Consider the following 57671-nt stretch of genomic DNA (forward strand, 5'->3'; position numbering starts at 1 on the left):
GCGGAATTATACTGAAAGTGTCACTTTTTTTTTCGTTGATTTTTCAGACCTGTCAGAAAGACTGGATAACCGGTAGTGGTATCTTTGCAAGGTGAATATAAACTTTTATAGCCATCATCTATCTGATAGAAAGCCAAAAAAGAGCTGAGCAGAAAAGAATATCTCTGCATCGCCAGAGGGGAAAAATGAGCAGTTGTCGAGTGGTTGTTGACCGATACAATCGGATTAATTAAGGACAATTTTTAGCCCAATTATAATTGCGGCAGCAAAAGTTCCGGTCAAAAAACTGATTTTTCATTACGTGTTTGCTGGAATGTTTTGTTTTTATTGCCAAACATTGCTGGATTTTACAAAATTACTGCTTACCATGTTTGCAATAAACGGCAGATTGATTTGCTGGCTGCAATTAAAAAAGTAAATGATTGACAATATCCTGCAATATAAAAGGAGGTGACGCAAAGGAAAGAACCTTGTTTGGCGAGCTTCGCATGTTATGCCTAAGAGCTTGATTAACTCGGTACTATATTTTGTCTACCCCCGAATTCTTACTGGTCTTTTCCTGTTACATTGTGGTGGCTTTTGTCATGAAATATTCGGGTTCGATAGAGGCAAAGGTGATGTTTTTTTGGAAAAGAGAGCACTTTCATTATTGCAGAGCATAATATGGAGCATTCATTTAGGTGGAAGCTGTTAGAATTGCTGTTTGCAATTTACTATAGAAGCTGTTAGATTTATTCGTCGTTGTCAGTATTTTTGTGTAGAGGTTTTTTTATTAAAATTTAAATGAGGAAATAATTATGCTGAAAAAAACACTGTTTGTCCTGATGGCTGTCTTTGCCATCAGTATGCCCGCTGTCGCTATTGAGTTACCTGCAGGTGCTACGCCGACCTTCGAAAAGTCTTCAACAGCTTATTCGTCTTCTTATCAATTTAACAGCTTTCTCGAAGCATATGGTCTGAACCTTACTCCAGAGGCTGTGTCTGGCGTGCCGTCATCTTATGCAAAAGCTTCAGGTGACCAGGTTGTTTTCAATAAAGTTCCTGTTGCCTATTCTCCTGCCCAGTATCACACCATTTTCACTGCTTACGGCCTCGAACTGACACCGGAGGCTGTCAACGAGCTCAGTGTTTCTTCGTACGCCAAGGTCGTAGATGATACAATAGTTTTTGGCAAGGATTCTATTGCATATGGTGGAGAAGAATGGACAGAAATTCTTAGTGCCTATTCCCTGCCTGTCGTTGCAGTTGCTGTTCCGACTATAGGTGACGAGGATGGTGACGGCGTTCCAGATGACAGGGATGCCTGTCCGGGTACACCTAAGGGTGTTGTCGTCGATGAGAGAGGGTGCTGGGCAGCTGAAGACAAGCTGTTGTTTGATTTCGATAAAGCAGTGATCAAGAAAGACTACTATCCTGTTCTGGATGAAACCAAAGTAATATTTGACGCTTATCCCGAAATGACCGTACAAATTGATGGTCACACCGACAGCGTCGGTACAGATGCATACAATCAGAAACTCTCCGAAAGACGTGCAAACGCCGTCATGAAGTATCTGGTTAATGAAGTTGGCATTTCTGCAGATCGACTCACCGCTGTAGGCCATGGCGAGGCGAAACCTGCCTATCCTAATGACACACCTGAGAATAGAGCAAAAAACAGAAGGGTTGAATTTACTCCTACTATGTAAAAAGTTATGAGTGACGATCCAGTTCGATCGTTACTGGAATAAAAAAAGCCCATGAAGTTCACTTCGAACTTCATGGGCTTTTTTTTGTGGCAAACGAAGATGCCGCAGGATGACAATGCAGCTTATGCCGTTTCGGGTTTGCCGTTGGCCATGGGAGTTGTCTGACAACGACTTAGCTTGAAGCTGCCGCCGATTTCTGACTGGCTGCATATGCCGTCGCCGCGCATTCATTCTTGCCCAGGTCGAGTTCTTCGGCCTTGTCATCCTCCACCTGTTGCAGATTGGCGTTGATCAGCCGGATCATCGCATACTCGTCGGGTTGTTGTCGCATATTGCTTTTGATGAAATAAAGAAAACGGGCCTTATCCTCAATGGCGTAGATATCTTTATTATATGCCATTGTTTCCGCCAGGGTGGAGACAAAGGCCAGACGGTCATTCGCCTCTTCCCAGCTCATGTAATGCCCGGGGAGAACAATCATGTCAGCCGGGTATTTTTTTATCTTCTGCAGCGACTCGAAGAGCTTGTCGGACCATGCTTCTACCTGCCCGCCAAGGTCGGGCCGGCCGATCGAGCGAATAAAAACAGTGTCACCGGTGATCATATACCGATCATCGATGATAAAGCTGGTCGATCCCGGGGTATGTCCAGGAGTGAAAATGCATTGAACCGCGGGACCCGTACGGGAAAATTGGTAGATGGCTTCGTCCTGCAGGGGGGTGTATTTGATGTTGGCCCCGGCAAAATCATTTTCGTTGGCCAGAAACGTTGCCCCGGTCTTTTCCGAGAGGATTCTGCTGCCGGCGATATAGTCAGCCTGGAGATGGCTTTCAAAGGTTTTAATGAGTCTGCATTTATTGCTTTCGGCAAAATCCAGGTAGAAATCAATGTTTCGCGAGGGGTCAAAGAGCATAAGCTCGTCGCCATTCTGCAGGCCATAGCTGGTGGATGCCTTGCCGGGTCTGATGAATTGGAACAACTTAAATGATTCTCCCGGATTGAGCAGGACAGGTACCAGGAGATTACCCCAGGATTTGATACCTCCCGCAAGGTAGCCGATATCCTGCAGGCCATGTTTTTCAAGAATTTCTGCCACATACTTGGCCGAACCTTCCTGGGCACAGACGATGCGCACCGGTTTGTCCTTGATCACTTGTGCAACACATTCATCTTCAATTTCCATGAAATCGAAATAGGAAATATTCTGCAAAATGAAAGGGTAGGGGGACTCTACTTTGAACCTGGCAAAGTCCACCTTGTTTCTGACATCCAGAACGACCATGTCTTTCTTTGCTGTCAGCGCGTCATACAGTTCTGCCGCGGTGTATTTGAAAATACTCATTGAGTCTCCTTCAGTTAGCCGTTCATAGATAGAGTATTTCGGAGCGTAAGCGTAGCATTGGATACCAAAATAATCTATTATAACAATAAAATTTCTTAAAAACGCAAAAAACCTGCTTCCTCCGCTGTCGTTGCAAAACAATCAAGGTGCAGCAGCCAATACTGGTCTGGATGCTGCTGAATGGCTTTTGCGGTTGCCGAAGGCAGCCAGTGGCTGTCATCGATCAGATTATAAAAATATGAATCAATACCGATAAACCCGTCGAGAAAATGGCTGAGAATGTGCAGGGTTTTGCTCAGATAGCCCTGCTCGACATGTATTAGATCTTCTGTTTTCAGGATATGAGCTTTTGTCAGTTCGTCGATCAACCCCTGTACCGTTTGGCGATTTTGCCTTTCCGCCTTGACAATATGGTCGTAAAAAGCTGCATCCAGGCCAGAAAAAGATTTTCTTTCAATCACCTCGATGCAGTCATATATCACCAGAGAGGTCAGGTCAAAAAACTTATGCACCTGCTCACTGCAGTGATCAAGTGTATCGCCAGCGAGAAGGACTTTATGCTGGGAAATTTTATTCATGATTCATCATGGTTTATGAATTAAAACTTTCGTTGACGCGTTTGCCGATCCGCCTGCCCATTTCCTTGCACTCTTCCAGTTTGCGGTCATCCGGGACATATTTAAAACGAAGGCCATTTTCAATCACGTCGATTTTCATCTCCTCAAGCGCGGCGTTGATCAGACCGACCGCCTCGCCACTCCAGCCGTAGGAACCAAAGGCGGCACCGAATTTATTGGTCGGTTTCAGGCCACGCATGTACATGAGAAAGCCGGCCATACGCGGCAGGAGGCCGTTGTTCAGGGTCGAACAGCCGACGATGACCGCCTTGGCGCCGAGGACTTGCGTCATGACATCACTGCGATGGTGTACTTTCAGGTTGATCATCCTGGTACTGATTCCGGTTTCCTTGAGCCCGGCGCCAATGGCCTGGGCCATTTTTTCTGTCGAGTGCCACATGGAATCATAGATAACAAGGACCTTTTTATCCGATTCATTACGACTCCATTTATCGTATGCCTCAAGTATTTTATTTTGATGGGTTCGCCAGATAACCCCGTGGTCAGGCGCTATCATTTTTATATCAAGATTCATCTCTTTGACGGAGGCCAGCAGTTTTCTGATCAGCGGGGAAAAAAGATACAGGATGTTAGCGTAATATTTGCCACTTTCCTGCATAACTTCCGAGATATCCACTTCATCATCGAACCTTTCGCTTGTCGCATAGTGCTGTCCGAAAGCGTCGCTTGAAAAAAGAATGCCGTCTTCTTTGATATAGCTGAACATGGAATCCGGCCAATGCAGCATTCTGGTTTCAAGAAACTGAATGGTTCGTTTGCCTAAACTGACTTCACTGCCCGATTTTACCACTTCATAGGGCCAGTCTTCTCTGTGGAAGTGCTCAATAATTGCCTTTTGCCCCATTGGGGAACAGAAGAGTTTCTCCGGCTTGATAATGTCCATCATCGCCGGGAGACTGCCGCTATGGTCCATCTCGACGTGGTTGACCACGAGATAATCAATTTTTGCCGGGTCGATAATTGCCCGGATATTATCGAGCAATTCGTCGAGATGCGAGCGCTTGACAGTATCAAGAAGGGTAACTTTTTTATCGACAATGAGAAATGCATTGTAGGTTGTCCCATTGTAGGTGGAATAGCCGTGGAAATCTCGCACATCCCAGTCGATGGCTCCCACCCAGTAAATACCTTTTGCCAGTTCGGTGTTGCTCATTTTTACTCCCCTTGTATGTGGTGAAGTGTGTCTATGTGAAGTTGGTTGTTTTTGGTTGCCGGTCAATGTAACCAGTCGATAGTGTTCAATCCACCATTTTATGGCGGTTTACCGATATCTATGATAAATGACGGGCAAAATTATTACAATAAAAGGATGCCCTTATCCTGAGAATAAGATTGTGGTTTTTGTTTGGATAATAATGATTACCATAATATTTTACCGGGGTAATTGCTCCTGTTAAAATGCTGCAAAACATCATCGCCGTCGAGGGCTACCATGGCCTATACTAAAGGATTCCAAATACATGAAGCAACACCCGTCAATAGATCTGGGTCTCTGCAGTGACTGCAGGGGGTGCATTGAAATTGCCCCGCGGATCTTTCAACATAATCCGGCCACAGGTCTGATGGAGGTCATTGAGCTTGCCGACTATCCGGTTGCCCTTGTCGATGAGGCGATAAAAAACTGTCCGGAAGACTGTATTTTCTGGGAAACGGATGAATAATTTGTTCATATTAAAAAAACCATCCTTTCTGTTACTTTTGCATGGCATTCTTATGATTAAACGGGTCGCCTAATTTTATGGATATACCTTTTCAGCTTACATCGCAGTTTCAGCCTTCCGGGGATCAGCCGGACGCCATCAAGGCGCTGGTGCAGGGCGTACAGGCCAACATAAAAAGCCAGGTCCTCCTCGGGGTGACCGGATCAGGAAAAACATTTACCATGGCCAATGTCATCAGCCAGGTACAGCGGCCAACCCTCGTTATCGCCCCCAACAAGACCCTGGCCGCCCAGCTTTTCAGCGAGTTCAAGGAGCTCTTTCCGCACAATGCCGTTGAGTATTTTGTCTCCTATTACGATTATTATCAACCGGAAGCCTACATCCCCCAGTCCGACAGCTACATTGAAAAGGATTCGTCGATAAACGATGCTATTGATAAAATGCGTCACTCCGCGACAAGGTCTCTGCTCACTCGCCGAGATGTTCTCATTGTCGCTTCGGTATCCTGTATCTACGGTCTTGGTTCCCCCGACGAATATAAAAACATGCATCTGTTTCTTCGGGCAGGGGAAGAGTATCCCATTGAAAAAATCCAGCGTCGCCTGGTGTATATGCAGTATGAGCGCAATGATGTTTCCTTTCATCGAGGCACATTTCGGGTGCGTGGCGATGTGCTGGATATTTTTCCGGTGCACGAGGAGGACAGGTCGCTTCGAGTCGAGTTTTTCGGCGAAACTATTGAAGGGATCACCATTATCGATCCGCTGCGCGGCGTGGTGCTGGAGCGCCTCGAGGAGTATACGGTTTTTCCCGGCAGCCACTTTGTTACCTCGAAAGTTCGGCTGCACAGTGCCTGCGAGACAATCAAGACCGAACTGACCGAGCGGCTGGAGTCTTTTTACCGGGATAACCGGCTGGTTGAAGCTCAGCGCCTTGACCAGCGCACTATGTTCGATCTTGAAATGATTCAAGAATTGGGGTATTGCACGGGAATTGAAAATTACAGCCGCCATCTGACCGGAAAAAAACCAGGGGTGCCGCCGCCCAACCTGCTCGACTATTTTCCGGAGGACTATCTGCTCTTTATTGACGAAAGTCATATCGCCATCGGCCAGTTGAACGGCATGTACAACGGGGATCGGTCGCGAAAGACCACCCTGGTCGACTATGGGTTTCGCCTGCCGTCGGCACTCGACAACCGGCCCTTGAGGTTTGATGAATTTGCCGGGCGTGTCAATCAGGTCATCTATGTCTCGGCAACCCCAGGCCCTTATGAGCTGGAGCAGGCAGGGGGCCGGGTGATCGAACAGGTCATTCGACCGACGGGCCTGCTCGATCCGAGGATCGAGGTACGTCCGGCCACCAGCCAGGTCGATGACCTGCTTGAAGAGATACGCCTGCGCGCCGATCGGGGTGAAGCCGTGCTGGTGACAACGTTGACAAAAAGAATGGCTGAAGACCTCACCGATTATTATGAGAAGATCGGCATCCGGGTCCGCTATCTGCATTCCGATATTAAAACCCTCGAACGTATCGAAATCATACGTGATCTCCGAAATGGGGCCTTTGACGTGCTGGTCGGCATAAATCTTTTGCGCGAGGGGCTGGATATCCCCGAAGTGTCCCTGGTGGCCATTCTTGATGCCGATAAAGAAGGTTTTCTCCGGTCGGAAAGATCGCTTATTCAGACGTGCGGGCGTGCCGCCCGCAACGCCGAAGGGTTGGTGATCATGTATGCCGATACCATTACCGGTTCGATGCGCTACACTCTTGAAGAAACGGAAAGGCGACGGAAAATACAGGAGGAATATAACCGGCAGCATGATATCACCCCCCGAACCATCATCTCCGCGGTAAAGGATTCTATGCAGCAGCATCTGCACAATTCGGGCTATGTATCGGAGGATTTGACGGCGGGACTGCTGGCGATAGCCGAAGAAATGCCGACCTTTTCATCCGTCAAGGACCTGGAAAAAGAAATCAAAAAACTGGACAAAGAGATGCATCAAGCGGCAAAAGAGCTGGCATTCGAGAGGGCGGCGGAGTTGCGTGATCGCATAAAGAAGATGCGTCTGCTGGAAATTGAAATAGGATGAAAGAAGGGAAACTGCATAATCTGCTGCTCGGTGTCGTGCCGCCGGCGGTGTATTGGCTGATGCGCCTCTGGTTCGGCAGCTGCCGCGTGACCTTGCACAATGAAGAGAATTGTTTTAAACCGGATGAAAAAGACCAAACGGGTATTGCCTCCTTCTGGCATTATTCTATAATTTATACTCTTTATCATATGCGGAAATATTCCGCAACGGCAATGGTCAGTTCGAGCAAGGATGGCGAATACCTTGCCCGCCTGGCCGAAAGGTTCGGCTTTGCCACGGTTCGGGGCTCGAGAAACAACAAAGGGGTCGAGGGGTTGAAAACGATGCTGCGCGCGGTTCGCGATGGAAGCAACGCGGCGATTGTCGCCGATGGCTCGCAGGGGCCGCCGAGAATCGTCCAGGCCGGGACCCTTCTGCTTGCCTCGCGGACGGGGGCGCCGATTATTCCCATGGTCTGTGCCGCATCTCGCTACTTTACCGTCAAATCCTGGGACAGAACGATTATTCCCAAACCGTTCTCCCGGATAGATTTTTACTATGGGGAACCGTTTTTCGTCCCGGCAAAGGTAAAGCCCCATGAGCTCGAAGGCTATCGTTTGCATCTGGAACAACGGTTGAACGAGCTGTATAACAAGGCCTGGGGGCGCTACGGCAAGACATCTCACTGAAAACAAGATTGTTTTTTACAGGTTCTGCATAGTAGTATCACAGTAGCAGACAATAATCGGTACAGGCAAAAGAGCTGGTCGAAGAGAGCAAGGAAAAGGACAAGAGGTATGCAGAAAAAAGGGCTGGTGGTCGCTGGACTTGCCGGAGGATCGGGGAAAAGTGTTGTTTCGGTGGGCATTACCGCCGCACTTGCCAGGCAGGGCCGTGTGGTCGTGCCATTTAAAAAAGGGCCGGATTATATCGATGCGGGATGGCTGCAGTTGGCCGCCGGGCGAAGATGCTATAATCTCGATCCCTTTCTTATGACCAGGGAGGCCATTCTGCTCTCTTTTGCCCGGCATTCAGCCGCAGCCGAGCTTCTCATCGTCGAAGGCAACCGGGGGCTGTACGACGGTGTCGATGCGGCGGGTGGCTATTCCACGGCGGAACTGGCGGTAACCCTGGGCTTACCGGTGCTGCTGGTGGTCAACTGTACCAAGACCACCCGAACCGTTGCCGCCATGGTTCTCGGCTGTCAACACTTCGATTCGCGGATCGATATCAGGGGTGTTGTCCTCAATCAGATAGCCACCGAGCGTCAGCGTCTTCTGGTCACGGAATCGGTTGAGAACTATACCGGCATTCCGGTTCTTGGCGCTATCCCGCGCTTGAAACGAGATATATTTCCCATGCGCCATTTGGGCATGGTGCCGCATCAGGAATATACCGATAGCCACGGGGCGCTCGATTTTCTCATCGATCTGATCAGCGAAAATGTCGACCTTGACCTGGTTGAGGCGATAATGGGGACTGTGCCGCAGCCTGCAGATCCCGTCGCTGCCGCCTTTGCAGCCATTGCCGTCGGTAACAAACAGGCTGAACCAATACCGGCGCGCCCGGCAAAGATAAGAATCGGTATTCTGCAGGATGCCGCATTTCAGTTTTACTATTCGGAAAACCTCGAAGCCCTGGAAAAGGCCGGCGGGGAACTGGTCCTGCTGAACGCACTGTCTGACAGCGAACTGCCGCAACTTGACGGCCTGTACATCGGCGGCGGTTTTCCCGAGACGAATGCCAGGGAACTGGCTGCCAACACAGCTTTTCGCCTGGCAGTGAGAGAAGCGGCGGAATGCGGTCTGCCGATCTATGCCGAGTGCGGTGGTCTGATGTATCTCGGCAGTTCAATCGTCCTGGACGGGGAAGAGTTCCCGTTAGTTGGCGTCTTTCCCATACGCTTCGGTATGTCGACCAAACCCCAGGCCCACGGCTATACAATTTTTCAAGTCGACCAGGACAATCCTTTTTATCGCTCGGGGACCGAAGTAAAAGGGCATGAGTTTCGCTACTCGAAAATTCTCGACTGGCAGGGCACGCCAGAGCAGCTGGTCCTGAAAATGGTCCGTGGCCACGGCTTTATAAACGGTCGGGACGGCTTGACCTACAAGAACGTTTTGGCCTTATACACGCACATTCACGCCGATGGCACGCCGCAATGGGCCGATAATTTTGTCCAGCGATGTCGGACAGTAAGGCAGGAAGGGGCGTAATCCGCTGCTCCTCCCTCCCAGCGGCAGCAGAATAATCAGTGGGAGGTCGTTGTGCCGAGGACTTTCAGGCTGATTTCTTTTTGTTTTTCGGCGCTTGGCGCTGGTTCCACCCAGTGCATAAATGATTCTCTGATGCGCATAAAACTGCCGTTATCTTCCTTACATTTTTCACAGATGCTGGTCGCCTGATCCCGGTACATGATGATTTTTGAGGCCGGTTCCCCATCTTTTGACACAGCGGCCATCTTTCTGCAGCCGCATTCCAGGCGTACCACCACCACCCCGACAGCGTCCGGACTTCCTTCAATAATGCCTTCTATCATGGCCTGCTCACGCTTTTCCACCTGGAGTTTCTTTTTTGGTTTTTTTTCTTTCATGAGATATGTCGAGTTGTTGTTAACATGGATAAGAATATTTTTGTGTCAATAGTGCTCTCTGACCTCTCCCAGGAGGGATGAGGCAAAAGAACGCGCACTATATTAAAAAAACCGTGTGCAGGTCAATAGTTTTTCGGCTGGTATCGCCTGTGTCGTCAGTGTACGATCGATGATGGTCAGCTTCGATAGAACCATTTTTTGACGTCATCCCTGGTGAACTGTTTCACCACCGGTCGGCCGTGGGGACAATGGGAAAATAAATCCGCCCTGGCCATTTCGTTCAGCAGGGTATCGATCTCCCGTGGTGAGAGAGGTGTTCCGGCCTTGACCGCCGCCCTGCAGGCCATTGTTGCGAGAATGATATCAAGAAATCCACCTCCGTCTCCCCTGTTCTGCTCACTGCCGAACTGTTCCAGAATGTCGAAAAACAATTCGCGGGGATTGGCGGTGCCGGCCAGTGCCGGAACCGCGGAGATAATGTAGGTGTTGCCGCCGAATTCCCTGACGGTAAAACCAAGTCGATCTATTGCCGGCTGGTTTTTCTCCACCAGCTGGGCTTGAAAGAGTGAAAGTTCAACGGTCTCGGGAAACATCAGGATCTGCCGGACAACGGTTTTGGCGAGGTACTGTCTGCGCAGTTTTTCGTAGAGCAGTCTTTCGTGGGCGGCGTGCTGGTCAATGACCAGCAGTCCGTCGCTGTTCTTGCAGAAGATGTAGAGATCATCATATTGGCCGACAACGAGCAGGTTGTGGTGAACTGTTTTCTGTTGTTGTTCAGGCGTCTCCTGCCGCTCCGGCACGCGTGTTTGTGCAAAAGACGATTGTTCTCTCGGTTCAGCGGTGGCCAGGAGCGGCTGGTGTCCGGTTGCTGGCCGTAACGCTGTCGTTATCGCTGGGGGTATCGCTGGGGCAGAAATCTTTGCTTTCGACGGCCCAGGCGTGTGTTTTATATCTGTCCCAGCCGACTGCTGCTCTCTTGCCGGGTGCACATCATCGCTTGATTGTCGGCTGGAAACAAACGATGGCTCGAAGGCAGGAGTCGCCATCTGCGCTGCTTCAAGAGGCACAGCTGTTCTGGCCGCAGCCAGGTCAGGACCGAAAAGAGATGTCTTTAGAATCTTTTGCTGCTCGAGCATGGCTTCGGCCACCGCGTGACTGAGCAGGGTGTGGACGTCTCTGGCGTTGCGAAAACGAACCTCGTGCTTTGCCGGATGCACGTTGACATCAACCTCATCGGGTGGCAATACCAGATGTATCAAGCCGGATGGGTTCTTGCCTTTCATGAGAAAGCCCCGTAATCCCTCGGTTACGGCGTGAATAATCATTCTGTCGCGTATTGCCCGGCCATTGACGAAGATGCGCATTTTTGCCGGCCCGATGGTCACCTTTTCGGGTGGTATAAGAAAGCCCGATACCCGGCGTAGGTTGTTTGTCCGGCGGACAGTCCCAACGGGAATAAAAGGGCCATCGTAGTGCATGATATTGGCCAGTCGCTGTTCTGTCGACAAGGAATTGTCGAGATAAATGGTGTCTCTGCCGTCGATTCTCAGGATAAAGGTAACGGCCGGCGAGCCGAGGGCGTAGTTTTTCACCACTTCATCAATATGGCCAAGCTCGGTCCGCGCCGTGCGCAAAAATTTTCGCCGGGCCGGAGTGTTACCAAAGAGATTGCGGACCTCGACGGTGGTGCCGTAACCGCAGCCGATTTCGTGTACCTTGATTAATTTACCGAAATGCAGCACCACTCTTGTACCCAGTTCCGCCCGGGCAGGGCGGGAAGTTATGGTGAACTGGGAGACGGAACCGATAGATGGCACCGCTTCTCCCCGAAAGCCAAGGGTGCCGATGGCCGCGAGATCTTCCTCGGTGCGGATCTTTGAAGTACCATGCCGTTCAAGGCTTAAAAGCAGATCGTCTTCAGCCATTCCTTCGCCGTTGTCGATGATGCGAATCAGTCTGGTGCCGCCGCCCTCAATTTCTATTTCAACTCGACTGGCATTGGCATCGAGGCTGTTTTCCAGGAGTTCCTTGACAACTGAAGCGGGACGTTCGACCACTTCGCCGGCGGCAATCTGATTGGCGAGCTGTTCCGGCAGTATACGGATTTTTGACATGGTACCGACTTTCCTGTTGATAGTTCATAGGCAGATGTTACAGTGGGCCGGGTGAGTTGACCGGTACCGTAACAGGCAGCTGAATATTACCATGAGTGTTAAGAGAGTGTCACCCCCTAAACCTACGAGAACTGACAAGAGTCCGGCCCGAAGGCCTGCTGTGCGCCGGAGAATCTATACCGAAAAACACATCTCGATTTTCCTGATCATCATCTGTCTGCTGCAGACGGCATTTCTGGGCAGTCTGCTGTTTCTCCTCATCAGCCTGCGGATGCCCGATATCAGTTCGGTTGCCGAATATCAACCTGCCCAGGCGAGCATCATTTACGACAGTCAGGGCCGGATCGTCGAGCGAATGTTTACCGAAAACAGAACGGTAATACCTCTGGCGAAAATGTCACCCTTTCTGGCGAAGGCCTTTGTTGCCGCCGAGGATGGTCGCTTCTATGAACATCCCGGGCTGGATTTTTTTTCTGTTCTGCGCGCGGCAATCAATAACTTTCGTGACGGAGCGAGAAGCCAGGGCGGGTCGACCATCACCCAGCAGGTCGCCAAGTCATTACTGTTGACGCCGGAAAAGACCTATGTCCGGAAATTTAAGGAAGCCATCCTTGCCTGGCGGATTGACAAGCTGCTCAGCAAGGAAGAGATCCTCTTCATCTATCTCAATCAGATCTATCTTGGCGAAGGGGCCCATGGGGTTGAGGCGGCCGCGCAGATCTATTTTGATAAAAGTGCGAAAAGTCTCCATCTTGGTGAATGTGCCCTGCTGGCCGGTTTGCCCCAGGCACCGAGTCGATACTCACTTTTTGACCATCTCGACCGGGCGGTGGAACGGCAGAAATATGTTCTCAACCGGATGGCGGCAGACGGTTATGTCACTGCGGATGCGGCCAAAAACGCTTATGCTGAAGTCATTACCTTAAATTCTCGCAGCCAGCAGGCTACCGACGAAAATGGCTATTATCTCGAGGTGGTCAAAAAGCAGGCTCGTGAACTCCTGCACAGACCGCTGCAGACGGCCGGGGCCAGGATATATACCCATCTTGATACGAGGATCCAGGCCCAGGGACTTGCGGCGATACGCAGCGGAGTGAGAGCGAGCCTGAGTCGGCAGACCTTGACAGGGAATTCCATCGGCGCTGTTCCCCAGGGCGGTCTGGTGTGCATTGAAACAGCACCGGCGCGGGTGAGAGCCTTGGTCGGCGGTACTTCCTTCAAAAAATCTCCCTTTGATCGGGCGAGCCAGGCCTTAAGACCTGCAGGGTCGACCTTTAAACCTTTTGTTTTTGCCGCGGCATTAAAACAGGGATGGTCCCTGCATTCGCCGATCGACGACAGCCCTATCACTATCACCGGCAGGAACGGGAAAAGCTGGAGTCCAAAGAATTACGGCGGTAAGTACCATGGGCAGACGACACTGGCCGATGCCCTGGCGCATTCCCTCAATGCGGCAACCGTACGCATCATGCAGAAAACCGGCACTAAAGAGGTGCATGAAATTGCTCGGAAAGCAGGATTTACCGCGAAACTGCCGGCGGATCTCTCGCTTGCACTCGGGTCGGCGGATGTAACACTGCTGGAGATGACTGCCGCCTATACCCCCTTTGCCGGAGACGGTAGTTTTACCAAGCCGTCCTTTATCGGTAAAATTGTCCTGGCCGATGGCAGCGTTATGTATCCGGAAAATCAAAGACATCGACAGATGGTTGCCGGAGCGCAGGTGATGGGGCAAATGCGCTCTATGCTCAAAGGGGTGGTGACCAGCGGTACAGGCAAAAAGGCTGCCGATGTGCCTGGAATCAGGGGCGGGAAGACCGGGACGACCGATGAAAACCGTGATGCCTGGTTTGTAGGTTATGATGCACGGTACACAACTGGCATATGGCTCGGCAATGACCGCAATCAATCCATGGGCAAGCACGAAAGCGGCGGTTCGACAGCGGTGCCAGTCTGGCGTGATTTCATGTTGGCCGTTGGGAAAAATTGATTTTCTTTCAGCTAAAGATGCCTTTTAAGGTAAAGAAAAAGAGCATTGCCATGAGGGCTCCGGCGGGGAGGGTGACCAGCCAGGAGACGATGATGTTCAGAACGACTCTCAGGTCAAGTGCTCCGATGCCACGTGCCAGGCCTACTCCGAGCACCGCCCCGACAAGAATATGGGTAGTGGAGACCGGCAGACCCGTACGGGAGGCAATAACCACGGTCATCGCCGCCGCTAGTTCGGCACAGAAGCCGCGGGACGGGGTAAGCTCGGTAATTTTTTTACCAACGGTCAACATAACCCTGTAACCAAGGGTGATCAGGCCAAGGACAATACCGCCACCACCAAGCAGAAGAATCCATAGAGGCGTGGCCGATGTCTGCATAACCTCTCCACCGGAACTGATAATACTATAAACGGCCGCAAGGGGCCCGATGCCGTTGGCCACATCGTTTGAACCGTGGGCAAAGGCCATGGAGCAGGCAGTAAAGAGCATCATGGGCGTGAAAACTTTTTCCACGCTGGCATAGCTGAACGATTTATTCGCACTTGGATCGTCCTTGACCTTGCGGATAAATGACCAGCCGATGGTTGCCGTCAGTAACCCGAAAAGGGTTGCGACAATGAAGCTTTCGATGGTGGTAAGTTCCAGATGCAGATGACTGAGCCCTTTAAAGAGAGTGACCAGGGAGATAAAAAATCCTACCAGGAAAATATACATCGGGGCATATTTCTTGGCATTTTTAAGGGGAGTGTCGGTGTTGAATATGAGTTTTCTCGTGCTCATCACCAGCAAAAAAGAAAAAGTACCACCGACAACCGGAGAGACTATCCAGCTCATGACCACACTGCCGACCTTGCCCCACTTCACTGCTTCGGGACTGATACCGACTATGGCAAAGCCGATAAGGGCGCCGACAATAGAATGGGTGGTGGACACCGGCCAGCCCTTGGCGGAGGCGATCATCAACCATACCGCCGCGGCAAGCAGGGAAGCCAGCATGCCATAGATGAGAATTTCCGGATTGTTGATAATTTTACTCGGATCGATGATCCCTTTCCTGATGGTTGAAGTAACGTGGCCCCCGGCGAGGACGGCACCGAGAAACTCAAAAACCATGGCGATAATGATAGCCTGCTTGACCGATACGGCGCCGGCACCGACCGATGTGCCCATGGCATTGGCCAGATCGTTCGCGCCGATTCCCCAGGTCATATAGAGACCGAAAATAACTGCCAGAATCATCATGGCGGTTCCATATGCAGCAATGATTTCCATTGGAATCCTCGTCTATTATTTAGAAAGAAAAAGAAGCAGTCGATCGGCTAGATTTTCTGATTGATCGGAAATGAGTCCAAGCAGATCAATGATCTGGTACCAGAACATGACCGAAACCGCATCAAGGTCTTTTTCCAGGGAAAACAGTTTCTTTTTGATCCGGTGCATAATCCCATCGATGTTATGCTCGCTTCGGCGAACTCCGGCAATCATTTTTGATACTTTTTCGAGTTCCCGGCCGGCAAAGCCCACTTCAAGCAGCTCATCGAGCTGTTCGATCATCTCCCTGGCAGCGGCGGCAATCTCTATTGTGCCTTCTAAAAGCTCATCCAGCAGCGGCTTGAGTTGCTCGGGGACCACCATTTCCCGGAAGAGAAAGGTTTTAGCGATATCTTCCGCGGTGTCGGCGATCTTGTCCTGGTCGCCGATGAGGCTGAGAAGATCCTTGCGGTCAACGGGGAGAAAAAGAGATTTCGGCATGTTCAAACGGAAGGTCGATTTCAGTTTGTCGGCCTCGGTCTCGAGCTCTTTTATTTGTGTGGCAAATTCAAACACCTGCGTGTTGTCTTCCCGGTAAACGGCATCAAAGAGCGGGGGAATCAGACAGACACAGGAGAAAACCTTCCTCATGTGCTCCTGTATCGGTTTAAAGGGTGACCCGCGAAGGAGTCCGGAAAGATGACGATTGGACATTATGGGCATGATGCTTCAACCTCCTGTGCTCAATGTATCCCTTTGAGTACGTTTGTGTCGATAAAATGAACGGTTGCAAAGCGGGGGTGCATGAGCCGTTTTACTATCGGCGTACCATGAGGATAGTGTTTGATTTGACAGCTTCATTACAAGGTTTACCAGGAAAGTCAATCGTTATTTCAAAGCATTGATCAGATCGGTGAGTGGTTCCGCCGGAAAGGTTATCGGCATAAACCTGTTGCCGGTCTGAATTAGGACGCTTGGTCCTGCGGTATGTGCACTATAAATAATGTGGTGGTTTTTGATCGCGCCGGCATGCAGCCAAAAACTGCCGAAGGGGTCCATTGGGGTGTGGCCGGCAACGACTCTGGTCTTTGGCGATCGATCAAGGCATTTTCTCAGGTTTTTCACATCCCTCTTCGTGTACCCTGCCGGGTGATTCGGCAGTTGCAGCCGGTTGTTTGACAGCTCTCGTGCCAGCTTGTCATTGTCAACAATATTGATCAGATCCTCCTTGGTGAAAATTCCCCGGGGAGGGCCGGCATGGCAGGCAATAAAACTATCGGAGCAGATGATATACGGCAAGCAGTTGTAGAAAATTTGCATCTCCTCAACATATGCCGGGCCGCGATATTTCAGGAGCGTCTCCCTGAAGAGAGCCCCTTGAGGGACGCCGTGTTTGACGATTTCCGGATCAAAGTCGTCATGGTTGCCCCGGATGTAGAAGACATTGTCGGGAAATTTGAGTTTTAATTGAAAAATCAAATCCATGATAAGCATTGAGGTGTCGAATTTGTCCATCTCGCCGGCGTTTTCCGAATGGGTTGCATCGCCGAGGATGATGAGATTTGCCGTTTTCATGCGCAGACAACTGAGCAGGCAGTTCTCGCTGAGAATCTTCAGGAAATTGTCGACCTGGGCATGCAGGTCGCCGACAATCACCGGGGTGGCCTTATTGGTAATTTCCACCAAGCCGCCGGGGTTGCCGGCCTTGTTTTTCGGGCGAAACGGATCGTTGCGGAGCAAGCCATTAACTGCCTGTATGGTCTGCAGGGCTCGGTCTGGAGGCAGGGGGGCAATTTTTTGGCCGTAGATCCGGCGAATCTCAAGCAGAGCGTTCAGCCTGCCCCGCTCCAGGCGTTCCCGGTAGTCGAGATCATCGAGTCGGACGATTTTTGTTTCTCGGTCGGAACTCAAGGGAGTGAGGATGAGATCTCCTCTTCTATTGGTAATACTCACGTGTCGTTTAGCCACGGAATCGTTGAAGTGGAACAGCTCACTGTACTGGTCGTTAGTATGGCCCAGAACTATGGTCTCCCCCACGCGAATTCGGACAAAACCATGTATATTTCTGCTGGAACAGCCCTGTTCGGTATTGATGATCCAGTTTTTGTGGGCGGCTTTCCTCTTTACGCCAAGGGCTATTTCCGGCTGAAAGCGCAATTGTATGTCGCCAACGGTCAGTTCAAAGCATTTTCCGTCATGGGCAACTCTTCCTGCGGATGTCAGTGGTTGCGGCCTGCTGCCGAGGATCAGCCATTGGATTGGATAGTGCCGGCGAAAAAGCCATTTCCAGCCCCTGATGCTCCTCAGGCTGGGTCGTTTCAGTGTCTGGTCCAAGGTCCAGCGAGGGACGCTGGTCACGCCTTTCTCGGCGATGCGCATCGGCGGTTTGGTGAGACTTTTTCGTATATAGACATTGATGCCGGCCCGGTGCAGATAGAGGGCGACCTCTCGGTACACCGCCACCTGTTGTCGTACCATCTCGAGGCTGAGTTTTTCGTCGACGGGGAAATAGCCCTGACTCTGACGGGCGACCCGCTGCTGGTAGATGGTTGTCGGGCTTGGAATGAGAAACTCAAAGATATATCTGTCGCGCCAGTTGGTTTGCAGAAAGTTTTTTTTCAGAGGTGGAATTTTTATCCGACTACAGTCCAATTCGAGAGGAGTCATACTGTGTAACCACTCTTTATCAAAGACCGTCAGCGCCTCCTTAAAGCCATGAAAGGGCAGTCCGAGGTGAACCTCGCGGGGGCGAAAGACCAAAGATTGATCCTTCCACCAGCCTTGCTGGGTCAGGTCGAGATAACCCTCATTGGGCCATCCACGTATCTGTTCAATATAATACGATTTTCCGGCCCCCGGAGGGCCGGTGACGATAAGTTGCAGAAATTCCAGACCAATGGGCAGATCGACGCCGCGAATGTTTTGTAATTCCTTGATCGGTTCAAGAATTTTTTTCAGAGGGTCGGAGTGCATTCCAAAAGAGGTATCGAAGATTTGGACGGTAAGGGCATAGTGCTCCGCATAACCTGGAGACAACCTCTAGAAGAGTGTCATGAGCAGGGGAGAAATATACCAACTTTTATGCGAGTATACACCCAGACTCCCTGAAAAGAAAGTCCATGAATTTCTAAGAGAAAACTCTTGAAGGCAGCTGCCGTCTGAGAGAGACAGCGCCAGTTATGAAGTGTCCATTTGTCTTATCCGCAGACAAGGGCACATGCCTATGCCCTTTGGCCTGAGGGACAAAGGGCATGTGTCTGGAGAAACGATAAACTACAGGTACCTTTAAAAAGCGTTCATAGTCCAGATACCGCAAGGGCAGGTGTCGGCACAGAAGCCGCAGGCGATACATTTTTTATCGTCTGAAACATATTCATAGTCATTTTCCAAACCAGACGCAGAGCCACCGCTCCTTGAGCCGAATTCGAGCTCTCTTCGACTGATGGCCCCGGTGGGACAGATCGTTTCACAGAGATGGCAGTCGCGGCAGGAGGCACAGGAGAGGCACCGATTGGCCTGGTCCGTTTCCGTGTTGCCGACCTCGACGGGAATGTAATGGGTGATAGTCAGAGCCTTCTGGGGGATGACCTGTTTATCAAAAGGTTTCCAGTCAAGACCCTGACAATCGGCAATGATGTAGTCTGCGGCAGTTTTGCCGGCACCCAGTGCATGGGTGGCCAGACCGGGTCTTTCGACATCGCCGACCGCGAGGACCTTGGCGTCCGAGGTGAGATGGGCCTTGTCCGTGGTCACCCAGGCCGCTCCGCCAACGGTGATGGTCTCGATTGTTTCCGGGAGAAAGGAGAGGGCGGGAATATCACCAATGGAAATAATGACGGTCTGCGCCGGAATCAGTTTGCCTTCCGTGGTCCAAAGCCCCTCTTCGGTCACCTCCCTGGTGACGACCGGCCAGGTGAATTGAGCGCCAAGTGCCTCGGCGGCTTCCTTTTCTTTACCAAAAGCGAGAGGTTTTTGGATATCAACCAGGGTCACATGCTCCGCGCCAAGACGGTATGCTTCGCAGGCGACATCGCAACCGACGTTACCGGCACCGATTACAACCACCTCCCGGCCGACAGACATCGGCGTGTCGGTTTTGGCCTTTATGAGAAAATCAAGCGCGGTAAACACCTTCTCGCTTCCCGGGAAGGTTAATTTTCGGGGAACATGGGTTCCGACCGCCACGACCACATAGTCGAATTCTTTTTGCAATGCGGCAAACTTTTCTTTGGTCATTGCCACGCCGAGATTGATGAAAATGTTCGGCGTTTCCAGGAATCGCTTCATTTCCTGGTCCCAGATGGCCTGAGATAGACGTTCCCAGGGAATGACCTGGGCGAGCTTGCCGCCGAGTTTGTTGTCCTGCTCAAAGATATGCGCTTCGATGCCGGCCAGAGCCAGTTGCCAGGCCACATTCATCCCGGCCGGACCGCCACCGATGACGGCCACCTTTTTGCCAAGAGGCTTGGCTGGCGCAGGTGCTGCGACAGCATTCACCGACCGGCCGAGAACCTGGACATCAATCGGCTCATCGACTCCCCGACGGGAACAGTTTTCCATACAGAGATTAGGGCAAACCGCCCCGCAGACCGAGGCCGGCAAAGGTGTATAGCGAAGAAGCATTTCATAGGCTTCATCGATCCGGCCCTCGCGGATAAGCCGTAATCTGTCTACCGTCGGTATATGTACCGGACAGTAGTAGGTACAGGGGGCCGCCGACTCACAGTTGGCCCAGTAGGGTTTTTTTCGACGCAGGTCATCGGTGACAATGGTGTCGATGACACTGCGGTCAAGGCCAGGCGCCAGATCCCGTAAGGGATCACCGCCAAAGGCCTTGTTCCAGTGCTCGTTTCTGAACTCGGCCATCGGCATCGGGCCGGCAAACATCAGCGCCCTTTCCTGGGGGGTGATCGGCATAAGCACCTGCCATTCTTCCCGCCTGGTCAGGGTTTCCAGGAGATCGGAGCGGCGGATTTTGGCCAGATAGTCACCGATGTTCTCCGTGAGCCATTGCCACTGTTCATCGTCCGGGACGGTCATTTTCGCGTTCGTTTTGGAAAATGAATTATCTGTCTTGCCGCGGAAATAGATAATGCCGCCAACCATTCCGACACAGGGCCGGTAGCCGAGAACATTGGCCGGGTTTTTCGCATTGATGCCGCAGACCACGGCTATGCCGCCGCAATTGAACTCGGCGAAGGAGTCGCCAGTCGACCCGAGGACCCAGAGTTCCGGTCGTTGGTACTCCGGGTTCCATTTGGTCATGGTCAGACCACGGGCGCCGATGGAACCGCCGATGAAGACTTTGCCGTTGGCCATGGCATTGCACACGCCATTGGTCGCATCACCGAGAACGGCTATTTCCGCGCCAATGTTCAGATATCCGACGTCATCGGAACTCGCACCCTCACAAATAATTGTCGTGCCGGGCATACCCATCGCACCGAGCCGCTGTCCGGAAGGGCCTTGGACGGTGATTTTCAGTCCCTCTTCCCTCTGCAGTCGAATACCGATATTGTGTTGACCGAAAGATTCGAGGGTAAGGTCGGACGACGCAGCTGCCGCCCGCCGCACCATTTTCTCAAACTCCATCGAACCGATGCGCGCACCTTTTTCATTTCGACCTTTTACAACTGTAGTAGCCACTGGAAACTCCTTATAACAGATGTGCGGAAGGCTTTTGTTTTTCTTCCGGCCATCCTTTTAAATTCTCTTGTCGTCTAGCAGATGTACCTGATCTGCAGTCTGTCCGCAGCCGCCTGGTCGGCAATACCGATGGCGTCGGACATGCCGATCGGTAAACTCTGGGATCTTCCCAGCGGCGCCATTATCTTTTTGACCTCGGTGTTAATGGACATAAAGACATCGGCCACCCGTTCGGCCACCTTGTCGGGATCGAGCCGGCGATACAGCTTGGCATTCTGGCTGGTGATACCCTTTGGGCATATGCCGAGATTGCAGACGTTGCAGCGGTTCTTCTCGTTCCCCAGACAGCCGGCGGCAGCCTGCATGATATACTTGCCGATATGCACCCCGGAGGCGCCGAGCATGACCATCGCCATGCCGTTCTGGGCAACGTTGCCGTTTTTGCCGATGCCGCCGGCGGCGAAGATCGGAATTTCATTCTGCTTGCCCTGGGCGGCAAGATCGAGATAGCAATCCCGGACGCAGGAGGCGATCGGGTGGCCGGTGGCATCCATCGACACGTTGTAGGCCGCACCGGTACCCCCGTCGATACCATCGATCATCAGGCCTCCGGCATAGGGGTTGCGGACCAGGTTGTTGAGAACGGATTTGGCCGAGGTCGAAGCGGAGATCTTCGGATAGACCGGCACCTTATGGACAAAGGCAGTGGAAAGGGTCTGCATCATCTTCATGACGCTTTCTTCGATGGAGTAGAGGGTCTGGTGCACCGGCGGCGACGGCAGGTCCACTCCCTCGGGGACACCACGCAGGCGGGCGATCAGCTTGGAAACCTTGTACCACATGAGCAGGCCGCCATCGCCTGGTTTCGCGCCCTGGCCGTATTTAATCTCGATTGCGGCGGGATCGCACTGCATGTCCGGAATTGCCCGAATGATTTCATCCCAGCCGAAATAGCCGGAGGCAATCTGCAGGATGATATATTTCAGGTACGGGCTCCTGAGTACCCAGGGCGGACAGCCGCCTTCTCCGGTACACATGACGACGGGGATGCCGAGAACTTCGTTGCAGTAGGCGACGCCCTGGAGCAGGCCGAGCCACATATTCGGCGACAGAGCGCCAAAAGACATGGAGCCGATGATAAAAGGAAATATCTCGCGGGTGGCGGGAATCCAGCCGCCATCTAAGGTACGGGCGAGGAAATCTTCCGGGGAGAGTATCCGGCCGAGCGTCGTGGTGACATTGAACTCATGTCTGCCGGCATCGAGCGCCGGATCGGTAAGCATGGAGATCCGGTTAAACATGATCCGGTCAAGCAGGGTTGGCCCGCTGCTGTTTCTGCGGCCGCCCCGTTTCATCGGCTCACCCTTGCGGTTGTCAAAGAAGACCGTGCGGTTTTCGTTGGTGCCGGGGACCGGGGTTATCGCCTCATTGGGACAGACCATCGAACACATGCCGCAGCCGATACAGAGTTTGGCTGGATCAGTTTCCTGACGGATACCGGTAAAGGTCCGGTAATCGTTGCCGCGCTTGGTATTAAAGACATCGAGTTTTGGCACTCTCTGCCGCATATGCGCCAGCCGGATCGCCTCTTTCGGGCAAACCGCAGTGCAATGGCCGCACAGGGTACACCTGTCTTCCCGGTGTTCAATAATCCAGGGCAGATCTGTTCTGGTCAGGCTGCTAGGGGTAATGGAAACGGATCGTACTGAGACCATATTTCTAATTCCTTTCTATGTGGGGGGATGATAACTGTATGTTCACGCATCGGTTGAAAATCGAGAGAGGGGTCTCGATCCGGCACCATGGCATCGACGCCGCAGATCTCGGAGGCAATAGCCCAGGCTCCCTCTCGACCGCCAACCGTTGCCGGCCGCAGTTTTTTCTGGTCCATGACCAGCAGGCATGTTTCGTCGGGCAGCGTACCGATAACCGCGTTCGGGCCATCAATGATCAACCGTTTACACACCTGGCGTAATCCGGCGAGAAATTCTCCCTGGGGATGTTCCGCCAGTTCGGTCTTACTGAGCGGTGTGATAATATGTTTGTATGCCTGCAAAGGAAGTTTCAGTTTTTTCAAGGTGTAGTGGAGAATGTGGGTAAAGACCTCACTGTCACTCTGGTATCCGGTATAACCGGGGAATTTTTTGCCGACCAGCCAGTCACGAATGGGGACAAAAGCGGTGTTCTCGCCATTGGTCATGGTCGATATGCCCTGAATAAAGAAGGGATGGCAGGCATAGAGGTTGATCCCATAGTTGGTGTTCTGCCGGCCCTGGGCCATGCAGACACGGGATTTTATCTGGCCGTCGTGGAGACAGAGGGCGTCGCCGATCTGCATTGGCCAGCCTACCTCCTTGATCATGGCAACATCCGGAAAAAATGAGAAGATGGTAATATGGTCTTCCTCTGTGTCGAGGTTTCTGAGGGCCAGGCGGGTGCGCAGCATCTCCGCCTCTCTTACTTCGTCGCTTTGATCCCGGAAGGCAACCGGCATCCTGTAGGCCCGGAGGAAATAGCGATGGCGGTCTGCCGCCTCAATCAGCTCCGGTTGCATGTGAAAACGGTGGTCGTATTTCAATTCATACCCCTGTTTTTCCATGTATTCGGTAAGCCGTTTCCATGCTCTCTCCGTATGGGCAATTCCCGACAGAATCGGGAATCTTGGATCATACTTAAAATCTGCAAACTCCATACCGCGGAGCAGCAGACCGAGTCCGGATCCATCGTACCCTTCCTGCATGGCTTCCATCGCCGTGAGAACCTCATACGGCGAAAAGGGTTCATTGGCGGTCTTCAGGGCTAAACGACACATGTCTTTCTCCTGATGCTTGTGAAAATAGGTTATTGGCTCAGATAAACGTCTGTCGGATGCAGATCTGCTGGGATTCCTGCTGGATAAACAAAGACAAAAACGTATGAACAGATCATTTTATTTATCTAGTTATAACAAAAAAGTCAAGAATATTGCTTAAAGGATAAAATACGCCTGTTCCAGGGTGCTTGCGGCAGTAATCCTTGATAAAGTAACCCTGCGCAGGGCGAAAAAGAGGGGGCGTTGAGAAAAAACGGCAGATCAATCAGGGGCAGCGGGAAGACGTTGTACTGTTAAAAAACAGTAAAAAAATACGGCAGATCCGCAGTGTTGCGGATGCTGCCGTATGGCTTTAAAGAAGGGAAAGGGGAGAAAGGGAGGAGGAAAAGTGACCAGTTATTTGAGAATATTTTCCATCTTGCCGAAGTTTTTTACCTGGTCAACCTGCTGTTTGACCTCTGCTGCTTCCTTAACTCCTGGGATATCATTGATAATTTCTTTACCGCCTTCTTCAACATCGCGCAGTCCATTTTTGAATGAACTGATCGCTTTACCCAGGCCGGCACCGATTTCCGGGAGCTTTTTTCCGCCAAAAACGAGAAAGGCAATGCCTAAGATGACTATAAGTTCCGGGGTTCCAAGACCAAACATTGTGCTCTCCTCCAATTACCGCATGTTGTCCCTGACAAGCAGTGATTTTAATAAAAACGCCTTATCAGGCTTTGTTGTCGTGTTCTTTTTCTTCTTCGTTTATTTTTTTCGGATCATCTTCTTTTTTGGTGGCTTCTTTGAAGTTTTTGATCCCTTTTCCAATGCCCGAACCTATTTCCGGGAGTTTGCCAGCGCCAAAGATGATTACTATTATTACAAGAATAACGATCAGTTCCGGCATTCCTAGTCCAAACATATATGTACCTCGTCAAAAATTCTATGAATAAACCGAAGTTTCTTTCTTTTGAAAGCTCGTTGGAAATATCCTCATGCACATGACATTAGAGTAGTCACCTGCACTTGTCAAGGTTCGCATCAATTCGGCGATGGATCTTCAGCGATGAAACAGCACCGCCCTATAATCGCAGGGCATTTTTTGCAACAAATTCCTGAATTTTTTTCATGTCGGCCTCCATAAGTTCGCAGCGGGCGGGTTTGTCGGTAATGTCGATGAGGCACTCCGGGATAGAGGGAGCGGTGCCGATGGCTGCTTCGACCACTGTGCTGAATTTGGCCGGATGGGCGGTGGCCAGGCAAATCATGGGCACCCCGACTGTCTTGCACTGTTGTGCGGCTTTTACCCCGACTGCCGTATGCGGGTCGAGGATATAGTCATGCTGTTTGTAAAACGAGGCAATGGTTTCGGAAACAGCAGCTTCGGAGATAGATACAGCCACAAAATCCCGGCGAATCTGATCCTGGTAGCCGGAGAGATCAATTTTACCGTTGGCAGCGAATTCTTCCATCAGGTCACGGGTACGAGCTGTATCGCTGTCCATGAGATAAAAAAGATAGCGCTCAAAATTAGAGGCGGCCTGGATATCCATAGACGGGCTTGAGGTGATTTTAACCTCGCCCAGCGAGTAATCGCCTTTATTGACAAATCGACTCAGGATGTCATTGTCGTTAGTCGCCAGCACCAGCTGACGTATGGTTCCGGCGGGAAGCATTTTCCTGGCAATAAATCCGGCGAAGATGTCACCGAAGTTACCGGTTGGAATGGAAAAATCAACGGATGAATCCTTTTCATGCTTGATCACATGCAGGCAACTGTGGACGAAGTAGACAACCTGGGCGAGGACCCGGGCCCAGTTTATCGAATTGATTGCCCCGAGGTGGTACCTGTTTTTGAATTCAATATCGCTGAATATTTTCTTGATGATGGTCTGGCCATCGTCAAAGGAGCCACGGATGGCAATATTGAAGACATTGGCGTCGAGTACCGTGGTCATCTGTTTTTCCTGAATCAGGCTTACCCGTTGGTGCGGATGCAGGATAAAAATATTCATCCTTTCCTTGCCGCGAACGCCGTAGATCGCTGCGGATCCGGTATCCCCGGAAGTTGCGCCGAGGATATTGAGAACCGACTGTTTTTTCTCCAGCAGATACTCGAAAAGGTTACCGAGAAACTGCAGGGCCACATCTTTGAAAGCCAGTGTCGGGCCATGGAACAGTTCAAGAATATGCAGATCTCCCTTGTGCACGAGAGGGGTGACTTCCTCGGCTTTAAAGGTCGTGTAGGAGCGGTTGATGATCTTTTTCAGGTCGCTGACGGGAATGTCGTCGACGAATCGTGACATGACCTCGAAAGCCAGTTCGGCATAACTCAGTTTTTGCCAGGAATTCAGAGTGTCACTGCCGATTCGCGGAATGGTGCGGGGCAGCAGCAAGCCGCCATCTTCAGCCAGTCCCATCATGACGGCTTCGGTAAAAAGAATGGGGGAAATTCCTCCCCTCGTGCTTAAGTATTGCATAATCCTAGTATTTTCTCATTTGTTGTCAACAGATTCTTACCGGAGGTCTATGGCTTCGGGTGAGGGTTCTATCTCTATACGCTTACCTTCAGACCAGAGTCCCTCCAGGTCGTAAAATTTCCGCTGTTCATGGTAAAAAATATGGACGACAACATCATCAAAATCGAGAAGGACCCACATGCCCTCCCGGAGGCCTTCCGCGCTGCTTGATTTTATTCGCTTTGACCGTAAATGCGCCTCGATTGTTTCGGCCAGGGCCTGGACGTGCCGAGTTGATTTTCCATTCATGATTAAAAAATATTCCGTGAAGGAAGTCAGACCACGTACATCCAGGATAAGCAAATCTTCAGCTTTCGTGTCCAGCGCTGCCTTGGCACAGATTTGTGCCAATTCGAGGCCGCTCAAGTTTTGATACTCTTTTTTTATTTGTCTCATAATTATTTGTTCCCTTTTCTTTCAGGGCTGTCAATTTTTTTGTTCCTTTTGTTTTGATTTCCTTGGCGGAAATTCAAAAGTTACTTTACCATTTTTTGCAAGAACCAGATAGGCATCAAACGGCCTTCTTTTTTTTGAGATAAAACCTTCGATCAATTCGGTCCTGCCTTGCGAGAGAAGCTGTCTGATATTCTCTTCTGTTATCTCCTTGGAAAGAATTATTCTACTGATTTTTAGCCCTTTCTCATCTCCGTTGAGAGCGGATTCGGACATAAAGGCCATTGGCGTGGCAAAGACCTTCGTGTCATCGATCGGCGAAGTACCTAAAGAAGGACTCTGTTTTATGGCATCAATATCGAGATCGGCGTTTGAATCTGCAAACATAAACTCAATTTTATTTTCGGCAAGTCGAACCGAGGCAGTAAAAGGTTTGCCTTTTTTAGATCTGAAATCACTGAAAGGTCCGATGGTCTCACCTTTCAGCAGGGCGACGACGTCGGCCTCGGACAGCATGCGACCTCCGAGTATTTTTCGAATACTTATTTTCTGGTCTTCCGAGATATAGGCGGTCGGGGAGGTGAAAATACGGATGTTGTTGACCGGGCTGAAAGGCGCCTCCTGGCGCACTTCGTCGCTTTCAAAATTTTTCACCTGCTCGATGATGTGCCGGGTCATCGACCTGATCTCCTCCATGAATTTATCGCGGGTGAATTCACCTTTGAGGATCTGGTTGAGCTTGAATTCCCATTCGCCGGTCATTTCCGGGGAGGCCAGCACCTCAATTTTCATGGCCTCCAGCAGAGCCAGCAGTTCAAAGGCCTTGCCGGTAGGGGTAAGATCCTTGCCTTCTCGAACGACATATTTTTCTTTGATAAGCTTTTCAATTATGGCGGCTCTGGTGGCGGGGGTGCCGAGGCCCCGTTCCTTCATCGCATCGGCGAGCTCATCATCTTCAACCAATTTGTCGGAGTTTTCCATCGCCGAGAGCAAGGTCGCCTCGTTGAATCGCGCCGGGGGTTTAGTCTCCTGGTCCTCTTTGTCTATAGTGCGGCAGATGATCGCTGCGTTTTTGGGCACCGGGGCGAGGATTTTGTCCTGACCGTCGCCGCCGACCGTGCCGTAAATGGCCTTCCAGCCGGCCTCAAGTAATATCTTTCCTTCGGTGAGAAAGATCTCTTCCTGCACGTACGAATACCGTTTGGTGTTCTGGAATTCGGCCGGTGGAAAAAATACCGCCAGAAAACGCTGTGTCACCATCTGGTAGATCTTCAATTCGGGTTCCGAGAGATTGGTCGGCAGAAGAGTGGTGGGGATAATGGCGTGGTGATCAGAGATCTTGGCATTATTGAAAATACGTGTGTTCGGCTGGACATAATTTTTATCCAGCGCCTGCCTGGCAAATTTACCAAGCTTCCAGTCAAGTTGGCTCTTCAGGGTATTTTTAACGGTAGGGATATAGTCTTCAGGAAGATGTTTACTGTCGGTACGGGGATAGGTCAATACCTTATGTCGTTCGTACAGTGTCTGGGCGAGGCCCAAAGTGTTCTTCGCCGAAAAGCCAAACCGGGAATTGGCCTCGCGCTGCAGTGACGTTAAATCGTAGAGCTGCGGCGAACTTTGCGAGGTCCTTTTACTCTCTTCCTGTATCGTAGCCGGTTTGCCGGTACACTTTGCTATAATGGCATCGGCATCTTCGATTTGCCAGATTCGATCCGCTTTTTTATAGGGGTCCTGTGGATCTTTCACAAAGGATTCGTTTATCCATTTACCCTCATACGAATCGTCGTCGAAAGTAAAGTGCCCCAGCAGGTTCCAATACGGGCGAGAAACAAACTCGTATCGAGCACGTTCGCGCTTGACCAGCAGGGAAAGTGTCGGTGTCTGGACCCGGCCGCAGGGAGTAAGGAAAAAGCCGCCACGGCGGGAATTGAAGCCGGTCAGTGCCCTTGTCGCATTAATGCCTATCAGCCAATCTGATTCTGACCGGCACAGTGCGGTGTCCTCCAGCGGTTGCAGTTCTTCATTTTCACGCAAGGCAACAAATGCACTTTTAATCGCATCGACGGTCATTGACTGCAGCCATAAACGTTTAAATGATTTTTTGGCGACGGAATTGTTCCAAACAAATTTAATGATATATTTGAAAATCAATTCACCTTCACGGCCGGCATCGCAGGCGTTGATGATCTCTGTGACGTCTTTGCGGCGGATCAGTTTCTGCAGCGCATTCAATTGCCCTTTCGTGCCGTCAAGGGCCTTGAGAGGAAAGGTTTCCGGCAGGATCGGCAAGGTGTTCATATCCCATTTCTGATATGCCGGATCGATCTCTTCCGGGTAACAGATGGAGACAAGATGACCAATGGCATAGGAAACGATGTACTTATCCCCTTCAAAGTGGGTTTTTTCCTTTTTGAATTTGCCGGGCAGCACTTTAACCAGATCGGCGGCAACGCTGGGTTTTTCTGCTATTATAAGAGTTTTCTCTGTCATGAAATCGAGTATTGGTCCAGTTAAAGAAACGGTTCAACCAGGTCTGAGTTAAGGGTGATGTGATGTTGTACATTAACGTATCAGCACAATATATTTCTTTGGGAGGGTGATATTGTACAACATTACACAGAGATATCGCTGCTGCTGACCTGAGACGCAGTAAACGATGCAACGTTGGAAGGCACTCGGAACAGTCGTTTAAATAAAGGCACAACTGGTGTTTGTCAAATAGAATTTGAAACAGCGAGAGGAAACAGAGGTACAACCACAGGGTAAAAAACGGCAACTAAGTTGCCATGATTCTGCACTTAGTAAAACACCGGCAACACCTTTGGGCTTGACATTACCTCAATTTTGTGGTTGATTCTTCTCCGTGTAATTCTTTTTGCACCATGTTCAGGTATTGTTTCCGGTGGATTTTCAAAAAGGTCATGTTCCGGTTTTTTGATCAAGGCTTGAGTTGATCGGCTATACCTCCTGTTGCTTTTTTGTTGCGGGACGGTTTTGAAAGTGGGCTTTGCCCGCTTTTTTTTATGCCCGCATATTGGTCGTGGTGGTTTTTTGCAATGAAAAAGATCTGTTCTTCCAGATGGCAAGGCATAGGAAACTGAGGTACACGTAATGAGTGAATTGATAATCGATAAATTACGGGATTTTCTGCAGGGTCTCTTGCCGACCATGGAGCTTGAACTCTTTGATGTTCAGTTTCGCCGGGAAGGCCACGGCTGGGTCCTGCGCGTTTTTATCGATTCGGAAGCGGGTGTGACGCTTGAGGACTGCAGCAAGGTCAGCCGTGAATTGGGTCGTTATCTTGATGTGGAAGATTTCATCGATCATGCATACCATTTAGAAGTGTCCTCTCCTGGTCTGGAAAGACCGCTGAGGTCTGTTGACGATTTTACTCGTTACTGTGGCCGGAAGGCCAGGGTTAAAGTACATGAAGCTATCGATGGCGAAAAGGTGTTCGAAGGCACGATTGAAAAGATTGAAGATGAGCTGATATATTTACGGCTCGACGACGGCCGTTCCATACAGTTTTCTTTTGAGAAGATAAACAAGGCCAGGTTGGCAATTTAAGCAGAAGGGACCATCTTGTTTGCACAATGCAATGTTCTCCGCATGTCGGAGCTGAAAGTCATAATGACGGAGTAAGAGAATGCTATCAGATTTGAAACGTATAATCGACCAGATCAGTAGAGATCGTGGTTTTGATAAAACATTACTGATAGAGGCCATCGAAGAGGCGGTTCAGTCTGCTGCCAGGAAAAAATTCGGCAGCCGTCGAGATATGGAAGTTCGTTACAACGAGGAATTTGGTGAAGTAGAGGTCTTCCAGTTTAGAATAGTGGTTGAAGAGGCGGAAGACGAGCAGACGGAAATATCTTTTGATGAAGCCAGAAAACTCGATCCCGAAGTACAACTTGGTGATGAGCTTGGTGAAAAGATGAAGGATATCGCTGATCTGGGCAGAATAGCTGCACAGTCAGCCAAGCAGGTTATCATTCACAGAATGAAGGATGCTGAACGGGAAGTCATTTACGACATGTTCAAAGATCGTGTCGGCGAGGTGGTCAGCGGCATAGTGCAACGCTTCGAACGGGGCAATATGATCGTCAACCTTGGGCGGACGGATGCAATTTTGCCGAAAGATCAACAGATTCCCAAACGTTCTTTTAAGCAGGGCGATCGGATCAGGGCCTACCTGAAAGAGGTGCGGCAGACCAGCCGAGATTCACAGCTGATTCTGTCCAGGACCTGTGATGAATTCCTCGGAAAACTTTTCGAGCTGGAAGTGCCGGAAATGGCTGAAGGAATCGTTCGGGTAATGGGTGTCAGCCGGGAACCCGGCTTTCGGGCGAAAATAGCGGTAAGTTCTTCCGAGGGCGACGTCGATCCGGTGGGCGCCTGTGTCGGCATGAAGGGGTCGCGGGTGCAAAATGTCGTGCAGGAATTGCAGGGTGAGCGTATCGACATAGTCACCTGGAGTCCTGATCCAGCTAAGTATGTTTACAACGCGCTGGCTCCTGCCCATGTCAGTATGGTTATGGCCGATGAAGATGCCAATTCGCTGCTGGTGGTTGTGCCCAACGATCAACTTTCCCTGGCCATCGGCCGACAGGGCCAGAATGTTCGCCTTGCTTCCAAACTGATTGGCTGGCGCATAGATGTGAAAAGTGAGCAGCGGTACAATAATCTGTCGAATGAGGGCTATCAGTCGCTGCTGAAACTCCAGGGTGTTGATGAATCTCTGGCCGACCAGTTATTGGCTAAAAATATTTTTTCCACGGCGGTACTTGCCGAAAAAAGTGTCGAAGACCTTATCGTCATACGATCCATTGATGAAGAATTTGCAAAAAGATTGATCGAAGAAGCGAAGACAATACCCTTTGTGGCCAAAGAAGCACAACCGCAGGATATTGCCGAGGCCACCGAAGAAAAAGATGAGGTGCCGGTTGCTCAAGCAGAGGAAGTGGATGTTGTCCCTGCAGAAACAATGCACGAAGATGAAGGGGCGGAAGAGACGGATAGCGTCGATACCCCCAAAGAATGACAGCATCACTGCGAACCTGTTGCTCATGCGGCAAAAAAAAAACGAAACAGTCGCTGCAGCGTTATGTATGGAAAAATGAAAAGGTAGAGCCTGATCCCAGACAAATACTACTCGGGAGGGGTGTCTATTGTTGCAAAGATGGGCAATGTATAGAGCTGTTTTTTGACAAGAAAAAAAAATGGAAAAGATTGTTTCGTCTTTGAATAGAGAGATTTAAAATGATTCATCAAGGATTGGGCGGATACGTTCACCTCGGTAGCTTGATGGATGAAATGACTGTTGCGATGCAATACGGGAGTAAAGGATGAGCAGAATCAGGGTGTATGAGTTGGCCAAGGAGGCCGGCATGAGCAGTAAAGCGTTGACGGATAAACTTATTGAACTCGGCTTTGATATCAAAGGCCACAGTTCATCTGTTGACGACGAAACGGCTGAAACGATTCGGAAGACTATTCTGAAATCGACAAATACCAAGCTTGTTGAAAAGCGTATTGACAGCAATAAGGATGGCCCAACAGTGATCCGGCGTCGAGCAACCGTCATACGGCGCAGACCGCAGGTTGTTGAGGAGGCCCCGGAAGTCGAACCGGAAGTCCAGCCGGAAGTCGTGGCAGCAAGAGAAAAGACTGAGGAACAGGCACCGGTTACTGTGGCTGTAGAGGAAGAGATCAAAGAGATTTCTCTGCCTGAAACCACGCATGCAGCCGAGAAAGAGCAAGCTGCCACTGCTGAACCTGCAGCAGACGTATCCGCCGCAACAGAGACCAAAGAGTCGGAAGTCGTCACCGAACAGGAACAGGCTCCTGCAGCCGAAAAAGAGTCGCAGCAACAAGAGCCGGGCGGGGTGAAAGTCAGCACCTTTGCTGAAGAACAAACCGGCGACCTGGCTCCGATGGAAGCCGGGGCAACAGCTGAAACAAAAAAACATGCTGAGGTTCGGCCGGTTAAGAAAGGCAAGCCAGCTGTGCAGAAAAAACCGATGGCGAGAGTGATACGCACCATTGAACTGCCTGGTATGGTTGAGCAACAGCAAACACCATCCCGTCCGGAGAAGAAGAAATTCGTCAAGCCGGTCTCAACGCGACCGTCTGCTCCTGCTCCTTCCAGAACCCCGGCGCCTCCTGTAGCTGATGATAGCGGACGCCTGAAGAAAAAAGGCAAGAAAAATATTCCGGTCAAAGAAGACAAGACTATCGAAGCTCGTCGCGGAGTGAAGAAGGTTCAGAAGAATGTAAAATTCACCCATTTTGCTCAAGATTATCAGGGGACTGAAGGTGGAAGGCGTGGCAAAAGAAGTAGAAAGGCCGCTAAAATTATCTCGCCGCCGGCTGAAATGAAGGCCAGTAAAAAACGATTTAAGGTGTATGACGCTATCACTGTTGGTGATCTTGCCCAGCGGATGAAAATTAAAGCCAGTGATGTCATTGCCAAATTAATGGGACTTGGGGTGATGGCGACCATCAACCAATCTGTTGATACGGAGACTGCAATACTCATTGCCGCCGATTTTGATTATGAGGTCGAGCAGGGCATCACCGAAGAAATCGGCATGCAGATGCTCAACGAGTCGGAAGAAGGTGGGGTAAAAAAGACCAGGTCGCCGGTAGTGACGGTAATGGGTCATGTCGATCATGGAAAAACCTCAATCCTTGACGCAATTCGCAAAACCGATGTTGCAGAAGGTGAAGCTGGTGGAATTACGCAACATATCGGCGCCTACCGTGTGCGATCGGCCTCGGGAGATGTTACTTTTGTCGATACGCCGGGCCATGCCGCCTTCACGGAAATGCGTTCCCGCGGCGCCCAGGTAACCGACATTGTCGTTCTTGTCGTCGCCGCCGACGATGGCGTCATGGATCAGACCCGGGAGGCTATTCATCATGCCCAGGCTGCCGATGTGCCGATTCTTGTCGCAGTGAATAAGATAGATAAGGAGAATGCCGATATCGACAGAGTCAAGCGGGAGCTTTCCGACTTGAACCTCATGCCTGAAGACTGGGGCGGTAATACGATATATTGTGAGACTTCAGCCAAGAAAAACATCGGTATTGATAATCTTCTCGAATCTATTCAATTGCTGGCAGAAGTCCTTGAACTGCAGGCTGACAGCACAAGGAAGGCACGAGGGCGAGTCCTTGAGGCCCAGCTGCATAAAGGCCGGGGACCGGTGGCGACCGTTCTCATTCAGGATGGCACCTTGCATCTCGGCGAATATTTTGTCGTCGGACAGTTCAGCGGCAAGGTCCGGTCCATGCTCGACGATAAGGGCCGAAAAATCAAGGAGGCCGGGCCGTCAATTCCTGTCGAAGTGCAGGGGCTGTCCGGTGTGCCGAGCGCAGGCGATGAATTCATCGTTGTCACCGACGAGAAGATGGCCAGAAATGTTTCCCAGGTACGATCCCTCAAGGCCAGAGAAAGTGAGCTCGGTGCGAACAGTAAGATTTCTCTGGATAAACTGTTTGAACAGATGAGCGAAGGCGAAGTGCAGGAGCTGCGCGTTGTTCTGAGGGCCGACGTGCAGGGTACCTTGGAGGCCTTTGCCAAGGCTGCGGCAGATCTGTCCACCAAAGAAATCAAGGTAAGGATTCTTCACGAGGGGACCGGCACGATTACTGAGTCGGATATTCTTCTTGCCTCGGCATCCGATGCGATTATCATCGGTTTCAATGTCAGGCCGAGTGCCAAGGTCAAAGAGCTGGCCGTCAAGGAGAATGTCGACGTACGATCCTATGATGTTATCTATCACGCCTTGGACGATATACGTAAGGCCATGGTCGGTATGCTGGAACCCACCTTCGAGGAAGAGGTTATCGGTACCGCCGAAGTACGGGAAACTTTCAGCGTGCCGAAAATCGGCACCATTGCCGGCAGTTTTGTAATCGACGGGAAGATCCTCCGCACAGCCAGGATTCGGGTGTTACGCGACGGCGTGGTTATCTTCACCGGAAAGATTGAATCTCTCAGGCGGTTCAAGGACGATGTGAAAGAAGTGACTTCCGGTTATGAATGTGGTATCGGTGTCGAGAAGTTCAACGATATTAAAGTCGGCGATCATCTCGAGGCCTTTGTGATGAAGGAAATCGAGGCAACTCTCTCTTAAAAAAGGGTATAACGTGGCAAGCTGGGATCCAAAACAGACACTTGACTCCATCGGCATCGGTGGAAAAAATGAGCAAAAACGATCATCGAGGGTGGCGGAAGCTATCAGAAATGAGCTGTCTACTCTGTTGATCAGCAAGGTCAGAGATCCCAGGCTGCAGGGCGTACATATTTCACGGGTTGAAGTTCCAGACGATTTAAGCCTGGCCCGAATTTTTTTCACCGTTATGGGCGGAAAAAAAGAAATCAAGGAAGCGGGTATCGGTTTGGAGCGGGCAAAGGGGTTTATGCGCAGCCATATCGCCAAAACGCTCAATTTACGTTTTACACCAGCGCTTTTATTTCGATATGACACTATAGTGGAAAAAGTGGCGGAGCTGGATGGAATTTTTCAGGAAATTGCCAATGAAAGAAAATCCCAAGAGGATGATTCCTGAACGGATAATCCAAGAAATTAGCGCAAGCAGCAACATTGTGCTGTTCACGCATACGCATCCCGATGGAGATGCTTTGGGATCCTTGTTTGGTTTAGCAAATATTCTCGAAGCGCTCGGCAAGACTGTATTCTGTTTTTTAGAAGAACCAGTCTCTCATTTGTATGATTTCTTGCCTGATAGAGATAAAGCCCATACCAGCCTTGCTGAGTACCGATCCTTTATTGCCGCCGCCGGTGCAAATGTAATCAGTATTGCCCTTGATTGCGGTGATGAGGACCGGTTAGGTTCATCCAAACGTGAATTTCTGCAAAGCTCTCCCTTTGTGGTTATTGACCATCACCAGTCCCATGAAGATTTTGGTACGGCCAGGTGGGTTGAAATGACAAAATCCTCCACCGGCGAGATGGTGTATGAGCTGGCCTTGGCCCTTGGTGCTCCGATAAGTTATAACTGTGCCTATAATCTCTATGTCGCCATCTGCACCGATACCGGTTCTTTTCGTTATGAGGGGACGCGGCCCAGAACAATGCAGATTGCCGCCGAACTCCTGGAAAGGGGGGTGCGTCCGGACGAGGTCTGCCGGCATCTCTATGATAATTTCAGCCGGGAAAGGCTAAAACTGATGGAGATGGTTCTTTCGACCCTACGTACTGTCGAAGCCGACCAGATTGCCTTTATGCATGTGTCAAACCGTATGCTCGAAGAAAGTGGCGCTTCATTGCAGGATGTGGAAGGGTTTATTGATTTTCCAAGATCACTCCGTTCGGTGAAGGTAGCCGTTTTAATAAAAGAGGCAAATGATGATCTCATTTCGGTGAGCCTCCGGGCCAAGGGCAAGTGCGATGTGGCTGAAGTCGCCAAACTGTTTGAAGGTGGCGGGCATCGGAATGCGGCTGGTTTTCGTTGCAGCGGAAAATCGATCGAGCAGGTGCGTCTGGAATTAACGGATGTCCTCTCGAAGGCCTTGAAAGAAGAAAATTAAGCGCGTCTTTCGCTGATTCGCCGCTTTTATTGCAGGTTGTGATGTTTTCGAAAACGAAACTTGAGGGAGAGGCCGGTGTGTTTCTTGTTGATAAACCGGTCGACATAAGTTCTTTTGGCGTGGTAAGCCGGCTGCGCCGAATCCTGCAGATTAAAAAAGTTGGTCATGCCGGGACGCTTGATCCCTTTGCCACCGGGCTGCTCATCCTCTGTGCCGGAAGGCCGGCCACCAAGCTTATTTCGCGGTTCATGGACGGGCAAAAAGAGTATCTGGCCACCCTTCGGCTGGGGGTTGAAACAGCAACGCACGATACCGAAGGGACGGTGACAGCCCGCACTCCGCTCGGCGAGTTATCACCCCTTGAAGTTGAGGAATGTCTGCGAAAATTCAGGGGCAGACAAATGCAGGTGCCGCCGGCCTATTCCGCCCTGAAGCATAACGGCAAGCCGCTCTATTATTATGCCCGTAAAGGCATCGATATTGTTAAAGATGCCCGGCCGGTAGACATTTTCACCCTTGAGCGAACCGATGCGGGTCAAATGCTCTCCGGAGAGGAAGCGAAGCTTAGCATCAGGGTTGTCTGCAGTAAAGGCACGTATATTCGGACCCTGGCCGCAGATATTGGCAGGAGTCTTGGCTGCGGCGCACATCTTGTCCAATTACGGCGGACAAGATGTGGTTTCTTCTCGGTCGACGACAGTTTGACCTGGGATGATTTAAGCAGCGAGGAGGCATTGCAGCACTGCCGGCGCAGGATGATAACTATTGATGAGGTGTGTAAACTATTGCAATAATCACTCGAGTTGGCTAGTGTGTGCGTGATGTTTATAGTAACTTCTATCAATTGTCATTTTTTTCGTTCCCTCCTCGTGAGAAACGCAGCCGTGAAGACTTTTTTCAGGCACTAACAAGGTATCTAGCTGGTCTGCAGGGTTCGCCACCAAATTCGCAGACCAATTGTTGTAATGAGTAGATAGTTTTGAAAAAAGACTATAGAATATTGTCAAGCAATGAATGGTAACTAACAGATATTTACTATACAGTTTCAGGAGGATTGTCGTGGCACAGTCAGCAGTAAGCAAAAATGAGATTATCGAGAAATTCAAGATTCATCCAACCGACACCGGCTCGTCCGAGGTGCAGATTGCCCTTTTAACTGATCGTATTCAGTACCTCACCGAGCATTTTAAAGTGCATAAAAAGGACCATCATTCAAGACAGGGACTGCTCAAACTCGTCGGTCAGCGACGAAGTCTGCTTGATTATTTAAAGAAGAAAGACGTCAACAAATACAGAACGATGCTGCAGGAACTTGGTCTGCGTAAGTAAGGTTTGTTGCCGCCAGGTGCAGGTATGGGCCTGGGCATAGTGCCATTTTACCTCAAACAGTCCCTCGGTTTAGGAGCTGTTTGAGGTTTTTGTTGTTTAAGGAAAACCGAGAAAATAGAGCATACGGGGCTGGTGGATAATCCAGTCGGAAAGTTGGCGCTGCGCCTTTCCCTGATGCTGCACATCTGGAGAAAACATGTTGAACAAAGTAGAAACAGAAATTGGTGGAAAGACCATATCCATCGAAACTGGTAAAATTGCCAAACAGGCATCAGGGTCCGTCGTTGTACGTTCAGGAGATACCATGGTGCTGGTTACTGTGGTCGGTGCCGGCAAGAGCAAGCCGGACGCGGATTTTTTACCCCTGACCATTGAATATCAGGAAAAACTTGCTTCGGTCGGCAGAATTCCCGGAAACTATTTCCGGCGTGAAATCGGCAGGCCAAGTGATAATGAGGTGCTCACCTGTAGAATTATTGACCGCCCGCTGCGCCCGCTCTTCCCAAAGGGCTACTCGGCGGAAACCCAGGTTATTGCCACCGTCCTTTCTGCAGACCAGCACATCCTGCCGGATGTACTGGCCCTGACCGGAGCTTCATGTGCCCTGACCATTTCCAATATACCGTTTGCCGGACCGGTTGCCGGCGGTCGAATTGGTTATATCGACGGCCAGTATATACTGAACCCGACAATTGCCGAACTGGCCAAGTCATCGATGGATATAATGGTCGCCTGCACTCGAAAAGCCGTGGTCATGGTTGAAGGCAAGGTTGATGAGCTGAGTGAGGATGAAGTCCTCTCCGGTATTTTTTATGCCTTTGAGCATTTGCAGCCGCTTATCGATATTCAGGAAGAATTACAGAAATCTGCCGGCAAAACCAAGGCAGTGGTTGAGACGCCGAAGGTTGATGAGGCGCTTCTCGCCAAGGTCCGTGAAGTCGCGGCAGCGGGGATGGAAAAGGTTTTCAATACTTCTGACAAATTAGAACGCGGCACCGTCTATGATATGCTCAAGGATGAGGTGCTGACCGAACTTGATCCGGAAGGGGAAAAGAGCGGTGAAGTTAAAGAGCTGCTCTCCGCCTATAAAAAATCTTTCATGCGCGACAAGATCGTCAACAGTGAAATCAGGATCGGTGGACGAAAATTTAACGAAATCCGCGAGATTAAATGTGAAACAGAGTATTTGCCGCGTACCCATGGCTCAGCGCTGTTCACCCGTGGCGAGACCCAGGCGCTGGTAACCACAACGCTTGGCAGTGAGCGCGACAAACAGCGGGTGGAGACCCTGCAGGGGGAGCAGCTCAACCGCTTTATGCTGCATTACAATTTCCCGCCCTACTGTGTAGGTGAAGCACGATTTCTACGGGGGCCATCCCGTCGTGATATTGGTCATGGCACACTGGCCACCCGCGGACTTGAAGCGGTGCTCCCGGCGGAAGAAGATTTTCCCTATTCAATCCGGGTGGTCTCCGAAGTTCTTGAATCCAATGGCTCCTCGTCCATGGCCACGGTATGTGGTGGCAGCATGGCGATGATGGATGCCGGGGTTCCCTTGAAGCGACCGGTATCCGGTATTGCCATGGGACTGATAAAAGAAGGGGACAAGGTTGTTATCCTGTCGGATATTCTTGGTGACGAAGATCATCTGGGTGACATGGACTTCAAGGTTGTCGGCACCAGTGACGGTATTACCTCCCTGCAGATGGATATTAAAATCGACGGTGTTGATCGGGCCATCATGGGCAAAGCCCTTGAGCAGGCAAAAGAAGGACGTGTACACATTCTTACCGAGATGTTGAAAGGCATCACCAAATCTCGTGCTCAGGTTGTCGAACATGCCCCTAAATATATGGTTCATAAAATCAATCCGGATAAAATTCGCGATATTATCGGGCCTGGTGGCAAGATTATCAAGGAACTGTCCGCTGAATTCGATGCGAAGATTGAAGTTGATGATTCCGGCCTTATAAAAATGTTTGCCCTCAGTGGTGAGCTCGCCGATGCCCTTGTGGCAAAGGTGAAGGCAATTACTGCCGAGGCCGAAGTAGGGGCCGTTTATAAGGGCACGGTAAAAACAATCAAGGACTTCGGCGCCTTTGTCGAGATTCTTCCGGGCACCGATGGGCTGGTGCATATTTCCGAACTGGATGTTAAACGGGTGGCTAAAGTGACCGACGTGGTCAAGGAAGGCGATGTCATTGAAGTCAAGGTTCTCGATGTGGATAATCGCGGTCGGATCCGTTTGAGCCGTAAGGCTTTGATGGAGGAGTAACACCTCCTCGGTGCTGTTATGTTGTTTTGAAGCCGACTTTCTCTTCTGAGGAAGTCGGCTTTTTTCATAAAGAACGATCATAGATGATGAGTGCAATACACAGGGAGCACCAATGAAAGAGGAAAAAGTCAAAGTGTGCTGGCTGATTCCGGAAAATGAACGCGATCTGCATCTTCCGGGATATGAAACCGTGGGCGCAGCGGGCATGGATGTCGAGGCTGCGGTGCGTACAAACCTGATTATAGAGCCGGGTGAGCGGGTTCTTGTACCGACCGGATTGGGTGTTGCCCTGCCTGGCGGCTATGAATTGCAGGTGCGGCCACGCAGTGGCCTAGCTGTCAAATACGGTGTGACCGTCCTGAACAGTCCGGGAACAATTGATGCCGATTATCGTGGGGAAGTGAAGATCGCCCTGATTAATCTTGGGCAACATCCCTATACAATAACCAGAGGTGATCGCATTGCCCAGCTTGTTCTGGCACCGGTAGTCCAGGCAGTTTGGGTGGAAACGGCTGCTCTGGACACAACCGAAAGAAATTCCGGCGGCTTCGGGCATACAGGGGTTTGACAAAAATGCTTTTTTCAGTTCTGGGCAGTGGCAGCAGCGGCAATTCCGTCTATATTGAGAGCGGCAAAACCGGTATCCTTATTGACGCCGGGTTCTCCGGCAGAGAAATTGAGACACGGTTGAAATCGATCGGCCGTGACGTATCGAATGTCCGGGCACTGTGTATCACCCATGAGCACAACGACCATATCCAGGGAGTCGGAGTCCTTTCCAGGCGGTGCAAAATTCCCACATACGGCAATGGCGGGACATTTTCATCCGGGGAAAATCGCCTGGGCAGGCTCTTTGCCCGGACAGAATTTGAGACAGGGGATCTGCTGCAGATAGACGACCTGCAGGTTCGATCATTTCGTATTTCCCATGATACAGCCGATCCGGTGGGCTATGTGGTCAGTGACGGCAGGAGGAGTGTCGGCTATTGTACCGATACCGGCAGGATTTCCCATCTGATAGGCAGAAGACTGGCCGAATGCAATGGTCTCATCCTGGAGTTCAACCACGACCTGCAGATGTTGAAGAACGGTGTATACCCTTTGTCTTTGCAGCAACGGGTTCGGTCCAGCCAGGGGCATCTCTGCAATGAAGATGCGGCCGATTTTCTCGCCGGCCTTATTGGCGATCACCTTCGTGTCGTTGTGCTGGCTCATCTGAGTGAGAAAAATAACACTCCGGAACTTGCCCGAAAAGCGGCATTACTTTCTGTGCGGGAGTGGGGAGAAACCTCGCTGGTGACAGCTACCCAGGCGGCGCCAACATTGCTGATGGAACTGTAATACAGTCAGCATGGTTGGGCGCCGCGGCTGCCAACTTCGATGAGTTGGCAGGCATCAGCCGGCTTTAGGCAGGAGGATTCTTTTCTCTTTGGCTCTTTTGGGATTGGGTTTGTAGAGGACAATTGTCTTGCCGATTAACTGGACTAAAACGCTTGCCGTCTGTTCGGCGATGGTGATGGACGTATTGTGTTTATCCAGTGCACAATTGCTGCCGATTTTCACCTTGATCAACTCGTGGCGAAGGAGCTCGGTTTTGATCGTTTCTAAAAGTCCCGGGCTTAATTCTTCCTTGCCGATCTGGACAAAAGGGGTGAGGGAATGGGCAAGCCCTTTGAGAAATTGTTTTTGCCGGGTGGTCAGCGTGAGTGCCGGCTGAGACTTTTGTTCAGACATTCAAATATTTCCTTTAAAAATTAACTTATTGCAAGAAACAACACAGTCGAGAGACATAATATATTCTCACCCGATCAAATTCTTGAAAATTTCATAGCCGCCAACCCACGTACCTACTGCCGATCCAAGACCGGTAAGGAGAAAAACTAAAAAGACCCTGAGAAGACGATTTTTCCACCAGCCCGTGAAAGAACCGATATCTTCTCCAGCCGTTTCAAATTCCTTTACTACCGGCGGGCAGGCGATGACTTGAATAAATGCAGTAACGTAGCCGGCTCCTATGACTGGCGTCAGGCTGGTTATCGGGGCGGCGGCAAAGGCACTTAACGTTGTCAGAGGATGGGCCAGGGCCAACAGGGCGCCAATAGAGGCAGGGATGCCATTGGCGAGAATCCAGAAGAGAATATTATCTCCGGCGACAGAGATCCCTTTTTGCGAGGCAATGACCCCGAGAGAACCGATGATCATCAGAGGTATAGTCCATCCGGCTATTTTGTATCCCTGTGATACCGGGGGGATAAGGGTGACATCAGCAATCTTATGTTTATTGTCGACAGCAAATTGTCGGAGCATACCGGCAATGTGACCGGCACCGACCACGGCAACGATTCTTCTTCCGGGCGAGGACTTGATTTTTTCGACGAGATAAATATCCCGCTCATCAATCAGTACCCGCTTCAGATCAGGCAAGGTATCGCCCATCTCCTCCATTAACTCGGTCAGCACATCCTTTTGTTTAAGCTCCTGCAGTTTTTCTTCGGATATTTCGGTCTTATCAAACAGGCTTGCCAACAGCGAAGCGAGCAGATAGCCTTTTTTAAAAAAAGAAGTGGATTTCCACGCGCGACGAAGTGTTATGCGTACATCCCGATCGCAGAGGGAGAGAGGAATGTGCAGATCTTTTGCGGTTTGCGCAGCCATCAGCAGCTCCGCGCCAGGGGTGATACCGAGCCTGCCACCGAGTCGTTTCTGATAGGAGGCCATGAGGAGACCGACGAGCAGGGTGGAGAGTTGCTTGTCTTTGATAATTGTTTTTAAGTCAAGAGATTCCCAACGTTTTTTTTGCGTGAGGGCCTGATATCGCTTGTCGTCGAGTTCCAGGCAGACACAGTCGGGGTGTTCCTGCTCGATGACTTTTTTGACCAGGAGGACAGATTGTTGTGAAATGTGGGCGGTGCCGACAAGCAGGACAGTTTTGTCTCCGTGTTCGACAACATGGACATCGGTCCCATAGTTTGCATGGGCTGGGAAAGGTGCATCGGTTATTGGCATGGTTATTGTTGTTTGCTGAGAGTCTGTGAGCCGGTCGGAGACTATTTCTCGGATGAGCAAAACTCTTTTTGGTGTAGAGGAATGCTAACGTCAGGATGGAAGGTAGCCACTAATAAAAGCTTTGTCATGTAGAAATCGGAGCGAGCTGCGATATTTTGTGATGGCTGCAGGTTGCTGAGCTATACTTTTTTCAGTTTGAGCTGGGAACCCGGTTGAATACGATTTGACTTCAAATTGTTCCATTTTTTAATATCAGCAGTCGACGCACTGAATTTCCTGGAGATGGTCCAGAGTGAATCCCCGTTTTGTACATTATACCATTCATACGGGGTATCGGCTTTGGTATTTGCAAATTTCTTTTTGTCAGCTTTCAAGGAAGCGACGGAGGGCGCAGTTTTTCCAACCTTCATGGTATTGTCCTGGTCAATATACAGAGCAATTTGTTGCCCGGCCCGTATGGAGTGAGCATTTTTTAAACCATTCCAGCGAACAACCATTTCAGGTGGTATGTTATATCGTTTGGCTATTTTTGACAGCGTATCGCCTGGCTTTATCCGGTGCAGGACAAGATTCTCCCTGGAGGCGATCAGAGCTTTCGACGACCCTTCGGGCAGGAGCTGGTAGCGAACGGTGCTGTAGGGAATTCTCAGGTTTCGGCCGGAGGCAAGTTTGTTGCTACGCAGGTCGTTTACCTTGAGGAGAGTCGTTTTGTTAACGTCATATCTTTTACTGATTTGCGTTAACGTATCACCCTTTTTAACCTTGTGGGTTTTGTAGTCGGTGCTGACAATACTGTGCAGACGGGAAAGGTTTTTCGACGCGATCGCTGCTGTTTGATGCGGTATTTTCACGGCATAGTGCTCTCTATTGGGAGGCGTTTTGCCAAGCCGCAGCTCTTGATTCAACTGTTGTATTTTTTTGGTGCTGGTGTTGCTGATCAGGGCAACAGCCTCAAGGCTCATGCCTGGGCCTACCGTGAGTGTGTCATAGCGGACATCTTTATGATACTTTACATCAGTGAAACCAAATTTCTCAGGATTCTTGGCGATCAGGAGTGCAGCAATAAGTTTTGGTACATACCGTTTGGTTTCCAGGTGCAGATATTCTTGAGCGGCCAAATCCCAGAAGTTGTCAACGTTATGCTTTTTTAACCCGTTGCGGATTGTTCCCGGTCCCCCGTTATAGGCGGCAACGGCAAGATGCCAGTCATCGAATTCTTTGTACAGATCAGCGAGATAGGTTACGGCGGCCCTGGTAGACTTTAATGGATCGCGGCGTTCATCGACGTATTTGTCGACCTGCAGGTCGTATTGCTTGCCGGTTGCCTGCATGAATTGCCAGAGTCCCACTGCTTTTGCACTGGAGCAGGCCAGTGGGTCATAACCACTCTCAATCATGGCCAGATAAACCAGGTCTTTGGGTAGCCCGCCTTCCTCCAGTTCCTTCTCCATCATTGACCGATAGATTGTTGATCTGGCCAACCACTGGCTAAATTGATTTCTCTGCTTGGTTTGAAAAAGGTCGAGGTACATCTTCACTTTGTTATTCAGTACTACGGGAAAGTCATAAACGCCACTGTCGGTGAGGGGAGCAATGTCCGGTAACGGTTTTTCATCCCAGGTCCCCGTTTGGCTGAGGGCCACCAGTTCTTCGTCGAGACACACCTTGGACTCGGTGTTATTGAGTTCCTCTTCGGAGAGTTCAGCAGTGGCCTTTTCCAAGGCCTCCCGGGTGGAAAAATCTGGAGCTTTGCCAAAATTGTTGTCGTTTGCACAACTTGACAGAAAAATTGCAAAAAACGATAGAGCGAAGCCTTTCGCAAGCGTTGTATATAGGGAAGTCATTTGTCGAATTGTTCGTCGTCCGTGACAGGAAAGTTTATGAAAAAGACAGACAAATTCGTAATTAGCCTGTTGAGATATGTCGGCTAACCATGTACATTCTTTGCTGTCCGGCGGAAAATATAACTGGCAACTATTTAAAACCGAACTGCTGAGTAAATGCAAGGTTTATACCCCAATCATGGTCAGGGTTGGCTTGATATACCCTGTCAGATGTCCTTTGCACAAAAAATAATTTGAAATCATGTTGAAAAAAATATTTATTTTCGCAGTAATCGTTTGTGTCATTACGATTGGAGCTGTGCTGGGATATGTTTATCGGTTGGTCGTCTTAGAACCTGGGGAGGAGATTCAGATTGAGAATATCCGTTCCATTCTCGGTAAAGAAAGTCATGTATATTATAGTGACGGGGTGACGAAACTTGGCGTTTTTTTTGACACTGCGCATCGTCAATATATTACCTACAATGAGATTCCCGAACAGTTCATCAATGCCATGGTGGCTTCGGAAGATAAAAGGTTTTTCGAACATTTCGGCTTCGATATTGTCGGCATCGGTCGAGCAATGGTGAAAAACATTCAAGCCGGCCGAGTGGTTCAGGGTGGCAGCACCCTGACGCAGCAGACAGCAAAGAATCTCTTTAAACGAACCGAAAGATCACTTGAGGCAAAAGTCAAGGAACTCCTTTTTGCTTTACGGTTGGAATATTACTACCCAAAGGAGCAGATTTTTGAATTTTATGCCAATCAATTCTACGTGAGTGGCAATGGTCATGGGTTAGGAATTGCAGCGCGATACTACTTTGATAAAACGCCGGGCGAATTATCGCTTATTGAGTGTGCTTTTATTGCCGGAAGCGTAAAAAGACCGAATTATTATAATCCGTTTATTAAAAAAACCGAGGAGGCATCCGAGCTTGCCCGATCCCGGGCAAAAATTCGTTTGAAATATGTTCTCGATAGCATGCGGGATCTGGGCATGATCGACGCTTTCGCCTACAACGAAGCAGTCAATGGCGAAATTGAGTTTAACAAAGGCAAGGTTGGTTTTGACCTTGACTACGCAATGGAATTAGTCCGGGATGCCGTTTCCTCAACCGAGGTGCTCGATGCTCTTCTGACCCATGGCGTGGACAATATCGCAACCTCTGGAGCACGAGTGATCACCACCATTGACCGAGAGCTTCAGGCGGATACACTTGCCATTCTGCGTGGAGAGCTTTCCAGACTCGATGTCCGCCTCAGGGGGTATGAACGGCAGGAGGTGCAGGCCGAGCTGGCTGACCTTGAGTATACTGGAGATTCGGTGCTGCAAAAAGATGCATTTCTCTTTGGCCATGTGGAGAAGATTACCGGCAAAGGAAAAAATATCCACATTACGGTCTCCCTCGATAAACAGTTGGGTCAGGGGACGATAGACGCCGCTGGACTTGCCGATCTGGTCACGGCAAGACTCAAGTGGCAGAAGAATCGCTGGAGTGAAACAGAGAAGGGAGACCAGGCTAATCTGGTCGCCCAACTGCTGCCAGGCGATAGAGTGTGGGTAAGTGTCCGTGAGATTACGGAAAATGAAAATGCGATGCTCGAGTTACAAAAATATCCACAGGTGCAGGGTGGCGCTTTGGTTCTGCGCAATGGGAATATAAAAAGCATGGCAGGCGGGACAGAGAACCGCTTCTTCAATCGGGCTGTCAGCGCGAGAAGGACCATGGGCTCATCCTTCAAACCGCTGGTGTACACGGCAGCCTTGCAGCTTGGCTGGAACAGCGCCGATATGTTGAATAACCGTCGGAATGTCTTTGTCTATCATAATCAACCCTACTATCCACGACCGGACCACACCAGCCCCCATGCCTGGGTCTCTATGAACTGGGCCGGGGTGCACTCGGAAAATCTTGCCTCTGTATGGCTGGCGGCGCATCTTTGTGATCAGCTTACCCGCGCACAGTTGATCGAGGTTGCTGAAAAGGTTGGCCTGGGACCGAAAACAGTCGATGGCCAAGAAGAACCATACCGGGCCTATCGGGCAAAAATCCGTGATCGTTACGGTATCCAGATCAATCGCGAAATCCTGCGCGCCACGGCCTACCGTCTGGCGGTTAAAAATCTGGAAACGGATTTTATATTTGATAGAATGATGAAGGAATACCAATGGTTGAAGGAATTACCGTACGGGCTTAATTATGAGGATTTTTCCCGCCGGATTGATAGAGAACTGGCGCAGCAGGGAACGAATCTTGCCGGATATGAAGTGAGTGAACTGAGGTTGCGCAAGACCCTTCTTGCCAATCATTTTCGTCTGCTCGAACCGCTTAGAAAAGAATTGACAACCTACCGGCTGCTTATCGAACCAGCTGATGAATTTGCCGAGCCTGATGTTTTTGCTTCTGCAGGTGCATTTTCGCTCTATACGGACAGGCAGACCGGCGAGTATTATTTTATGCGACAACAAAACGTGGCGCCAAACCTGTCTTATGTGAACCCGGTTGAACTGCGGGATCACCTTGCCTGGCTGGGGAATGAAGAAAAGGTACGATTCTGGGAAAACATCAGGTTGAATGGTAGGTTGACCGTCGCGGCCTTTGATATGGTGGCCGAACAGGTAGAGTATGAGTACGAAAAGCTCAGCATTGAATTGCCCTACAGTATTGAGGTTCTTGCCCAGGTAGAGGATTTTCGCATTACCGTAGGGCTCTATTATCTCATTCACCTGGCGGAGCAGCTCGGCATTAAAAGCAGTCTTGAGCCGGTACTCTCTTTTCCCCTCGGGTCAAATGTTGTCACCTTGCTTGAAGCCACCAGAATGTATGAAGGACTGGTCACCGGACAGGTTGCTACCTTCGGCGATAGTGAGCAGGAGGAAAACAACGATGCCATGGCGATTCTCGATCGTATCGAGTCAGCCGAGGGGGACATTCTTTTTCAGCCGAAGCCGGTAAGAAAACAGGTGGTCGACGCCAAGGCCAGCATGGCGATCGGTTCGATTCTTGAAAATGTTGTGAAATTCGGTACTGGACGAGGGGCCACGAAAGAAGTCAAACTGCAGAGTGACGACCAGGTGCCTGGAGCAAAGGGGACCAAATTGAATCTTGTCGTGCCATTACTCGGCAAGACCGGCACAGCGAACAATTATACCAATGCTTCTTTTTTTGGTTATTTGCCGGAAATGACTGAAAACGGAGTGGCAATGACCCTGCGGGACGGGTATGCTGTCGGAGTTTACGTCGGGTTTGACAATAATGATCCGATGCGGCGGAAATCAAGTCGTATAAGCGGGTCTGCCGGTGCCCTACCCGCATGGAGTAAGATTGCCACGGTACTCTTGCGGGAGCAGGATTACCTCGGCCGGCTTGACCCGGTGGGGCTTTCTTCCAATGATCTGGCGATCAAAAGGGACGACCTCGGCCAGTTAAACGTCGCGGTACAACCGGATCAGGGCGGAAAGGTCATTGAACCAGTGGTTCAGGTAAGCGACACAATGCGTTCTCAACCATCAATTCTGACTTTTGGCCGGAAGACCGACACCGGTCGCCTTGTCATGGACAGAAGTTTTCAGCCATTCTGGAAGACGGCAGCTGAAGCTGGACAGTGACGGGTCGACTTCTTTGCAGAATTATTGAACATGATTATGTACTCCTAAAAAGTAAATCCCGTTAATAAAACAAGAAAAAATATCAACGCCAAACCGATTGAGAAAAACTTATGAAGAAAATTATCCAGGGTGCCTTTGTTGCTTTTTGTATTGTCCATCTGGGTGGCTGCGCCCTTCCGGAAAAACCGATGATAGACCAACCTCCTTCAACGCCGTCTACTCTTCCCTCATCACCGGTCTATATTCCGGAGAATATTGATGGTCCAAGTTTAGAGCGGCCAAAGTATATGGATATCGGGGAGCAACAGGAAGAGCCGATTCAAGAAAGTGGCGGGGTCGTGCTACCCTCTGACCTGTATATTAATGACAGAATTTCTGAGTACGAGCGAAAGCTTGACCGCTGGGAAGAATTGGACCGTCAGTCGCTTACCATGAAGTTGAAAGATGAAGAGGCAGTGCAAATGGTCCGCTGTTTTCGCCGGTTACAGGACGTGCTGAACGGCTATACCGAATTGCGCGACAAGATGCTCCAGGCCGATACGATGGATGTTGCAACAAAAATCAGTAATGAGGAAATATTTGACCTGCAAAGGAGTGATATTGCCTTTTTGGAAAACTCCTGCGGTCGTCTCCTGGATGATGCCGAAGATAAAGGAGCCGGCTGGAAGCAGCCGACGGTCGGGACCGATCTGTTGCAGCTGGAAACCCTGATTGACAGATATGCAGCTGATAAGCAATACGATGGTGTCATCGAGACGTGGCTGAAGATCCCCGAATCTGAACGTGGCCGGATAAGTCTTCGAAGCAAAATTCTTTACGGCAACGCGCTGATCCACCTCCGGCAGGAGCAAAAAGCGGCGGAGATGTATCAGCAGGTGGTCGATAAGATGTCCGCTTCCGAAGAACAGGCCACCGATCTGGTTTCTCTGCGCAAGTTGCTGGCCGATCTCTATACCGCCTCGGGTAATTACCCCTCGGCATCCACCGAATACAAAAAAATTTCCGAGGACTCTCTGAAAATTGGTCAGCTTGAAGAATGGTCCAAACTGCAATTGTCGTTACTCGAGAGCTCTCGGCAAGACAGCCCGGAACTCAACGATTTTTCTGAAATACTCAGAAACTTCTTAGGATACGTCCCTGAGCGAGATGGATATAAGATAGTCTGGCAGGCTGAGAAATTTATGAACAGCTATCCGTATTCACTGGTTATATCAAATGTAGACCTGATGAAAGATTCAGTCTCGAATGACGCAGACAAGTGGTTTAACGGTTTCATGACAAAAGTAGATGGACTTGCCGCTGAAAAGAAATTTTCCGAGGCCCTTCGGCTTCTGGAAACCATGCCGACCGATATTCTCGGCGCAGACAAACAGATGCAGCTTCAGGCAAAATATGAACAACTGTCTCAGGCTGAGGCGGTCGAAAACGAAACAGGTAAAATGGTTGTGATGCAGGACCTGCAGGACCAGTGGAACAACGGCATGTTGCTGGTCAATAGCCAACGATATGAAGAGGCAATCGGAGTATTCACCAGTCTGCTTGATACTGAATACTCCGCCAAGGCTAGAGCAAAAATTAGTGAATTGACACTGGATGCGGCAAACGCTGACCGAAAAAAAGCAGCCGATCTGTTTATCAGATATACCAAGACGACTGATCTGGAAAGTCGCAAGAAACTCCTGGTGGAATCACGCAAATATTTGAAAAATATTCTTGTCAAATATCCCGAAGTGGAAATTGCCTCCAAAGTGCGGGGTAATATTGAGCGGGTCGAGCAGGAAATGAACGCTATCGACCCTAACCTGGTATTTATGGCTGACTAGAACGGTGCCCCTCCGGTTCAGGGTGATGGAATTGATAGCGCATTTATCATGCCGCCGGTGAAAACGACGCTGGGAGCACAGCCGCCTATCACACAGTGAACATTGCCAAGCTGGGGGCAAGACAAGGCCACTGTTGCACACAACAGTGGCCTTGTCTTGCCGGTTATTCTTTCAGGCGAATCTTTAGCAATCCCTCCACCACACTGATAGAGTCAACGCCGTCGGCAAAGGTTTTCCAGAAACCCTCGTCTGCACCGAATTCATTGATGAGATCTATATTCTTCATTCCGCCCAGCCAGGCGTTGGGCATGGGAACCCCCATAAGACTGACACCCCTTAATTTAATTACCGGCCGTCCTTCCCGATAGGCCAGTTCCGCCCCGGTGTTCACTTTCAGTGTTTTTCCGCCGAGTACTGGAAAATCGGCATCCAGCGGAATGAGCAGTTTGATACTGACCATATTTTCCGCAAGATCGATGGCCACTTTGTCTGCCAGATCAGTGTTTTTGGCAACCATGGCGTTCAATTCACGTTCGGTGAAATCAATATCCCGAGTCGATCCGACTTCACTGTATTGTTCCGGCACCAGGGTGCCATCTTTGGTGTATTCGCTCTTTTTCGGGGCAGCCTGCTGCTTGAAGCCCTCAAACCTTTCCAGTTTTGCCGTCAACTGTTGTGATTCCTTTGGCGTCAGCACCACAGGTTTAAAGGGAGCTGGAAAGAGAAATAATTTTATCACCAAGGCGGTCGCGACGATGGCTAAACACGTCGACGCGAACACCATCCCCAGCACCTGCATGCCGGAAAAACTCTGCTTTGGTTTTTGTGCTGTTTGACTTGGTAGCTCTTCTGTCATAGTTTTTTTCCTGTTATCTGTTGTGTTCGAGGTATGCAGTGCACCGGAAAATGTGCGGTAACTTATTACAGTTCTATTGTATAACAAAAACGTATTAAACGTTATTCTATTTTGTCGGGTGAAAAGATCAAAATTCAACAGGAGATGACCATGGCAAAAAAAATTCTCGTTCCTCTTGCCGAAGGCTTTGAAATGATCGAAGCGCTGAGTGTTGTTGACGCCTTTCGTCGAGCCGGAGCTGATGTCGATTTAGCGGCAATCGGCGATGCTCTGCTGGTGACCTCGTCGCATAATGTACAGGTCATGGCCGACAGTTTACTTGTGGATTGCAAGGAAAAAAACTATGATTTGATCGTCCTCCCCGGTGGGATTCCCGGGGCTGAAAATCTGAAGAATTCACCCGTTCTGGCAGAACTCTTACGCAAACAGAATGACCAAGGTAAATTCTACGGAGCCATCTGTGCTTCTCCTGCTGTTGTGCTGCAACACCATGGACTGCTGCAAGGCAAGAGAGCGACCTGTCATCCCTTCTTTGCCGATCAGTTGACCATTCAGGAGAAGGCCGGGGAAAGTGTCGTTATCGATAAAAACTGTGTCACCGGTCGAGGCGCGGGTACCTCTATTGAATTTGCACTGGAACTGGTCGGTCTTTTGCTGGGAGAAGCGAAAAAGAAAGAGGTAGCCAAGGGCATGGCCATTCATGGGTGATGCCTGGCACCCCTATGTTTTCCGGCAGGACAAATAGATTTTTCCTGCCGGAACCTGTCTAACTATGACCATTGTCCAGCGAATGGGTAAGGAGATCCTCGAGTGAGACAAAGTTAAGGGTGATTTCGTGGGTTGCGGCCAGGTTGACCAAAGGTGCAGCGCCATGGTCCAGGGCCTCTTTCCACCGCGAGGCGCACAGACACCATCGATCCCCCGGCTGCAAACCCGAGAAGCCGGCCATGGGCATGGGGGTGGATAGATCATTGCCCCTCTTTTTTGAGAAATCTAAAAACTCTTCAGTTACCTGTACACAGACGCCATGGACCCCGTAATCATCGGCAGTCACTTTGCAGCTGCCTTCCCGGGTAAAACCGGTCAACGGTTCGATACTGCATATCTCCAGAGGGGTGCCGAGAACATTTTTATATTCAGTCATACAAGTTGTCCTTTTCTGCAATGGCAAATAATAATCCCAAACGCCTCCTTGCCTCGTCCAGTTCTTCTTATATTAATAAGTGATTGCCTGCAAATGGCAAATTATTTCTGTGTGTTGTCCGTCCGCAGAACGGTCTGTAAAAGTCGGTAGGTAAAGCCCCACAGATAGTAGTCATCGAGAGGGTAGGCAGGGAAAAGGCGGCCTGGAGCCATCTCCACGTCTTCATGCAGGTCCATGTTTTGAAACAGCTGAGTCTCGAGCCAGTATGCGCCCTGGATCTCCCGCCGGCAAAGCGAAAGGGGCGGGGGGCTTGAGATGGTGAAGAGGAACGGCTGCACCCAGAGAGGCCTTCGGAGGTTGAGACCTGCCGGCTCAAGGGAAAAGCGTCGCTGCAGTTGCGCGGCATTGAGGAGGATGCCGGTTTCTTCTTTTGTCTCCCTGATGCAGGTGGCCAGGAGGTCCGGGTCATGAGCTTCCTTTCTGCCGCCGGGAAAAGAAAAATGGCCGGACCATGGATCTTCCGGGTGAGCAACTCTCCTCAGAATGAGAAAACTCTCGCAGGGCGCAAGGCTTTTTATAATAGCAACGGCGGCAGATGCCGTTTGGGGCAATTTTGACATGTTTTTACAACGCCATCAAGTTGAGGTAATTGCTGCGTGTTGAGTGAAAATCATTCTTACTATAAAATACCCATTTTCTTTTAAAATGCAACTCTGCCCGGCGCTCCACAGGGCAGAGGCCGTGTTCAACTGGGCATGGACATCCCTTTGGAAATTGTTATACTCTTGCCTGTGTGGTCAACGGAAAGATTGAATTGTTTAAGATTATGGTAAAAGTGGGGAGATTAGCATGAAGCATGACGTGACTGTTTTTAAGCCGTATCCGTTCCAGGTCGGCCAGAAAATTCGTATTGAAGGTTCTCGCCGTCAAGGAGATTGGGAGATTGCCGCCATCGACGAACACAAAATCACCCTGAGGTGTCCTGTCTCGAAAAAAGAGTTTGCCTGGGCCAAATTCTGTTATCTGGTCGAGGAGGAAAAAGGGGTGGAATGGCCTCGGCTGCCATAGACTTGAGAGAAAAAAACTATGTGCCTGTTGTTCCTGTCATATCGAACTACCCCCGGCTACAGGCTGGTCGTCGCCGCCAATCGGGATGAGTTTCTTCGTCGGCCGACTGCCCCACTGGCTTTTCTCGATGCAGAGAAAACGATACTTGCCGGGCGGGATCTGCAGGGCGGCGGCACCTGGCTCGGCATTACCGCGCAGTTGAAATTTGCCGCGATTACCAACTATCGGCAACCGGAAACGAACCGCGCGGATGCCCCCTCCCGCGGGGAGATCCTCATGGATTATCTTACCGGTCACCAGGATGCCGGACATTATGTGCATGCACTGGCTGAGAATGGTGGCGGCTATAACGGCTTTAACCTGCTTCTTGGCGACAGGAGGGATCTTTATTATTATTCCAATAGATCGGTCGGACCGCAGCTTCTTGCTCCCGGTTTTTACGGTCTCAGCAATCATCTGCTGGATACGCCCTGGCCTAAAGTGGTTCGAGGCAAGGCACTGCTCTATCAAGACATGGTGGAGACGAAGCACCTGGATCCCATGCTGCTCTTTACTCCGCTTGCCGACAGCCTTCGTCCACTGGACGAACAGTTGCCGGACACCAAAGTTGGCCTCGAGTGGGAGAGGCTGTTGGGCACTATTTGCATCGATGGCGTCGATTACGGCACCCGGTCTTCGGCGGTGGTCACCGTCGCTGATGGCGGGAATATTGAGTTTATAGAAAAAACGAGGCACAAATCAGCTGCACAGGGTATCACCAGCAAATTTGTCCGTCATACTATGCAAGCCTAGGTGACGCGTCCTCCTCTTCCGGCGGACAGGTGTGATACTAAGCGAGTATCGGCGGTAAGTCTGCCGGATTTCTCAGGGCGGAAATGAGCGTTTCCGTCTTGAAATACCGCTCGAGGATAGCCCCGTTCGCTGCAAGAACGGGGATCGCTTTTGCGGCAATTCGTCCTGCTGCGTCGTTGAAACCGTATTCCTGTTTTATATAGACTCCGGCGGCTCGGATTAAGGCCTGAAGGGTCTCCTTCATATTTCCTTCTGCACTATACCAGGCGCGCTCGAGTACTTCATGCACCTCAAAAAAAAGTCCCAGGTTCCAGAGTATCACCCCTTGATGTATTGGGTCGCTGATATCCGCATGCATTTTTTCAAGGGCCTTAGTGTAGCGGGCATAGCGATCTTCAAGGTAAGCACGATAATATTCGGCAAGATGCTGTTGCCGGTAGTAGGCCACAGTTTGCCTCAGTGTATCGGTACTTCCGGTCTCCACCGCTTCAGCCAGGCCTTCCGACAGGTTGTTGCGGATATCCCGGCTCAGCCGGTCCTCAAAAGGGTTAAAGAGCGTATCGGTCATAATGCTTTCCGTTTGCTGAATGAGAGGGAAAAGAAGCTGTCCTTTTCTTCACAGGTTATTCTCCCATGGTAGGCTGCTGATGTTCATGTTTCTTGATGACATAATAGAGGACCGGCACCGCCATGCGACTGACGAGCAGGGAGGCGATTTCACCGAACATCAGTGACAGCGCCAGCCCCTGAAAGATCGGATCGGCGAGGATTACCGAGGCGCCGATAACCACCGCCAGCGCGGTGAGCAGCATGGGCCTGAAGCGGATCGCCCCGGCGTCGACCACCGCCTTGGCCAGCGGTTCCCCCTGGCGGAGGCGGAGTTCGATAAAATCGACCAGAATAATCGAATTACGCACGACAATACCCGCTCCAGCCATGAAGCCGATCATTGAGGTAGCGGTAAAAAATGCACCGAAAGCCCAGTGGGCCGGCAGGATACCGATGAGCGAGAAGGGGATCGCCGCCATCACCACCAAGGGCGTGACATAGTTTTTGAACCAGCCGACCATGAGCATATAGATAAGCACCATGACCACACAGAAGGCCAGACCAAGATCGCGGAAGACTTCAATGGTGATATGCCACTCACCGTCCCATTTCATGGCCGGTTCGCTCTCGGAAAAAGGCTGGCTCAGGTTGTAGAGCTGCACCTTTTCCTGCCGACCACCAAAATCCCGGCCATCGAGTTCGGCAAGTGTTTTATTCATGTCAAAGATGGCGTAGACCGGGCTTTCCACCGTCTCGGCAACATCACCGGTAACATAGATGACCGGCTTGAGGTTTTTGCGATAAATGGGTTGTTCGACCGGCTGTTCGGAAACGATGACCAGCTCGCGTAAGGGGACTAAAGGTGCCGATGGATTCATGTCGGAGCGCAGGGAGATGTTCAGGAGCGATTCCACCCTGGCGCGATATTCCGGCGGGAGTTCCAGGACAATTTCCACACTCTCCTTGTCGGTCGGCAGGTGATAGAGATCAACTGCATAGCCCTGTACGGCTGTCTCGACGGCCCGGGTAATCTGTTTTTCGGAGATGCCGTTCAGAGCGGCTTTCTCCTTGTCAACGCTCAAGACCCGGCGCTGACGAGTTTCCTCCCGGAACCAGTCGACATCGACCACGCCGGTGGTCTCGGTGAATATTTTTCTCACTTCGGTGGCAAGTTTTATCCGTGCGGCATCGGTCGGACCGTAGATCTCCGCCACGAGGGTCTGCAGCACCGGCGGTCCGGGCGGTACCTCGGCGACAGCCACGTCGGCGCCGAATCTGGCGGCAATCGCCGCCAGCGGAGGACGAATCCTCGTGGCGATATCGTGACTTTGGAGGGACCGCTTGTCTTTGGCCAGCAGGTTGACCTGAATATCCGCCACGGTTGGCCCGCTGCGCATGAAGTAGTGGCGGACCAGACCGTTGAAATTATACGGTGAGGCGGTACCCAGGTAGATCTGGTAGTCGGTGACCGCCGGATCCTGCCGGATTGTATCGGCCATCTCCTGTGCCACCCGTGCCGTCTGCTCAAGGGTGGAACCTTCCGGCATGTTGAGGATTACCTGAAATTCACTTTTGTTGTCGAACGGCAGCATTTTCACCTTCACCAGGCCAAAATAGACCATGGAACAGCTGGCCAGGAGCATGGCGGTAATGGCGGCAAAAAAAACTATCCGCCAGCCGTTATGGGCAAGCAGCGGGTCCATGATCCTGTGGTAGATGCGCGTGAACCAGTCGTCGGGTGCCGTCGCATCGCCATCATGGGCAGTCGATTGCCGGTCTTTTTTCAGGATATGCGTGGCCGCCCAGGGAGTAACGGTAAAAGCGATGATCAGGGAAAAGACCATTGCCGCCGAAGAACCGATGGGAATAGGCCGCATATAAGGCCCCATCAGGCCGCCGACAAAGGCCATGGGCAGGATGGCGGCAATGACCGCCAAGGTCGCCAGGATAGTCGGATTACCGACCTCGGCGACCGCCTCGATGGCCACGGCTGTCTTCGATCTGTTCTTGCTGTCGGGCAGGCGGAGGTGCCGGACGATATTTTCCACCACGACGATAGCATCGTCGACCAGGATACCGATGGAAAAAATCAGTGCGAAGAGAGTAATGCGGTTGAGGGTATAGCCATAAAGATAAAAGACCAGCAGGGTGAGGGCCAGAGTCGAGGGGATGGCCAGCATGACCACGATCGATTCGCGCCAGCCGAGAAAGAACAGGATGAGCAGTGCCACCCCGAAAACGGCGATAGCCATATGCAGCAGGAGCTCGTTGGACTTATCCGAGGCGGTAGCCCCGTAATCGCGGGTGACACTTACTGTAAGATCGGCCGGAATGAGGCTTCCTTTCAGGTCGTTTACTTTTTTCAGCACATCGCGAACAACGGATACGGCATTCGCCCCAGGGCGTTTGGCAATGGTCAGGGTGACCGCCGCTTCCTGTCCCTGACTCTGCGTGTCGCCATAGAGAACATAATCTGATGGTTCTTCGGGACCGTCACTTATCCTTGCCACTTCATGGAGATATATTGGTCGTCCGCCAGAGACGCCGATGACAATGCGGCCGATTTCCTCACCATTTTTCAGAAAGCTGCCGGTCTGGACCCGGATTTCCTGGTTGAGGGACTTCAGGCTGCCGGAATGGGACTGACTGTTGGCCGCCTGAATCTTCGGGGCGATTTCAGAAAGAGAAAGGTTTCTCGATGCCAGTAACAGCGGATCGAAGTGGATGGTTAAGACCCTTCTGGTGCCGCCGATGATTTTCGTCTCCGCCACCGCATGGATATTTTTGATGGCGTCATCAACCTCGGCGGCCAGCCGCCGCAGGGTGTAATGATCATATTTTTCGCCATGGAAGGTCAGTGCCATGATGGGCACATCGTCAATGATGTGCGGCTTGATAATCGGTTGTCCGACGCTGTGCGGGATGCGGTCGAAATTGGTGGCCAGTTTCTGGTTGAGGCGAACGATCGAGGTCTCCAGATTTTCTCCGACATAAAAACGAACCACGAGAAGACTCTGGCCAGCCATGGACGTGGAGTAGATATATTCTACTCCGGGCAATTCGTAGAGCAGTTTTTCCATCGGGATGGTCAGCCGTTGCTCAATTTCTTTCGGGGTGGCGCCGGGC

46 protein-coding genes (1 of these 46 cut by a window edge) are annotated in these 57671 nt (G+C 50.7%); 22 read left to right on the top strand and 24 right to left on the bottom strand.

The window, feature by feature from the left end:
* Positions 1 to 797 precede the first annotated feature (797 nt).
* Positions 798 to 1688 (top strand): OmpA family protein, encoded by an 891-nt coding sequence (locus tag ACYQ8U_RS10320; RefSeq protein WP_459945458.1) that lies wholly within the window; start codon positions 798 to 800, stop codon positions 1686 to 1688.
* 172 nt (positions 1689 to 1860) lie between these two features.
* Here ACYQ8U_RS10320 and ACYQ8U_RS10325 read toward each other — a convergent pair whose 3' ends face one another.
* The 3 genes from ACYQ8U_RS10325 to ACYQ8U_RS10335 form a co-directional block, all read right to left on the bottom strand.
* Positions 1861 to 3030, bottom strand: coding sequence for an MBL fold metallo-hydrolase (locus ACYQ8U_RS10325; protein ID WP_459945459.1), 1170 nt, complete (start codon positions 3028 to 3030; stop codon positions 1861 to 1863).
* A gap of 95 nt (positions 3031 to 3125) precedes the next feature.
* Entirely contained in the window at positions 3126 to 3608 is a 483-nt protein-coding gene (locus ACYQ8U_RS10330) for a hypothetical protein (RefSeq protein WP_459945460.1), read from the bottom strand.
* Between the two features lie 13 nt (positions 3609 to 3621).
* Entirely contained in the window at positions 3622 to 4821 is a 1200-nt protein-coding gene (locus ACYQ8U_RS10335; RefSeq protein ID WP_459945461.1) for an FprA family A-type flavoprotein, read from the bottom strand.
* Positions 4822 to 5128: 307 nt separating this feature from the next.
* Between ACYQ8U_RS10335 and ACYQ8U_RS10340 the strand changes: the two genes are divergently transcribed.
* The 4 genes from ACYQ8U_RS10340 (at position 5129) to ACYQ8U_RS10355 (ending at position 9620) form a co-directional block, all read left to right on the top strand.
* Entirely contained in the window at positions 5129 to 5329 is a 201-nt protein-coding gene (locus ACYQ8U_RS10340) for a ferredoxin (RefSeq protein ID WP_459945462.1), read from the top strand.
* A 77-nt stretch (positions 5330 to 5406) separates the two neighbouring features.
* Positions 5407 to 7425 (top strand): excinuclease ABC subunit UvrB, encoded by a 2019-nt coding sequence (uvrB, locus tag ACYQ8U_RS10345; RefSeq protein ID WP_459945463.1) that lies wholly within the window; start codon positions 5407 to 5409, stop codon positions 7423 to 7425.
* Positions 7422 to 8093, top strand: a complete 672-nt coding sequence (locus tag ACYQ8U_RS10350; protein ID WP_459945464.1) for a lysophospholipid acyltransferase family protein — start codon at positions 7422 to 7424, stop codon at positions 8091 to 8093. The genes uvrB and ACYQ8U_RS10350 overlap by 4 nt, the downstream gene beginning before the upstream one ends.
* Positions 8094 to 8201: 108 nt before the next feature.
* The gene (locus ACYQ8U_RS10355; RefSeq protein ID WP_459945465.1) at positions 8202 to 9620 is read left to right on the top strand and encodes a cobyrinic acid a,c-diamide synthase CobB; all 1419 of its coding nucleotides are present in this window, start codon (positions 8202 to 8204) and stop codon (positions 9618 to 9620) included.
* Between the two features lie 35 nt (positions 9621 to 9655).
* Here the strand turns inward: ACYQ8U_RS10355 and ACYQ8U_RS10360 are convergent, their stop codons facing one another.
* Together ACYQ8U_RS10360 and mutL are read right to left on the bottom strand one after the other, a co-directional pair.
* Positions 9656 to 9997: a hypothetical protein gene (locus tag ACYQ8U_RS10360; protein ID WP_459945466.1), complete on the bottom strand. Its 342-nt coding sequence runs from the start codon at positions 9995 to 9997 to the stop codon at positions 9656 to 9658.
* A gap of 176 nt (positions 9998 to 10173) precedes the next feature.
* Complete coding sequence (gene mutL, locus ACYQ8U_RS10365) at positions 10174 to 12111, bottom strand: DNA mismatch repair endonuclease MutL (RefSeq protein WP_459945467.1); 1938 nt, start codon at positions 12109 to 12111, stop codon at positions 10174 to 10176.
* A gap of 160 nt (positions 12112 to 12271) precedes the next feature.
* Between mutL and ACYQ8U_RS10370 the strand changes: the two genes are divergently transcribed.
* Complete coding sequence (locus tag ACYQ8U_RS10370; RefSeq protein ID WP_459945468.1) at positions 12272 to 14101, top strand: penicillin-binding protein 1A; 1830 nt, start codon at positions 12272 to 12274, stop codon at positions 14099 to 14101.
* 7 nt (positions 14102 to 14108) lie between these two features.
* On the opposite strand, the gene ACYQ8U_RS10375 is transcribed toward ACYQ8U_RS10370, so the two are convergent.
* The 11 genes from ACYQ8U_RS10375 to ACYQ8U_RS10425 form a co-directional block, all read right to left on the bottom strand.
* On the bottom strand, positions 14109 to 15374 hold the full coding sequence (locus ACYQ8U_RS10375; protein ID WP_459945469.1) for an inorganic phosphate transporter: 1266 nt from the start codon (positions 15372 to 15374) through the stop codon (positions 14109 to 14111).
* 15 nt (positions 15375 to 15389) lie between these two features.
* The gene (locus ACYQ8U_RS10380; protein WP_459945470.1) at positions 15390 to 16076 is read right to left on the bottom strand and encodes a TIGR00153 family protein; all 687 of its coding nucleotides are present in this window, start codon (positions 16074 to 16076) and stop codon (positions 15390 to 15392) included.
* A gap of 165 nt (positions 16077 to 16241) precedes the next feature.
* Entirely contained in the window at positions 16242 to 18326 is a 2085-nt protein-coding gene (locus ACYQ8U_RS10385; protein ID WP_459945471.1) for a metallophosphoesterase, read from the bottom strand.
* A 312-nt stretch (positions 18327 to 18638) separates the two neighbouring features.
* Positions 18639 to 20999, bottom strand: coding sequence for an FAD-dependent oxidoreductase (locus ACYQ8U_RS10390; protein ID WP_459945472.1), 2361 nt, complete (start codon positions 20997 to 20999; stop codon positions 18639 to 18641).
* Positions 21000 to 21073: 74 nt separating this feature from the next.
* The gene (locus ACYQ8U_RS10395; RefSeq protein WP_459945473.1) at positions 21074 to 22714 is read right to left on the bottom strand and encodes a glutamate synthase-related protein; all 1641 of its coding nucleotides are present in this window, start codon (positions 22712 to 22714) and stop codon (positions 21074 to 21076) included.
* Positions 22672 to 23811 carry a class II glutamine amidotransferase domain-containing protein gene (locus ACYQ8U_RS10400; RefSeq protein WP_459945474.1) on the bottom strand — a complete coding sequence of 380 codons (1140 nt, stop codon included), beginning with the start codon at positions 23809 to 23811 and terminating at the stop codon, positions 22672 to 22674. The genes ACYQ8U_RS10395 and ACYQ8U_RS10400 overlap by 43 nt, the downstream gene beginning before the upstream one ends.
* A 396-nt stretch (positions 23812 to 24207) precedes the next feature.
* Positions 24208 to 24462 (bottom strand): Sec-independent protein translocase subunit TatA/TatB, encoded by a 255-nt coding sequence (locus tag ACYQ8U_RS10405; protein WP_459945475.1) that lies wholly within the window; start codon positions 24460 to 24462, stop codon positions 24208 to 24210.
* 64 nt (positions 24463 to 24526) lie between these two features.
* Complete coding sequence (tatA, locus tag ACYQ8U_RS10410) at positions 24527 to 24718, bottom strand: twin-arginine translocase TatA/TatE family subunit (RefSeq protein WP_459945476.1); 192 nt, start codon at positions 24716 to 24718, stop codon at positions 24527 to 24529.
* Between the two features lie 160 nt (positions 24719 to 24878).
* The gene (thrC, locus tag ACYQ8U_RS10415) at positions 24879 to 26276 is read right to left on the bottom strand and encodes a threonine synthase (RefSeq protein WP_459945477.1); all 1398 of its coding nucleotides are present in this window, start codon (positions 26274 to 26276) and stop codon (positions 24879 to 24881) included.
* Between the two features lie 36 nt (positions 26277 to 26312).
* Positions 26313 to 26711 (bottom strand): ribosome silencing factor, encoded by a 399-nt coding sequence (gene rsfS, locus ACYQ8U_RS10420; protein WP_459945478.1) that lies wholly within the window; start codon positions 26709 to 26711, stop codon positions 26313 to 26315.
* Between the two features lie 30 nt (positions 26712 to 26741).
* Positions 26742 to 29201, bottom strand: a complete 2460-nt coding sequence (locus ACYQ8U_RS10425; RefSeq protein WP_459945479.1) for a DNA topoisomerase III — start codon at positions 29199 to 29201, stop codon at positions 26742 to 26744.
* Positions 29202 to 29822: 621 nt separating this feature from the next.
* Here ACYQ8U_RS10425 and ACYQ8U_RS10430 point away from each other — a divergent pair.
* The 11 genes from ACYQ8U_RS10430 to ACYQ8U_RS10480 all read left to right on the top strand — a co-directional run bounded on the left by ACYQ8U_RS10430 (position 29823) and on the right by ACYQ8U_RS10480 (position 41215).
* Positions 29823 to 30278, top strand: a complete 456-nt coding sequence (locus ACYQ8U_RS10430) for a ribosome maturation factor RimP (protein WP_459945480.1) — start codon at positions 29823 to 29825, stop codon at positions 30276 to 30278.
* 79 nt (positions 30279 to 30357) lie between these two features.
* The gene (gene nusA / locus ACYQ8U_RS10435; protein WP_459945481.1) at positions 30358 to 31752 is read left to right on the top strand and encodes a transcription termination factor NusA; all 1395 of its coding nucleotides are present in this window, start codon (positions 30358 to 30360) and stop codon (positions 31750 to 31752) included.
* Positions 31749 to 31955 (top strand): DUF448 domain-containing protein, encoded by a 207-nt coding sequence (locus ACYQ8U_RS10440; RefSeq protein WP_459945482.1) that lies wholly within the window; start codon positions 31749 to 31751, stop codon positions 31953 to 31955. Before nusA ends, ACYQ8U_RS10440 begins: the two co-directional genes overlap by 4 nt.
* A gap of 101 nt (positions 31956 to 32056) precedes the next feature.
* A complete protein-coding gene (gene infB, locus ACYQ8U_RS10445) occupies positions 32057 to 34852 on the top strand; it encodes a translation initiation factor IF-2 (RefSeq protein WP_459945483.1) in 2796 nt (931 codons plus the stop codon).
* A gap of 13 nt (positions 34853 to 34865) precedes the next feature.
* A complete protein-coding gene (gene rbfA / locus ACYQ8U_RS10450) occupies positions 34866 to 35288 on the top strand; it encodes a 30S ribosome-binding factor RbfA (protein ID WP_459945484.1) in 423 nt (140 codons plus the stop codon).
* Positions 35257 to 36270, top strand: a complete 1014-nt coding sequence (locus tag ACYQ8U_RS10455) for a DHH family phosphoesterase (protein ID WP_459945485.1) — start codon at positions 35257 to 35259, stop codon at positions 36268 to 36270. Before rbfA ends, ACYQ8U_RS10455 begins: the two co-directional genes overlap by 32 nt.
* A 41-nt stretch (positions 36271 to 36311) precedes the next feature.
* Positions 36312 to 37064, top strand: a complete 753-nt coding sequence (gene truB / locus ACYQ8U_RS10460) for a tRNA pseudouridine(55) synthase TruB (protein WP_459945486.1) — start codon at positions 36312 to 36314, stop codon at positions 37062 to 37064.
* 265 nt (positions 37065 to 37329) lie between these two features.
* Positions 37330 to 37599 carry a 30S ribosomal protein S15 gene (gene rpsO / locus ACYQ8U_RS10465; protein ID WP_136813285.1) on the top strand — a complete coding sequence of 90 codons (270 nt, stop codon included), beginning with the start codon at positions 37330 to 37332 and terminating at the stop codon, positions 37597 to 37599.
* A 196-nt stretch (positions 37600 to 37795) separates the two neighbouring features.
* Positions 37796 to 39874, top strand: coding sequence for a polyribonucleotide nucleotidyltransferase (gene pnp / locus ACYQ8U_RS10470; RefSeq protein WP_459945487.1), 2079 nt, complete (start codon positions 37796 to 37798; stop codon positions 39872 to 39874).
* 112 nt (positions 39875 to 39986) lie between these two features.
* Positions 39987 to 40442, top strand: coding sequence for a dUTP diphosphatase (gene dut / locus ACYQ8U_RS10475; RefSeq protein WP_459945488.1), 456 nt, complete (start codon positions 39987 to 39989; stop codon positions 40440 to 40442).
* A gap of 5 nt (positions 40443 to 40447) precedes the next feature.
* A complete protein-coding gene (locus ACYQ8U_RS10480) occupies positions 40448 to 41215 on the top strand; it encodes an MBL fold metallo-hydrolase (RefSeq protein ID WP_459945489.1) in 768 nt (255 codons plus the stop codon).
* A gap of 54 nt (positions 41216 to 41269) precedes the next feature.
* Here the strand turns inward: ACYQ8U_RS10480 and yhbY are convergent, their stop codons facing one another.
* From yhbY to ACYQ8U_RS10495, 3 genes are all read right to left on the bottom strand, one after another.
* Positions 41270 to 41608: a ribosome assembly RNA-binding protein YhbY gene (gene yhbY / locus ACYQ8U_RS10485; protein WP_459945490.1), complete on the bottom strand. Its 339-nt coding sequence runs from the start codon at positions 41606 to 41608 to the stop codon at positions 41270 to 41272.
* 66 nt (positions 41609 to 41674) lie between these two features.
* Positions 41675 to 42880, bottom strand: a complete 1206-nt coding sequence (locus tag ACYQ8U_RS10490; RefSeq protein ID WP_459945491.1) for a TraB/GumN family protein — start codon at positions 42878 to 42880, stop codon at positions 41675 to 41677.
* Between the two features lie 179 nt (positions 42881 to 43059).
* Positions 43060 to 44601, bottom strand: a complete 1542-nt coding sequence (locus ACYQ8U_RS10495; protein ID WP_459945492.1) for a LysM peptidoglycan-binding domain-containing protein — start codon at positions 44599 to 44601, stop codon at positions 43060 to 43062.
* 421 nt (positions 44602 to 45022) lie between these two features.
* Here ACYQ8U_RS10495 and ACYQ8U_RS10500 point away from each other — a divergent pair, with 421 nt between their 5' ends.
* Positions 45023 to 48313 (top strand): transglycosylase domain-containing protein, encoded by a 3291-nt coding sequence (locus ACYQ8U_RS10500; RefSeq protein WP_459945493.1) that lies wholly within the window; start codon positions 45023 to 45025, stop codon positions 48311 to 48313.
* A 110-nt stretch (positions 48314 to 48423) separates the two neighbouring features.
* Entirely contained in the window at positions 48424 to 50136 is a 1713-nt protein-coding gene (locus ACYQ8U_RS10505; RefSeq protein WP_459945494.1) for a tetratricopeptide repeat protein, read from the top strand.
* A gap of 163 nt (positions 50137 to 50299) precedes the next feature.
* On the opposite strand, the gene ACYQ8U_RS10510 is transcribed toward ACYQ8U_RS10505, so the two are convergent.
* A complete protein-coding gene (locus tag ACYQ8U_RS10510; RefSeq protein ID WP_459945495.1) occupies positions 50300 to 50992 on the bottom strand; it encodes an arginine N-succinyltransferase in 693 nt (230 codons plus the stop codon).
* Between the two features lie 150 nt (positions 50993 to 51142).
* Between ACYQ8U_RS10510 and ACYQ8U_RS10515 the strand changes: the two genes are divergently transcribed.
* A complete protein-coding gene (locus ACYQ8U_RS10515; protein ID WP_459945496.1) occupies positions 51143 to 51700 on the top strand; it encodes a DJ-1 family glyoxalase III in 558 nt (185 codons plus the stop codon).
* A gap of 58 nt (positions 51701 to 51758) precedes the next feature.
* On the opposite strand, the gene ACYQ8U_RS10520 is transcribed toward ACYQ8U_RS10515, so the two are convergent.
* Both ACYQ8U_RS10520 and ACYQ8U_RS10525 read right to left on the bottom strand, forming a co-directional pair.
* Complete coding sequence (locus ACYQ8U_RS10520) at positions 51759 to 52136, bottom strand: DUF2237 family protein (RefSeq protein WP_459945497.1); 378 nt, start codon at positions 52134 to 52136, stop codon at positions 51759 to 51761.
* A gap of 101 nt (positions 52137 to 52237) precedes the next feature.
* Positions 52238 to 52756, bottom strand: coding sequence for an NUDIX hydrolase (locus ACYQ8U_RS10525; RefSeq protein WP_459945498.1), 519 nt, complete (start codon positions 52754 to 52756; stop codon positions 52238 to 52240).
* 229 nt (positions 52757 to 52985) lie between these two features.
* On the opposite strand from ACYQ8U_RS10525, the gene ACYQ8U_RS10530 reads away from it, so the two are divergent.
* Together ACYQ8U_RS10530 and ACYQ8U_RS10535 are read left to right on the top strand one after the other, a co-directional pair.
* Positions 52986 to 53204 carry a hypothetical protein gene (locus ACYQ8U_RS10530; RefSeq protein ID WP_459945499.1) on the top strand — a complete coding sequence of 73 codons (219 nt, stop codon included), beginning with the start codon at positions 52986 to 52988 and terminating at the stop codon, positions 53202 to 53204.
* A gap of 18 nt (positions 53205 to 53222) precedes the next feature.
* Positions 53223 to 53996 (top strand): NRDE family protein, encoded by a 774-nt coding sequence (locus tag ACYQ8U_RS10535; protein WP_459945500.1) that lies wholly within the window; start codon positions 53223 to 53225, stop codon positions 53994 to 53996.
* 37 nt (positions 53997 to 54033) lie between these two features.
* On the opposite strand, the gene ACYQ8U_RS10540 is transcribed toward ACYQ8U_RS10535, so the two are convergent.
* Together ACYQ8U_RS10540 and ACYQ8U_RS10545 are read right to left on the bottom strand one after the other, a co-directional pair.
* Positions 54034 to 54564 carry a DUF309 domain-containing protein gene (locus ACYQ8U_RS10540; protein WP_459945501.1) on the bottom strand — a complete coding sequence of 177 codons (531 nt, stop codon included), beginning with the start codon at positions 54562 to 54564 and terminating at the stop codon, positions 54034 to 54036.
* 55 nt (positions 54565 to 54619) lie between these two features.
* Positions 54620 to 57671: the 3' portion of an efflux RND transporter permease subunit gene (locus tag ACYQ8U_RS10545; protein WP_459945502.1), read on the bottom strand. It continues 194 nt past the right edge of the window; only the last 3052 of its 3246 coding nucleotides appear in the window; its start codon lies off the right edge, out of view — the gene reads right to left on this strand; it ends in the stop codon at positions 54620 to 54622.

This window comes from Desulfocastanea catecholica, assembly GCF_054657295.1.

Coding starts and splice junctions, on each gene's coding strand:
- ACYQ8U_RS10540 (WP_459945501.1), bottom strand. CDS start 54,564: ATGACCGATACGCTCTTTAACCCTTTTGAGGACCGGCTGAGCCGGGAT.
- rsfS (WP_459945478.1), bottom strand. CDS start 26,711: ATGAGACAAATAAAAAAAGAGTATCAAAACTTGAGCGGCCTCGAATTG.
- ACYQ8U_RS10340 (WP_459945462.1), top strand. CDS start 5,129: ATGAAGCAACACCCGTCAATAGATCTGGGTCTCTGCAGTGACTGCAGG.
- ACYQ8U_RS10510 (WP_459945495.1), bottom strand. CDS start 50,992: ATGACAGAAGAGCTACCAAGTCAAACAGCACAAAAACCAAAGCAGAGT.
- ACYQ8U_RS10400 (WP_459945474.1), bottom strand. CDS start 23,811: ATGTGTCGTTTAGCCCTGAAGACCGCCAATGAACCCTTTTCGCCGTAT.
- tatA (WP_459945476.1), bottom strand. CDS start 24,718: ATGTTTGGACTAGGAATGCCGGAACTGATCGTTATTCTTGTAATAATA.
- truB (WP_459945486.1), top strand. CDS start 36,312: ATGTTTTCGAAAACGAAACTTGAGGGAGAGGCCGGTGTGTTTCTTGTT.
- yhbY (WP_459945490.1), bottom strand. CDS start 41,608: ATGTCTGAACAAAAGTCTCAGCCGGCACTCACGCTGACCACCCGGCAA.
- ACYQ8U_RS10530 (WP_459945499.1), top strand. CDS start 52,986: ATGAAGCATGACGTGACTGTTTTTAAGCCGTATCCGTTCCAGGTCGGC.
- ACYQ8U_RS10525 (WP_459945498.1), bottom strand. CDS start 52,756: ATGTCAAAATTGCCCCAAACGGCATCTGCCGCCGTTGCTATTATAAAA.
- ACYQ8U_RS10490 (WP_459945491.1), bottom strand. CDS start 42,880: ATGCCAATAACCGATGCACCTTTCCCAGCCCATGCAAACTATGGGACC.
- ACYQ8U_RS10355 (WP_459945465.1), top strand. CDS start 8,202: ATGCAGAAAAAAGGGCTGGTGGTCGCTGGACTTGCCGGAGGATCGGGG.
- ACYQ8U_RS10535 (WP_459945500.1), top strand. CDS start 53,223: ATGTGCCTGTTGTTCCTGTCATATCGAACTACCCCCGGCTACAGGCTG.
- ACYQ8U_RS10455 (WP_459945485.1), top strand. CDS start 35,257: ATGAAAGAAAATCCCAAGAGGATGATTCCTGAACGGATAATCCAAGAA.
- ACYQ8U_RS10505 (WP_459945494.1), top strand. CDS start 48,424: ATGAAGAAAATTATCCAGGGTGCCTTTGTTGCTTTTTGTATTGTCCAT.
- thrC (WP_459945477.1), bottom strand. CDS start 26,276: ATGCAATACTTAAGCACGAGGGGAGGAATTTCCCCCATTCTTTTTACC.
- ACYQ8U_RS10360 (WP_459945466.1), bottom strand. CDS start 9,997: ATGAAAGAAAAAAAACCAAAAAAGAAACTCCAGGTGGAAAAGCGTGAG.
- ACYQ8U_RS10405 (WP_459945475.1), bottom strand. CDS start 24,462: ATGTTTGGTCTTGGAACCCCGGAACTTATAGTCATCTTAGGCATTGCC.
- pnp (WP_459945487.1), top strand. CDS start 37,796: ATGTTGAACAAAGTAGAAACAGAAATTGGTGGAAAGACCATATCCATC.
- ACYQ8U_RS10385 (WP_459945471.1), bottom strand. CDS start 18,326: ATGCACTCCGACCCTCTGAAAAAAATTCTTGAACCGATCAAGGAATTA.
- ACYQ8U_RS10335 (WP_459945461.1), bottom strand. CDS start 4,821: ATGAGCAACACCGAACTGGCAAAAGGTATTTACTGGGTGGGAGCCATC.
- ACYQ8U_RS10350 (WP_459945464.1), top strand. CDS start 7,422: ATGAAAGAAGGGAAACTGCATAATCTGCTGCTCGGTGTCGTGCCGCCG.
- ACYQ8U_RS10515 (WP_459945496.1), top strand. CDS start 51,143: ATGGCAAAAAAAATTCTCGTTCCTCTTGCCGAAGGCTTTGAAATGATC.
- ACYQ8U_RS10520 (WP_459945497.1), bottom strand. CDS start 52,136: ATGACTGAATATAAAAATGTTCTCGGCACCCCTCTGGAGATATGCAGT.
- uvrB (WP_459945463.1), top strand. CDS start 5,407: ATGGATATACCTTTTCAGCTTACATCGCAGTTTCAGCCTTCCGGGGAT.
- ACYQ8U_RS10430 (WP_459945480.1), top strand. CDS start 29,823: ATGAGTGAATTGATAATCGATAAATTACGGGATTTTCTGCAGGGTCTC.
- ACYQ8U_RS10380 (WP_459945470.1), bottom strand. CDS start 16,076: ATGCCCATAATGTCCAATCGTCATCTTTCCGGACTCCTTCGCGGGTCA.
- infB (WP_459945483.1), top strand. CDS start 32,057: ATGAGCAGAATCAGGGTGTATGAGTTGGCCAAGGAGGCCGGCATGAGC.
- dut (WP_459945488.1), top strand. CDS start 39,987: ATGAAAGAGGAAAAAGTCAAAGTGTGCTGGCTGATTCCGGAAAATGAA.
- nusA (WP_459945481.1), top strand. CDS start 30,358: ATGCTATCAGATTTGAAACGTATAATCGACCAGATCAGTAGAGATCGT.
- ACYQ8U_RS10330 (WP_459945460.1), bottom strand. CDS start 3,608: ATGAATAAAATTTCCCAGCATAAAGTCCTTCTCGCTGGCGATACACTT.
- ACYQ8U_RS10395 (WP_459945473.1), bottom strand. CDS start 22,714: ATGGTCTCAGTACGATCCGTTTCCATTACCCCTAGCAGCCTGACCAGA.
- ACYQ8U_RS10325 (WP_459945459.1), bottom strand. CDS start 3,030: ATGAGTATTTTCAAATACACCGCGGCAGAACTGTATGACGCGCTGACA.
- ACYQ8U_RS10440 (WP_459945482.1), top strand. CDS start 31,749: ATGACAGCATCACTGCGAACCTGTTGCTCATGCGGCAAAAAAAAAACG.
- ACYQ8U_RS10480 (WP_459945489.1), top strand. CDS start 40,448: ATGCTTTTTTCAGTTCTGGGCAGTGGCAGCAGCGGCAATTCCGTCTAT.
- ACYQ8U_RS10375 (WP_459945469.1), bottom strand. CDS start 15,374: ATGGAAATCATTGCTGCATATGGAACCGCCATGATGATTCTGGCAGTT.
- mutL (WP_459945467.1), bottom strand. CDS start 12,111: ATGTCAAAAATCCGTATACTGCCGGAACAGCTCGCCAATCAGATTGCC.
- ACYQ8U_RS10425 (WP_459945479.1), bottom strand. CDS start 29,201: ATGACAGAGAAAACTCTTATAATAGCAGAAAAACCCAGCGTTGCCGCC.
- ACYQ8U_RS10320 (WP_459945458.1), top strand. CDS start 798: ATGCTGAAAAAAACACTGTTTGTCCTGATGGCTGTCTTTGCCATCAGT.